We start from the raw sequence: 57,671 nt of genomic DNA, 5'->3' as shown, positions 1-57,671 counted from the left end.
GGGAAGATAAAAAGTTCTGTAGTGATGCTTGTCGGAATGCCTATAATAATAAAATGAATAAGGACAGTAATAACCTAATGCGTAATATCAATAATAAATTGAGAAAGAATTACCGCATTTTGGTAGCCTTAAATCCGGAAGGAAAAACGAAAACAACACGATCAAAATTATTAAATAAAGGATTTGATTTCGAATTTATTACGAGTAATTATCATACAAAAACTGGCAATACCTATCATTTTTTATATGATCAGGGTTATCTTGCCTTAGAAAATGATTACTTTATGCTCGTAAAAAAAGATTTATAATCTTATCTCATTAAACCTCGATTTATATACAATATCATGAAAAAAGTTAGTTTATTAGGCTGTGGAACACTTGGACTTCCTTTGGCAAAACATTTAATTTCCAAAGGTTATTCTATTAAAGGGTCAACTACAACCGAAAGTAAAATTTCAGTTTTAGAACAAGAACAAATTAATCCTTTTCAAATTTCTGTTGCTGTGGATCATATTGAAGGAGACATCACTTCTTTTTTAGAAGAATCAACAACCTTAATCATTGACATTCCTCCTTCTAATTTCCCCCCAAAACCAGGAGTACAAGAAGATATTAGTCGTAAAATAGAAACACTCATTTCCCATATAGAAAAATCAACTATTGAACATGTAATTTTTGTAGGTTCAACTTCTGTTTATTCTGATAGTAGTGAGAATTTAACGGTTACAGAAAATGATACAGAATCACCAGAATCAACTTCTGCAAAATTTTTGCTGGAAGCAGAGCAGCTATTGTTAAACAATCCGAATTTTAAAGCCACTATCGTTCGTTTTGGTGGATTAATTGGACCAACACGACACCCCATCTATTATTTGGCAGGGAGAACGGATATTGCAAATCCTACAAGCCCTGTTAATCTAATTGACGAGAAAGATTGCATTGGTGTTATTGAAAAAATAATGATTTTAGGAATTGGAAATGATATTTTTAATGCTGTTTCTCCATATCACCCTTCCCGAAAGGAGTATTACACTAAAAAAGCAATTGAATTCAATTTGCCATTACCTCAATTTAATGAAGAAAAAGAATCCGTTGGTAAAACAATTGATCCTTCAAAATTGATTCAAACATTGGATTATACTTTTCAGACCGTCAATTTATAAAATACAAAAACGCCCAAAAGAATATTTTGGGCGTTTTTTCATACTATTCGTTTTAATCTGATTACCAGATTTTCACTCTTTTCTCTGGCTCAATATACATTCCATCTCCTTTTTTAATATTGAAGGCATCATAGAATGCGTCAACATTTTGTAATGGAACATAAGCTCTATACATTCCTGGTGAATGTGGATCTGTTTTCACTGAACTTTTAATAGCTTCATCACGTGTTTTAGTTCTCCAGATTGTAGCCCAAGAAATAAAGAAACGTTGGTTTGCTGTAAATCCATCTATTAACCCCGGATTTTTATTGTCTTTCAAATACAATTGTAACCCATCATAAGCAGCATTAACTCCACCTAAATCACCAATGTTCTCTCCTAAAGTGAATTCTCCATCTACATGGATTCCTGGTAACGGTTCTAATGCACTGAATTGATCGGCTAATGCTTTCCCTAATTTTGTAAATTGTGTTAAATCACTTTCTGACCACCAGTCTACTAAATTTCCATTTGCATCATAACGTGCTCCTGAATCATCAAATCCATGAGATACCTCATGTCCAATAACGGCTCCAATTCCACCAAAATTTACCGCTTCATCAGCTTTATAATCATAGAATGGTGGTTGTAATATTGCTGCTGGAAAAACAATCTCATTGAATGAAGGATTGTAATAAGCATTCACTTCTTGTGGTGCCATATACCATCTGTCTTTATCCACTGGTTTTTCCAAATCCTTAAGACCTTTGTTGAAGCTCCATTTTGCCACATTTAGCATATTTTCAAAATAGCTTCCTTTGTCCTCAGGACCTGTAATAACTAAGGCAGAATAATCTTCCCATTTATCAGGGTAACCTACTTTTATTCTGATTTTATGTAATTTCTCAACGGCTTTAACTTTCGTTTCTTTTGCCATCCAGTCTAACTTATTGATACGATTTTCATATGCTGTTAGTACATACTTAATCATTGATTCTGCTTTCGCTTTTGCTTCTGCAGGGAATTTTTTCTCTACATATAACTTTCCTAAAGCTTCTCCAATATGAGTATTCACAACTTGTAATGCTTTTTCATCACGTGGACGTTGTTTAATCGCTCCACCTAATTCTTTTGCATAAAATTCCCAGTTTGCTGTTTGTATTGTTGTACTCATTGCTCCTGAAGCAGCATTCAATACTGTCCAACGCATATAAGATTTCCAATCTTCAACTTTGTTCGCTTTGAAAATCGCTTGTAGTTTTGTCATGTATTTCGGTTGAGAAACAACAACGGTATTCAAATTTTTGAATCCAAGTGATTTAAAATAGTTGGTCCAATTAATTGCAGGCACTAATTTTTGTAGTTCTGCAATCGTCATTGGATTATACGTCTTTCTGGAATCTCTTGATTCTACTCTGTCAAACATTGGTTTTGCCAAAGTCGTTTCAAAAGCAAGAATACTTACTGCATGTTTTTTTGCATCTGCTGGTTTCTCTCCTAAGAATTGCAACATTTTTGCAACGTGAAGTACATATTTTTCTCTTTTTTCTTTGGAATCTGCATCTTCAGAAACATAATAATCACGATCTGGTAAACCCAAATCACCTAATCCTAGGTATACTACATTTTTATTACTGTCTTTTTCATCTGCACCTACACCTACATGAAAGAAACCTACTCCTCCTTCTGGTTCTGTCGCAATTAATAATGCTGTTAAATCGGTTGCATTTTTTACTGCATTGATTTTTGCTAAATACGGTTTCAAAGGTGCTATTCCTTGCGCATCTCTACTTACCGTATCCATAATCGTTTTATACAGATTCACGGCTTTACCTTGATCGGTAGTAGCACTGTATTTTTTACTTTTTACAGCATCATGCAAAATGGCTAATGCATCTTTATCCGTGCTCTTTAGTAATTCTTCAAAACTACCCCATTCTGTACGATCAGCTGGAATTTGTGTAGCATCTAGCCATTGTCCATTGACGAATCTAAAAAAGTCATTATTTGGCTTTACTGATTTATCCATGAACGAAACATTAATCCCAGGTTGCGACTGTGCAGACACAGTGGCAGAAAATCCAACGGCTACGGTTACAGCCAATAGGAACCTTTTATTTAAATTCATTTTCATTCGTATAATTAGTTTGTTAATGGTAACAAAAATACCGAGTTATAATTTGTTTTGGTTCTTTTTTATTGAAATTTTATTGTCTTGGACCTCAATTTTAACCTATTGGAAAAACAAAAACGCCTATTCACTTTTAACAGCGAATAGGCGTTTATTAAAACCAATTAAAATTTGTTTATTTTGATCTTATCTGATTACCAGATTTTCACACGTTTTGAAGGATCAACATACATTCCATCTCCCTTTTTAATATTAAATGCTTCATAGAATGCATCAACATTTTGTAATGGTACATAAGCTCTGTACATCCCTGGTGAATGTGGATCTGTTTTTACTTGATTTTTAATTGCTTCATCACGGCTCTTCGTTCTCCAGATTGTCGCCCAAGAAATAAAGAAACGTTGGTTTGGTGTATAACCATCAATTAAACCTGGATTTCCTTTTTCTTTTAAGTACAATTGTAAACCATCGTATGCAGCATTTACACCACCTAAATCTCCAATGTTTTCTCCTAATGTAAATTTACCATCTACATGAATTCCTGGTAAGGGTTGTAAGGCACTGTATTGATCGGCTAATGCTCCACCTAATCCAGTAAATTGTGTTAAGTCATCTTCAGACCACCAGTTGATTAAGTTCCCATTCGCATCATATCTTGAACCTGAATCATCAAATCCATGAGAAATTTCATGTCCAATAACTGCTCCAATTCCACCATAATTTACTGCTTCATCAGCTTTGTAATCATAGAAAGGCGGTTGTAATATAGCTGCTGGGAAAACGATTTCATTGAATGATGGATTGTAATAGGCATTTACTGTTTGTGGTGCCATACCCCATTTTTCTTTGTCTACTGGTTTGTTTAATTCTCCTATATTATCTTTGAATCTCCATTGAGAAATATTCTTCATATTATCAAAATAGGTTCCTTTTTCTTCTGGGCTATTAATTACTAATGCTGAGTAATCTTTCCATTTATCAGGATATCCAATTTTAACTCTTGATTTGTGTAATTTCTCAACTGCTTTTTCTTTGGTAGCTTTGGTCATCCATTGAAGTCTGTTGATGCGGTTTTCAAATGCTGTAAATACATTTTTAATCATCGCTTCTGCTTTGGCTTTGGCTTCTGCAGGGAATTTTTTCTCTACATACAATTTACCTAATGCTTCACCAATAGTTCTATTCACAACCTGTAAAGCTCTTTCGTCACGTGGTTGTTGTTTTGTTGATCCTTTTAATGTTTTTTCATAAAATTCCCAACTTGCTGTTTCGATATCTGTACTTAATGTACCTGTTGATCCGTTCAATAATGTCCAACGCATGTAGGCTTTCCAATCGTCAACTTTATTCGCTTTAAAGATATCTTGAAGTGCAGTCATGTATTTTGGTTGAGATACGATTATTGTATCTACTTTACCTAAGCCTACTCCTTTGATGTAAGCAGCCCAATCAATTGCAGGTGTTAATTTTTGCAATTCAGCAACTGTCATTGGATTGTATGTTTTTCTACGATCTCTACGTTCAACACGGTCCAGTCTTGGTTGTGCTAATGCCGTTTCAAAGGCTAAAATTTGTGCCGCTTGTTTTTTAGCTTCTGCTGGTTTTTCACCAATATATTGTAGCATTTTTGCAACATGAACAACATATTTTTCTCTTTTTTCTTTGGAATCTGCATCTTCAGAAACGTAATAATCACGGTCTGGTAATCCTAAACTACCTAAACCTAAATACACTACATTTTTATTACTGTCTTTTGCATCTGCTCCAACACCGACACCGAAGAACCCAAGTCCTCCTATTGGTTCCATCTCAGTCAATAATGCATTTAAATCCTTGATATTCTTTACTGCATTAATCTTTGCTAAGTAAGGCTTTAATGGTGCTATTCCTTGCTTATTTCTAGATATTGTATCAAGGATTGTTCTATACAAATTCACCGCTTTACCTTGATCTGTTTTTGAACTGTACTTCGTGTTTTTTGTAGCTTCTGCTAGAATTTCCAATACATCTTTATCAGTATTCTTACGCAGTTCATCAAAACTTCCCCAACGCGCTCTATCTCCAGGAATTTGTGTTTCATCAAACCATTTTCCATTTACATAACGAAAAAAGTCATCACTCGGTTTTACAGATTTATCCATAAAAGACACATTAATTCCAGGCTGGGATTGCGCTGTAATGGAAACGGTACCTCCTATTGTCATGGTCAGCGCCAACAGGAATCCTTTATTTACATTTATCTTCATCTTATAATTTTGTTGATTATACACACAAAAATACCGAGTTAAAAATTGTTTATCGTTTTTTTTCTTGAAAAAAATTCATTTTAACATTGCTTTTTTTGCAAATTATATAAAAACAAAACTCCCGATAACTACTAAAAGTTATCGGGAGTACTTTATACAAACTTCCGTTTGTTTATTCTTTGCTCAATTTGGTATTGATTACCAGATTTTCACTCGTTTTGAAGGTTCAACATACATACCGTCTCCCTTTTTAATATTGAAGGCATCGTAGAATGCATCAACATTTTGTAATGGAATATAAGCTCTGTACATTCCTGGTGAATGTGGATCTGTTTTCACTTGATTTTTAATTGCTTCATCACGCATCTTTGTTCTCCAGATTGTCGCCCAAGAGATGAAGAAACGTTGGTTTGGTGTAAATCCGTCGATTAATCCTGGATTTCCATTTTCTTTTAAGTACAATTGTAATCCGTCAAATGCAGCATTTACTCCACCTAAATCTCCAATATTCTCTCCTAATGTAAATTTACCATCTACATGGATTCCAGGTAATGGTTGTAATGCGCTGTATTGATTTGCTAAAGCATCTCCTAAACCTGTAAATTGTGTTAAGTCACTTTCTGACCACCAATCCACTAAATTACCATTTGCATCGTAACGTGCACCTGAATCATCAAATCCATGAGAAATTTCGTGTCCGATAACTGCTCCAATTCCACCATAATTCACAGCTTCATCTGCTTTGTAATCATAGAATGGTGGTTGTAAGATTGCAGCTGGGAAAACAATCTCATTGTATGCTGGATTGTAATATGCATTTACAACTTGTGGTGCCATAAACCATTTGTCTTTATCAACTGGTTTGTTTAAATCTTCAATATCTTTTTTGAATCTCCATTTTGCCACATTTTTTAAGTTGTCAAAATAAGTTCCATTTTCTTCTGGGCTCTTGATGGTTAAAGCTGAATAGTCTTCCCATTTGTCTGGGTATCCAATTTTAATTCTTGATTTATGAATTTTTTCAATGGCTTTTTCTTTGGTTCCTTTCGCCATCCATTGTAATTTGTTGATACGATTTTCAAATGCTGTTAATACATTTTTAATCATCGATTCTGCTTTAGCTTTAGCTTCTGCCGGGAATTTTTTCTCTACATATAGCTTCCCTAAAGCTTCTCCTACAGTACCATTCACCACCTGTAAAGCTCTTTCGTCTCTAGGTTGTTGTTTAATTGCTCCTCTTAATGTTTTATCATAGAATTCCCAATTTGCTTTTTCAATTTCTGTACTTAATGTACCTGCAGAACTATTTAATAGTGTCCAACGCATATAGGCTTTCCAGTCTTCTACTTTGTTTGCTTTGAATATTTCCTGAAGTGCTTCCATGTATTTTGGTTGTGTCACAATAATGTTATCCAACTTTCCATAACCTACTCCTTTAACGTATGCTGCCCAATCAATAGATGGTGTTAGCTTTTGCAATTCTGCAATCGTCATTGGGTTGTATGTTTTTCTAGAGTCTCTTGATTCTACACGGTCAAATCTTGGTTTAGCTAAGGCTGTTTCAAAGGCTAAAATTTGAGCCGCTTGTTTTTTAGCTTCTGCTGGTTTTTCACCTAAAAACTGTAACATTCTAGCTATGTGTGCTACATATTTTTCTCTTTTTTCTTTTGAATCTGCATCTTCTGAAACATAATAATCACGGTCTGGTAAACCAAGGCTACCAGCGCCTAGATACACTACATTTTTATTACTGTCTTTTTCATCTGAACCTACGCCGATACCGAAGAATCCAATTCCTCCAGCTGGTTCCATTTCGATCAATAATGCATTTAAATCTTTAACGTTTTTTACTGCGTTAATTTTAATCAAGTATGGTTTCAATGGAGCAATTCCTTGCTTATTACGACCTACTGTATCCAAAATTGTTCTGTAAAGATTAACGGCTTTGCCTTGATCTGTATTTGAAGTGTATTTTTTATTGTTTACAGCTTCATGTAAAATTGCCAATGCATCTTTATCGGTATTTTTACGCAATTCATCAAAGCTTCCCCAACGTGATCTATCGCTTGGAATTTGAGTTTCATCAAACCATTTTCCATTGACAAATCGAAAGAAGTCATCACTTGGTTTTACTGATTTATCCATATAGGATACATTGATTCCAGGGTGTGAATTTTTATCAGTTGACTTCACGGGAGTCTGTGCTGATATGCATCCTGAAAATCCTATTGTCATTGCACTGACTAATAGAAAATTTTTATTTAAATACATTTTCATTGTTTGATTTTAGTTGTTTAATTAAGACAAAAATACCGAGTTAAAAATTGTTTCTTGTTTTTATTTTTGTTAAAATCGACAAATCTGCCAAATCTGAGGGGCATCATTCCGGTTAGTTTTGACAATTTAGCAAAATCTTAAGTATTTCTTTTCGTATTTTTGCACCAAAATTAACCACACTATGTTGTTATTCTTCAAAAAATACCGCCTCTTTTTCGGTGTAATGTTTGTTCTTTCAGCCATCATAATTACACTTTTTTATCAAGCTTTAAAGCCGAAAAAAACTTTACCTATTTTCAGTCCTTCTGATGTTAATCCTGAATTAGTGGATAGCACCATGCAACATGTTAGTGGGAATAAGCACCGTATCGCCGATTTTGCTTTTGTAAATCAAAATGGGGATACCATTACACAAAAAAATTACGAGAATAAAATATACGTTGCTGATTTTTTCTTTACAACTTGCCAAACCATCTGTCCAATTATGACCGATAATATGGTGAAAATACAAGAACAAATTAAAAACAATCCGAAAGTGATGTTACTTTCTCATAGTGTAACACCCGATATCGATAGTGTTCCTGTCTTAAAAGCTTATGCTCTGAAAAAAGGGGTTATCGATAGTAAGTGGAATTTAGTTACGGGTGACAAAAAAGACATCTACGGGATCGCTCGGAAATCATATCTTGCTGTTAAAACTGAAAATGCTAGTGAACTTTATGATATGGTTCATACAGAGAACTTTATTCTTGTTGATTCTAAAAGACGCATTAGAGGTTTTTATGACGGAACTAAGGATGAAGACATGATAAAACTCATTGCCGACATCAACTGGTTATCTCAAAACGAGTAATTTCTTCTTTTAAACAAACAAATTCACTACCTTCGTGGTTTTGAATTTTTAACCTTATTCAATCTAAATAAACTTTGTATACTACCATATCACAACTCAAAAAAGGCGAAAAGGCTATTATTAAATCTTTTGACATCGATTACATTCCTTTAAAATTATTGGAAATGGGTTGTTTGCCAGGTAATTTGGTAGAACTCATTCAGATTGCTCCTTTTGGAGATCCATTATATTTAAACATTAACGATAGTCATTTGGCTATACGAATGGAGACTGCAAGTAAAATTGAAGTTGAAATAATAAAATAGTAGTACCGCATGCATCAGAATCTTAAAATAGCATTAATTGGTAACCCCAATACGGGTAAAACCTCTGTATTCAATCAACTTACCGGACTGAACCAAAAAGTTGGAAATTATCCCGGAATCACCGTTGAAAAAAAACAGGGTATCTGTAAATTACCAGATCACAGTAAGGCCACAGTTATTGATTTACCAGGGACTTATAGTTTAAATGCTAGTTCACTAGATGAAAATGTTGTAATTGAACTATTGCTCAACAAAAATGATAAGGATTATCCTGATGTTGCTATTGTAGTAACGGATGTTGAAAATCTGAAACGAAATTTACTTCTTTTTACACAGATTAAAGACCTTGAAATTCCTACGATATTGGTTATCAATATGGCGGATCGTATGGAATACAAAGGAATTACTTTAAATATTTCGCATTTAGAAAAATACTTGTTCACAAAGGTCGCTTTGGTCAGTTCCCGAAAAGGAATCGGGATTCAAGAGTTGAAAGAATTAATTGTGGATTACAAAAAAATTCCTACTAGGGCTTGTATGGATGCCTCTTCTATTGATCCAGAATACTTCAGCAGCTTACAGCATGCTTTTCCTAATCAGTTATTGTATAAATTATGGCTGATTATTACGCAGGATGTCAATTTTGCAAACTTGGATCGCAATGAGATTGTCAATCATTCCTTTGCAAAGACAAAACCTGAATTAAAAAGATTACAGCAAAAAGAAACCATCAAACGTTACCAATTCATTAATGATGTTCTGAAAGAAGGACAGGTTATTGATTTGACAAATGCTAAAGGATGGCGCAGTCAGTTGGATAAAATTCTAACACATAAAGTTTTTGGTTATTTAATTTTCTTCGGAATCTTATTATTAATCTTCCAATCTATTTTTGACTGGTCGAGCATCCCAATGGATTTTATCGATAGTTCTTTTGCTTCCTTAAGCACTTATGCAAGTGAACATTTACCTCCAGGTACATTCACCAACTTAATCGCTGAGGGTATTATTCCCGGTCTTGGTGGAATTATTATTTTCATCCCACAAATTGCTTTTTTATTCTTATTCATATCAATATTAGAGGAAAGTGGTTATATGAGTCGTGTGGTTTTCTTAATGGATCGAATCATGCGCAAATTTGGATTGAGTGGAAAGAGTGTGGTGCCTTTAATTTCTGGAACGGCTTGTGCTATTCCAGCAATTATGGCTACCCGAAATATTGAGAACTGGAAAGAACGATTGATTACGATATTGGTTACTCCTTTTACAACTTGTTCTGCCCGACTTCCTGTTTATGCCATTATTATCTCTTTAATTATTCCAAATCAAAGAATCTTAGGCATATTTAATCTTCAGGGACTTACCTTAATGTTACTTTATTTAGTAGGATTTGGATCGGCAATCATCTCTGCTTATCTTTTAAATAAGGTGATGAAGAATGAAAGAAAAACATTCTTTGTAATTGAGATGCCAAATTATAAAATGCCTTTATTCAAAAACGTAGCCCTAAACGTAATTGAAAAAACAAAAGCATTTGTTTTGGGTGCTGGAAAAATCATTCTATCAATCTCTATTATATTATGGGTTTTGGCTTCGTATGGCCCCGGTAATAACTTCAACAATGCGGAAGAGATTGTTACTACTCAACCTGAAAACAAATCGATCTCAGAAGAGGATTTAGAGAATAAAATTGCTTCTTATAAATTAGAGAATTCATACATCGGTATTATGGGGAAAAGTATTGAACCAGTAATCAAACCGCTAGGATATGATTGGAAAATTGGAATTGCGATCATCAGTTCATTTGCTGCCCGAGAAGTATTTGTAGGAACACTGGCTACGATATATAGTGTTGGTGGTGATAATGAAGATACAATTAAAAACAAAATGGCTTCTGAAATCAATCCAGATACTGGGGAGAAATTATTCAATCTTGCTTCAGGATTATCCTTACTTTTATTCTATGCTTTTGCCATGCAATGTGCTAGTACATTAGCCGTTACAAAGAAGGAAACAAACAGTTGGAAATGGCCTGCCATTCAATTATTTGCTATGAGTGGATTCGCTTATATCGTTGCTTTAATTACATATCAATTTTTAAAATGATAACCTTATGATACAAGAAATATTGGTTCTCGTTGCCTTGGTTATTGCTGTCGCTTTTTTGGTTCGAAAATTCTTTTGGAAAAAAAAGAAATCTAAAAATTGTGGTGGACCAGACTGTGGTTGTAGTTAGTTACACTTCTTTATTAAAATATATAAAAAAGGATAGACATTTGTTTCTATCCTTTTTTTATTTCAATTCAATAACTTCTTATATTGTGATGGAAAAACCTCAATCTTATATTTTATGAATACATTACTAAAAAATATTCTTATTACTTTTTCATTACTACTTTTTTCTTCGGTAGCCTCTGCGCAAAAAGCAAAGACTGTACAAAAAGCAACAATCAAAACGGCAATATACTGTGCGCATTGCAAAGAATGTGATAGTTGTGGAAAAACAATCCAAACGACATTACTGAAAGAAAAAGGAATTCAAATGATTACATTGGATGAAAATGCAATGACAATCGAAGTTATTTTTAATTCTAAAAAAACAGATCTTACCACAATAAAACAAGCCATTAGCAAATTAGGCTATGATGCCGATGATGTTAAAGCAGATTTATTAGCTTACGAAGGTTTAGATAATTGCTGCAAAAAATAACTATAATACATAAAAAAACGGCAAGGTAATTCTTGCCGTTTTTGTTTTTTCAACCGTTCAGAATTAATCCAAAACCATGTATACATTTTGGTAGACTGAATCTTTTTTATATCTCCAAAGTAAGTTCAAATAGGTCTCAAGTAAGAGGATATTTCTTCTATTATTAATAACGAAATATTTAGATTGGTTCAATTATTTTTCCTTGACAATTAATATCGGAATATTCACTTCATGGCGTACTGCATCTACTGTGGTTCCTAAGATTAAATCTTTGAACCAATGGTGTCCATGTGCTCCTAAAATCAAAATATCATAATTGCCTTCGTTGACTATTTTAGGAATACCACGTTTTGGGCTACCAAATTCGAGACGTACCTCAACCTTATATCCTTTTTCTTCTAATCGGATTTTGTATTGTGCTAAATAATCTCCATCGCTGGTAGTTTCATAATCACTCACCTGATTTCCATATACCATTGCACCAACTGTTTCCACAATATGTATTAACGTATATTGCGCTTCTTTTCCTCCTAATTGTAAAGCACTCGTAATGCTTTTATGATCGGTTGTTGAGAAATCTAATGCAAGTGCAATATTTTTATAAATCAGCACTTCATCTGATTCTTTCACTAATATTTCATCGATATGAGGTACTAAGCGGGCGATTCTTTTTCGTTTATCAATCAGCGGTTTTAGAATAATATAAATCAATAATCCTGATGCTCCTATCGCAATTGGCACTACTATTGTCCAAATGTAAATAGGATTTTCTGAAGTTGTAATCCATCCTTTAATTTCATCAAATACTAATTTCGCATTCAGTAATACAATAATTAATGCTACGGTCCATGAGGCAATTTTTGTGTATTTGCCAATCGCGAATCCTTCCATTTTATTTTTATCACTCACAAAATGAATCAATGGAATGACTGCAAATCCTAATTGCAAACTCAAAACTACTTGACTCAACAACAACAATTTACCCGTTGCTTCTTCTCCAAAATATAATATTGCTAATACGGCTGGAACAATTGCAATTAATCGGGTAATGATACGGCGTACCCATGGTTGGATTCTGAGGTTAAGGTATCCTTCCATTACAATTTGCCCGGCTAATGTCCCTGTAATTGTTGAGCTTTGTCCAGCGGCAATCAAAGCTAATGCAAATAATATCGAAGCCCAATGTGTTCCTAATAGTGGTTGTAATAATCGATGGGCATCCTGAATTTCTGCTACTTCAAACATTCCGTTTTTATAAAACGTTGCTGCAGCCAAAATCAGAATCGCTGCATTGACAAAAAAGGCCAAATTGAGCGCTATGAAAGAGTCAAAGAAATTATAGCGTATCGCTTGTTTTATGCCTTTTGCTGTGCGGTCAAATTTTCGTGTTTGCACCAATGAGGAATGCAGGTATAAATTATGTGGCATTACTGTCGCTCCGATAATACCAATCGCAATATATAAAGCTGTCTCATTTGGAATTGAAGGAACTAATCCACTCACTATCCCTGTGATATCTGGTTGTGCTAAAAACATTTCAATTAAAAACGATATTCCAATTATTGCAATTAAAGCAATAATAAAGGCTTCCATTTTTCGGATTCCTCTATTGATTAAAAACAGTAATAAGAACGTATCTAGCATTGTAATTCCCACACCCCATAATAATGGAATATCAAACAACAATTGTAATCCAATTGCCATACCTAATACTTCTGCCAAATCGCAGGCTGCAATGGCTATCTCCGCTAAAATATAGAGTATAAAATTCGTTCCTTTGGAATAGGTTTCTCTTGAAGCTTGTGCCAAATCTCTTCGACGAACGATTCCCAAACGGGCACTTAGACTTTGAAGTAATAATGCCATAATATTGGACATTAGCAATACCCAAAGTAATTGATAACCAAACTGACTTCCTCCTGCAATATCCGTTGCCCAGTTTCCCGGATCCATATAACCTACACTAATCATATAGGCTGGACCAAAAAATGCAGCAATTTTTTTCCAAACGGTGGTATTCTGAATTATCGTAACAGATTCATGAACTTCATCCAGTGAATTGTGGTTATCTTTTGACATTATATTGGGGGATTATACTTCTTTAACGTACAAATTGGATGCAATTTTATCTGATAAAATTTTCATTCCCTGCTCCGTTTGAATTTGTACTGAATTATCAAAGGTTTCTTTATGGGTTATGGTAATCTTTGTTCCTAATGTTAATGCTTGTTTGTCTAAATATTGTAAAAATTCTTTTGATGAGTCTTTTACCCCAACCAGAATTACTCTTGTATTAACGCCTATTTTGGATAATAATGTTTTGTCTTGCACATAGAAATTTCCGAATTTATCGGGAATAGGATCTCCATGTGGATCTTCTTTTGGATATTCTAAAAACTCATCAAGTTTATCAATCAGTTTTGTTGATTTTATATGTTCTAATTGTTCTGCAATATCATGTACTTCATCCCAACTGAATCCTAACTTTTCCACTAAAAAAACTTCCCATAGTCTATGTTTTCGAACAATCGTTTTTGCGATTTCAGTTCCTTTTTCAGTCAACTGAACTCCTTGGTATTTCACATAGTACACTAATTCTTTTTCAGCTAATTTTTTAACCATATCTGTTACAGAAGATGCTTTTGATTCCATCTTTTCTGCAATTGCATTGGTGCTGACTCCCTTGTTAGATTGCCCGGACAAATGGTATATCGTTTTCAAATAATTTTCTTCAGAATGCGTCATGCCTATAAATTTTGTCTCACAAAAATACAATCTTATTCTTTGTTTGGTTAAATCATTTTTTAGTTTAGACTAAATCTAAAGTAACTCACTGACTTACAATACTTTTTTAATATCTTCTGCTTTTAAAAGACCATTATATTGTCCTATAATTTCATAATTAGAGCTCAACATAACCCATGTGGGATAGGCTAATTGTCCATTATTATTTCCTAGATAAAAAGCTAATTCATGTAATCCACTGGACAGTCCATTCGGAATGTATTTATAGGTTTTCTGATTAAACAGAATCGTTTTTTTAGCTTCCGCATTTAGCTCAACAAAATAATATTTTGTGGATAGCTTACTCATGATTTCTTTATCCTTGTTAAATTGCTTATTCTGAATTTTGCAAATCGCACACCAATCGGTATAAATTTTTATCATAATGGGTTTTGGATGCAGGTGCATACTATCCTTTAACTGTTCAAAGCTCATGGATGGGTTTGTTTTTTGCTGTGCATAACTTTCCCTTATTATTCCTATGAGAATCAATACCAGGCAATATCTAAAGAATTTATTCATCTGATTACTACGTTTATTTTTCTTAAAAACAAGAACCTATCGTCAAATAGGTTCTTGTGAGAAACGAGGTTTGTTTGTACATATATGGCTTAAATACTAACTCAAACAAATCATTCATTTCCTAATAAAGGTTATATCGCACTCCCAAAAACATTCTTGCTCCCTGAATTTGCGCATAATTATAGGCGGTATCGAATGTATATCCATTTGGATTTGTAACGGGATCATCCGCTGTATTATCGAAAGGGTCAAAGGCTCTGATTAATGCATATTTGGGTACAAAATCCAAGATATTCTTCACTCCTCCATACAATTCAAATCCTCCATATAATTTCTTGCTTACTTGTATATTCATAATTGTAAACCAAGGTGAATATTCTGGACGGTAGTCATTGGCTAATATTGGTAAACGCATTGGCCCGCTCCATGTCCCTGTAAAGTCTACTGTAAAATCGCTTGGAAAAGAATAACTGGCTACAAAATTCCCTGACCATTTTGGGGCATGCAACTGTTGTTTCCTATTTTCAATACCTACATTGTCTTTTTCCTTTGTAAATACATCCATATAGGTTCCTCCTAACATAATCTTTAAAGGAAAATTGAATTTTATATCCGTATTTACAGAGATTCCTTGTGATACAGCATGACCATCAATGTTATCGTAAATAATCTTATTAGGATCGGTATCAAAATCTCCCACAATTTTATTGGTGAAATAAGAATAAAATCCTGTAACATCTAAATCAAAAACAAAGCTTTCTTTGACAACTTTTAAATTGTAATTCAAATTTCCATTGTAAGATCGCTCTGGATTAAGTGCATTTACAATTTCAACTTCTCTAGATCCTGTTAAGGCTGCATGATCTTCTGTGAATAAATTCACCACTCTAAATCCGGTACCAAAACTTGCTCGAAATGTATTATTACTATTTGGTGATAATTTATAGGCAATTCGGGGCGAATGAATACTTCCGTGATTTTTATCATGGTCAAAGCGGTATCCTGCCAACAATGTGTTTTTATCGTTTATTGTCCATTCATCCTGAACAAAAACTCCTGGTAATGGCGTATTCATTGGTTGATTTATTGTTCCATCTGCCGATCTTGTCCCTGGTGTATTATCATCATAATAAGTGTATCTAAATGTCGCACCTACCAATAAATTATGGCTTTCATTTAATTGTTTATCCCAATAAGCTTGCGCAAAAGCAACTTGTTGTTTTGCCATAAATGGATTTTTCCCATACCATGAATTTTGATCATGAAAATTATACGAAAACTGTGTATAAATTTTTTCTTCTAATGGCAATTGATACATTCCTATCACTTCTGTTCTGGCAGTATAAATGCTTTCTCCATAAATTTGATCGCTTCCACGTAAAGCAGGTCTGAAAGTCATTTGTCCTCCCCATCGATCTTCATAAACATAACGGGCTGCTATGCTTGCAATTCGGTTGTCTTTTCGTTCAAAATTCCATTTATTGAAAACCGAAATACGGTTTTGAAGTGTTACGTCTGTAAAGCCATCATTGTTCTTATCTACCGGATTCTGATAATTATAATAGTTTAATCCTAATAAACTGGTTGCTTTTCCTTTTCTGAATTTTACCGATGCATCAACACTGTATTCTTGCCAATTGGTCCCATTCACATCAAAACTTACTAATGGTGCATTCAATGGATTTTTAGTAATCACATTGATAATTCCTCCCATCGCTTCCGATCCGTATAATGATGATCCAGGACCCTTTACCACCTCAACGCGTTCAATCAAACTATTTGGAATTCCACTTAATCCATATACCGTTGATAAAGAACTTACAATTGGCATTCCATCAATTAAGATCATTGTATAAGGACCTTCCATTCCATTAATGTGTATATCTCCGGTGTTACAAACATTACAATTCAATTGTGGTTTTACTCCATTAATCATTCCTACAGCCTCAAATAAACTGGGTGTTGGATTTTTCTGAAAATATTTTGGCGTATAAACTTCTACGGGTACTGGGCTTTTGGATCGACTCACTTCACGCATTGTCCCTGTTACCACTACTTCGTCTAAATTAGTATTATCATCTTCCAATTTTGCATTGATTACTACTGGCTCAGTATTATTTATTGTAATTTTCTTGATGATCGTTTTAGTTCCCGTATAACTTATGGTCAAAACATATGTCCCAAATGGAATTTCCCTGATTTCATATTCTCCATTAGCATCTGTGGTTTGATTCACTTGTATTACCGAGAGATTTATATTGGCATATTCAATGCCTCCTCCCTGCAAAATTACTTTTCCTTTTATACTTCCTGTTTGTCCAAAAACAAGTGGAGTACTGCATAGAAAGAGTAGTATAAAAAATAATTTTTTCATTATAATTGGTTAAAATTAGTTTTGCAAAACTATAAATTTAGACAAGACTAAAAAATATTTATTTGAATTATTTTTATAATTTAACAATTAGTCATTTTTTGTTTTAGAATAAACTAAAAAACAATACCTATTCAGAACCAAATCATTAGGATCAAAGCGCTTTAAAATATCATTTTAAAAAACTTATGTTTACTTTTGTTTCGCTATGAAACACTACCATTACATCTTCACTGGAACAGGAGCAGCTGCATTAATGACAGCCTATGAAATGGTACTTTCTGGAAAATTCAAAAACAAAAGCATTCTACTGATTGATCTGGATGCTAAAAAGACAAATGATCGAACATGGTGCTTCTGGGAAGAAAAAAATAGTCCGTGGGATTCCATTGTAACTCAGAAATGGTCGCATGCTTTATTTAAAGATGTAGCATTAGAAACGGATATTACTTTTGATCCTTATGTGTATAAAATGATTCAGGGTATCGATTTTTACAACTACATTTTTACTATTCTTACTGCAGAAACAAATATTACCTTTATACAACAAGCTGTTGTCAATTTTGTAGCACATGATGATCATGTGATTGTTCGTACTGAGCAGGAAAATTTCAAAGCAGATAAAGTTTTCAATAGTATCTACCAACCGAAATGGACCGAGAACAATAAAAAATATCCTCTGATACAACAACATTTTGTAGGATGGTATATTAAAACTAATACTACGTCATTCAATCCGAATAAGGCAACCTTTATGGATTTCAGTGTTCCGCAAAATGGAAACACTCGTTTTATGTATGTAATGCCACTCACTGCAAATGAGGCATTAGTTGAATATACTTTGTTCTCCCACCAATTACTAAAGCTTGAAGAATATGAATCGGCCCTCAAGGAATATCTATTGCAATTGGGTATTACAGAATATGAAATAACTGAAACCGAAAAGGGAAGTATCCCAATGACAGCTTATCCTTTTTGGAAACACAATTCAAAACACATCCTACACATCGGTACTGCTGGTGGATGGACCAAAGCCAGTACAGGGTACACATTTATGAATTCTCATCGGAAATCTAAATCCTTAATTCAATATCTAGAGCATCATTCTGATTTATCTCATTTTTATAAAAAAAATAAATTCTGGTATTACGATGTCTTGCTACTTTATATCCTCGATCAAAAAAATAGTTTAGGTTCAAAAATCTTCTCTTCCTTGTTTCAAAAAGGAAATTCTACGCTCATTTTTAAATTTTTAGATGAAAAAACAACTTTCATGGAAGATTTAAAAGTGATTTCAAAATGTCCGAAAAAGCCATTTATATGGGCATTATTTTATCATATTAGAAATTTACTTAACCTTTAGTTAACATATCCTTTATTCTTTAGTAGTATAATTCCATTATTAACATTTTTGTGTAATTATTAAAAACATGCGCTAAATACATGTTTTTGTTGCAAATTACACATCTTAAACCCCTGAAAACACCTTGTTTAAGCTTTTTATCCAAAATAAATCTTAAAAAAAGACTAAGATTATCTCAAAAGAATAATACTTTTGTACTGTTTATATTAAGTCTAAATAAAATTGAAATGAAATTTATCTACACAGCAGTTTTATGCTTATTCGTCAGTGTGATGGGTATGGCACAAAGCGGAAAACTACAAGGACGTATTTCAAACCAAGAAAATCTTTTGGTATCAAATGCAAATATTATTGTTCTAGAACACAACATTAATACTACATCGGATAGTAATGGAAATTATACGATTGACAATTTAGCCTATGGAAGCTATAAAGTAAGAATCTCAATTGTAGGCTTCAATGATCAGTATGTAACTATTCAAATTGACAAGCCTGTCACAATACACAATGCAAAATTAGCTTTCGCAAATCAAGAACTACAAGAGGTTGAAGTTTTTGGGGTTCGAAACAAGCAACCTGAAAAATTACAAAATCTTACTCGTTTGCCTTTAAAACCAAATGAACAAATACAAAGTATTTCAATCATATCTGAGAAAGTAATTGAACAACAAGGGGCTTTAACCATTACTGAGGCGACTCGTAATGTACCCGGTGTATATGCTTTTGCTTCTTATGGAAACAAAAGAGAAAGCATGGGTTCACGTGGTTATAGAGGAATTCCTATCTTAAAAAATGGAGTCCGTGTAAATTCCGATTTTAGAGGGGTTGGAATTTTAACGGATGCTGCAGGAATTGATAACATCCAAGTTTTAAAAGGAGTGGCAGCAATTACACAAGGTGTTGCTACAGATATTGGAAGTCCTGGGGGAGTAATCAACATTGTTACAAAAACACCAAAATTTACTTCTGGAGGAAATGTGTCAATGCGTGCTGGAAGTTGGGGACAATTCAGACCTCAATTTGATGTGTACGGTCCTATTGATGATAATGAGAAAATTGCTTTCCGTTTAAACGGTGCTTATGAAACTCGTGATAGTTATAGAAGTTTAGTGAGTAATCAACGTTTATATGTGAATCCATCATTAGCTTGGAAAGCAAACGACAAAACAATGATTACTGTAGAAATGGATTATCTAGATGATAGCCGTACACCAGATGTAGGAACGGTAAATTTAGCTTCTAACGATATTAATGCAATCTATGCATTACCAAACAGTCAATTTTTAGGATTCAAGAAAGATCGTTCTACAACAAAAAATGCAACATATGCAATCCGTTTAGATCGAAAAATAAACGATGTTTTCTCTGTAAAAGCAGCTTATTTTAAATCTGATTTAGAACTTGGTGATACAGGTGCTGCCTTGTCATCTGGAAGAGGGGCTACAGCCTTAACGAATTTTAATGAACGATACAGAACCATCAGCACAAGTAATAGAAAAGATATAAATGAAGTGTTACAATTGGATTTGGTTGCACAAGATTTACAAACGGGTTCTATTAAACACACCTTCCAAGTAGGAATGGATTACAATAAAAATAAATTAAGCACTTTAAATGCTACATCAGGGAATATTGATATTATTGATGTTTTCCAACCCATCAACAATAATATTCCGGCTCAAGGATTAAATGGTAGTGCTGTAAGTTTAGGTACACCGACACTATACGATTCTAGCACAAGAGGATTTGGTCTTTTAGCTCAAGGAGTTACCACTTGGACCAAATGGTTTAAGACTTTTATTGGGGTACGTTATAGCTCAGTAGAATTCACTGAAAGTCTAGCTTTAGGAACAACTAAAAACGATGCTTGGAACCCATTAGGAGGGATTATGATTTCTCCAATTAAAAACATCAACTTCTTTGCTTCTTATACGAATAGTTCAAACCCAAGAAATTCATCTAGAGTTGGACAAAACGGAGAAGAATTAGGAAACGAACGTTGGGATCAATTGGAAGCAGGATGGAAAACATCATGGATTAATGATCGTTTACGTTTTAACTTCACGTTCTTCAAAATCAATAATAAGGATATGAACATGGCCGTTTATAATCAAGATTGGACTGCTACAGGATATTATCAAAAAGGAGGAAATGATGAGCGCAAAGGTGTTGAAGTAGAACTTTCTGGTAGAATTTTACCAAACTTAGAAGTGATTACTGGATATTCTTTTATCGATGCAAAATATAAAGATCATACTGCTTATGTACGAAATTCATCTCCATTGAATACTCCTAAACACACCTTCAATGCTTGGGCAAACTACACTTTTGAAAACAATGATCTTGAAGGATTATCATTAGGTTTTGGTGTTTATTATATTGGAGATCGACCAATGAATGATTGGGCAACAACTCCAACGCATGAAGGAATGATTGCAAATCAAAAACCATTTGATATGAAAGCCTATACAACTGTGAATTTTCAAGCAGGTTATGTAATTAATCGTAACTGGGATGTTCGTTTTATTGTAAACAATATCTTCGATGAAGTAGGTTACAATGCTTACCGTACCGCTTACATTAATCAAATTGATCCAATGAATTTCTCAGGTATATTGACGTACAGATTCTAATACCTACATACCTAATTTAAAAAACGGTTTTTCAGCATTCGCTGAAGAGCCGTTTTTCGGGTTTAATCAAAAAACACCTAAGCAACATAAAAAAACTGAATCATAAACTTATTCTAATGAAGAAAAAGCAAGGTTATACTTTTAGAAAATTCATCAATGACATTCACCTTTGGTTGGGTGTTGGAAGCTCGCTAGTCTTATTTTTGGTTTGCTTAAGCGGTACCATTTATACTTTCAGAACTGAAATTGAACAATGGATTGAGCCTGAAAAGTTTCATATCGAAACCATTTCCGAAAATCAAAATTCATTTGATGCTATTATCAAATCTACAGAAGAGAGTGCTCAAGGTAAAGTAACGCGTGTTTCTTTTTATGACAATCCGCACAAACCTTATGAGTTACAGGTTTCGAAAGGAAAAGAAGATAAAAGAGGAAAGACTTTTTATATTAATCCTTATAACAATACGGTATTGGGTTCTGGGGATAGTCCTTCCAAAGATTTTTTTATGTTTTTTTTCAAAATGCACCGTTGGTTACTATTAGATGAATCCATCGGAAGACCTATTGTTGGTATTGCTACACTCATCTTTGTTTTATTGACGATTTCTGGTTTATACTTATGGTTGCCTAAAAAAATCAAAGGTTTTAAGAGTTTAAAGCCTGGTTTCAAGATAAAATTTAGTGCCAATTGGAAACGTATCAATCATGACTTGCATAACACTTTAGGTTTCTACACCTTCCTTATTGTTTTAATATTAGCGTTAAGTGGATTAAACTGGTCTTTTGATTGGTATAGAGACGGTTTAAGTGCCATTTTAGGCAAAAAGGTATTCTATCAGCGAAATGAGAAAAAATTGAATTCTACGATTGTTGAAAATCAAGAGGCTTTATCTTCTACTTATTTCTTAAAAGTAAGTGACAGTATATTACCGTATCAGGGTAAAACAACCATTTCAATTCCAAAGTCTGCAGAGGATGCTATTGAGGTAAGTAAAATTGATGGTAGTAAATTTAATGAGACTGCAAATGATCGATTAGTTTTTGATCAATTCAGTGGGAAAATATTAAAAAAAGAAATTTTTGCTGAAAAGGCATTTGGAGACAAACTGGCTTCACAGATGAAATCAATCCATTTGGGTGATATCTACGGACTTACCTCAAAAATAATATATTTTATTGCTTGTTTGATTGCGACAAGTTTACCTGTAACTGGAATTTTTATTTGGTTGAATAAAATGAAGAAGTCCAACAAAAAGAAAGCTGTTGCTTAACAATAACAATTCTTTATGAGTTAAGACGTTTTTCAACCATTAAAACTTTGTAACTTTGCGGTTCAGAAACTTTCAACCTTAAATTAAAAGATTATGTATCCAGAAGAAATGGTAAAACCAATGCGTGCTGATTTAGCGAACGTAGGTTTTGAAGAATTACATAGTGCCGATCAAGTAGAAAAGGCTATCGGAAAAACAGGAACAACTTTAGTGGTTGTTAATTCTGTTTGTGGTTGTGCTGCAGCAAATGCACGCCCAGGAGCAAAAATGAGTTTACACAACGATAAAAAACCAGATCATTTGATCACTGTTTTTGCAGGTGTAGATAAAGAGGCTGTTGATGCAGCTAGAGGATTTATGTTCCCTTTCCCTCCTTCTTCTCCAAGTATGGCATTATTCAAAGACGGTGAATTAGTACATATGTTAGAGCGTCATCATATTGAGGGTCGTCCAGCGGAATTAATCGCTGAAAACCTTAAGGATGCTTACAACGAATTTTGTTAATTCGATAACAAAAATACAATAGGCTTTCTGCTTACTCCGTATTAAAAAATAGGAATCGGTTGCTAGAATCTAGCAACCGATTTTTTTATACGTAAAATGTATCTAAGCAAAAACCCATAACAAAATGCTATGGGTTTTCAAGTATAGAGTAGGTATAACCTAATTTAATCCAATTTATCCGTAAGTTTCTTAAAAACTTTTTTGGCTTCTTTTCCTTCATAAAGAATGCTGTATACTGCATTTATTATCGGAGTCTTTGCTTTGTATTCTTCATTTAGCAAATAAGCGCTCTTTGTGGCATAATATCCTTCTGCAACCATACTCATCTCCATCATCGCCGATTTTACTGTATAGCCCTTCCCAATCATGTTTCCAAACATACGATTGCGTGAAAATAAGGAATATCCTGTAACTAACAAATCTCCTAAGTAGGCAGAGTCATTAATATTTCGTTTCATCTTATGTACTTTGCGAATGAATTTCTTCATTTCGCGAATTCCATTACTCATTAATACAGATTGGAAATTATCTCCATATCCTAATCCATGTGCTATTCCTGCTGCTATTGCATAGATATTCTTTAACATTGCAGCATATTCTGTACCGATAATATCATCGGATATTTTCGTTTTAATATAATTCCCTGATAGGTATTTTGCAATTACTTTTGCTTTGTCTTCATTCGCACAAGCAATCGTTAAGTATGATAATCGCTCTAGTGCTACTTCTTCTGCATGGCACGGTCCTGTAATAACTCCGATGTTATCATATGAAATATCGTATTGTACATGGAAATGTTCTCCTACAATCAGGCTTGTTTCTGGCACAATTCCTTTAATCGCCGAAAAGATTACTTTTCCTTCTAAACTTTCGGTCATTTTTTCCAATTCTCCACCTAAAAAAGCAGATGGTATTGCAAAAATAATATAGTCGGCATAAGCTATAGCCTCGTTGATATCACTGGTCAGTTTTAGCTTATTAATATTAAATTCGACTGAACTTAAATAATTTGGATTGTGATGGTAGGCTTTCAAATGTTCAATAGCCATTGTACTTCTCATATACCACGCAATCTCTGGAAGATTTACACACAACATTTTTGCAATAGCTGTCGCCCAACTACCGCCACCAATAACGGCAAATTTTGGATGTTCACTCATTTCGTATATACATTTATTCGCCAAAAGTACTTAAAATACCGATAAAAAGGAAGGATTAGAACGTAAGAAAACGTTTTCGCTAGCTATTCTAAGGGAAGTTATTGCGATTTGCCTTGTTCAGCTTTTTCTAAGATGTTAATTTTAACTTTTTTTTATGATTTGTGGCGCAATTATATTTCTATTCCTTTCGTTATATAAATGTATATAAATCAGGATTTTGTATAATACCCTATCATTTATACAACAATCTTCGGTCGATATTTTTAGCAGTATAAAAGTTAGTTAAATTTTGTTTTTGGTGTTTTGAAAAGGCGCTCTTGAAGTATTCGAGAGCGCCTTTTTACTGGATTCAAAATCCATTTATTGTACCGTAAAAAAATGGTTTAATAACTCATTTCAACAATGGCTTTCACTTTATCTAGTGTAATGTTTTGTCTTTCACCAAGTCCTTTCCATCCTCTTTCATCAAAACGTTTCACAATAAAATCGGATGTGTTTTGGTATTCTTTTGTATAGTCAGAGATTTTCGTATCCATTCCCATAGTATGGAAGAAAGCTTCTGTTTTTTCAATAGCTTGTTTTGCCACAGTCTCTACATCTCCTTTTAATCCCCAGATTCTTTCTCCGTATTGTGCTAGTTTTTCTTTTTTAGTATCAAACATTACTGTGTATAGACTTGGTGCAATAACTGCTAATGTTCTCGCATGATCAATCTCGTACAATGCAGTTAATTCATGTCCAATCATGTGGGTTGCCCAGTCACTTGGAACTCCTTTTTGGATTAATCCATTCAATGCCATTGTACAACACCACATAAAGTTTGATGCTAAAGCATAATCTGTAGGGTTTTCTACCACTTTAGGTCCAATCTCCACTAAGGTTTGCAAAATGCTTTCGGCTATTCGATCCTGTAAATATCCTTCGTGCTTGTAGGTAAGATATTGTTCCATTACATGTGTATAGGCATCTACTACTCCATTCTGGATTTGTCTTTTGGGTAAAGACGCAATTACAGTAGGATCACAAATAGAAAATTGTGGAAATAATGCTGGTCCACCAAAAGATAACTTTTCTTGTGTTGCCTTAATTGTCACTACCGACCCCGAATTCATTTCACTTCCTGTAGCTGGCAACGTTAATACTGTACCAAATGGCATTGCATTGTCTTCAATACGCAAGCGTTTGTGTAAAATCTCCAATGGATCTCCTTCGAAGTTTACCGCAGCACTGATGAATTTTACACCATCTATTACAGAACCTCCTCCTACTGCTAGAATAAAGTCTACTTTTTGTTCTTTAATAAACGCTACTGCTTTCATTAATGTTTCAAAATGCGGGTTGGGCTCAATTCCGCCAAACTCAACAAAGTCGAAACCTTTCAAAGCGGCTTTTACCTGATCGTAAACTCCATTTTTAAAAATACTTCCTCCTCCGTAAGCGACCAGTACTTTACTATTTTGAGGGATTAGTTTACTTATTTTCGCAATCTCACCTTTTCCAAAGATTAGATTCGTTGGATTATATAATTCGAAGTTTTGCATAGTATATATGTATATTTTTATACAAAGTTAAGTAATGCTTTTTCGAAGGAATAATAAAGGATTGTTAAGAAATCAAAATTGACATCTATAGTATAGCAGCTCAAAACGCAATGAATTTAGCTTTCTAAAGAATCAAAACTGATTGTAGGAAATTATTTTTTATAGAAATTATTATGATCGATGTATTCCCAAACTTTTGGATCTAAAAGTGGTGCAACATTTTTACCATTCTTGATGCTTTCACGAATAAAAGTGGATGATATTTCAATTATTGGGGCATCAATTTTATGAATTTTCGGATGGTCTTCAAGGGTTGGACTCATTACATCTCCCGAAATTCTTGGGTATACGTATATTTCATAGTTCTGTAAAATCATATCGTGATTCTTCCATTTATGAAATGACTTCAAATTATCCTCTCCCATAATTAAAGAAAATTGATGGGAAGGATAACGTTCTTGTAAATGAACCAGTGTATTTATAGTATAGTTTGGTTGTGGCAACTTAAACTCAATATCGGACGGTTGTATTTTTTCAAAATTCTCTGTGGCTAAGAAAACCATTTCCAAACGTTGATAATCATCCAATAAAGTATTTTTATTTTTTAACGGATTATGTGGGGTTACCACCATCCAAACCTGATCTAAATCGGAGAATTCTGCCATATGATTTGCAATAATCATATGCCCAGAATGAATGGGGTTGAATGTGCCGAAATACAATCCGATTTTCATTTATGCTACTTTTAATCTATATTCTTGTTCTAGGTTCTGTTGGTCTTATTTTTTTAAAAATGCAGCAACCAATTCGTATGCTTCTTTTTTTGCCGTCTCTAAATCGTGATTTTCTAGGATCACATCAAACTGGCTTGACGTTGCAATTTCGCGTTCGGCTTTATCAATACGCATTTGTATCTTTTCGTCGCTTTCCGTATTTCTGAATCGCAATCTTTTTTCTAATTCTTCTACAGATGGAGGGCTAACAAATACAGCTAGTGTTTGTTCTGGAAATTGTTTTTTAATATTCAATCCGCCAATCACATCAATATCAAATATAACGTGTTTGTTTTCACTCCAAACGCGTTCTAATTCACTTTTTAATGTTCCGTAAAAATTATCTTTATATACTTCTTCATATTCTACAAAAGCATTTTCTTTTATCTTTTGTTCAAATTCTTCTGGTGTAATAAAATAATAATCTTTTCCGTCAATTTCATTCTCTCTTTTATAGCGTGAGGTTGCAGAAATAGAAAAATCTAAATGCAATTCTTTTTGTTCTAAAAGATGTCTTACTATGGTTGTTTTACCCGATCCAGATGGAGCAGAGAATACAAGTAGTTTGCCTTGAGTCATTGTTGTTGTCGTTGTTATGTTGCAATAGGTAACTAAGATAGTTAATTATAGTACGTTTAAAACTTGTTCTTTTATTTTTTCTAATTCGTCTTTCATTTGAACCACTAATTTCTGCATGGTCGCATGATTCGATTTTGATCCCATAGTATTTATTTCTCTTCCCATTTCTTGTGTAATGAAACCTAATTTTCTTCCATTAGCTTCATTTCCTGCAAGTGTTTCTAAGAAATACTTCAAGTGATTTTCCAAACGTACTTTTTCCTCAGTTATATCCAATTTCTCAAGATAATAAATCAATTCTTGCTCAAATCGGTTTTCATCTACATTGACTTTCAACTCTTCAATAGCATTTTGTAATCGGTCTTTAATCGCTTGAACTCTCTCTGGGTCTAGTGCCACAGCATCATTCATCAGTGATTGTATATTGGCAATACGTAATTTAAATTCTTTTTCAAGTGATGCTCCTTCTGATGCACGGAAATTCAGAATATTATTCAATCCCTCATCAATCACCGTTTGAATTTGCTTCCATTCATTCTCATCAATTTCATCACGCTCTGTCTTCATTGCATCTGGCATTCTAACAGCCATTTTCAATAATTCCGTTTCATCTCCATCTACTACCTGACGTAATTGACTGATGTAAGCTTTAACAATAGGAATATTAATTTTTGAAGATGTTTCCTCTCCTGTCACTTCAATATACAAGGAGAAATCTACTTTCCCTCTTTCTAATTTTTGTGAAATTTGATTGCGTAGTCCTAATTCCATTTCTCTATAAACGTAAGGCATTCTAACGTTTAAATCCATGCCTTTGCTATTGAGAGATTTTATTTCTATTGTTATTTTTTTGGTTGGCAATTGTAATGTTGCTTTTCCAAAACCGGTCATTGATTGTATCATAAAGATTTATAAAAATTACAACAAAGGTAACGAAAATAGTATTTTGATAGCGTATTCACTGCTTTTTTAGAACAGCAAGTATTTTATGCGATGATTTTCTTTTTCTTTTGCGTGACCAAATAGACTCCCGAAAAAATCAAGAATGCCGACAAAACCTTAACTACTGTAAGTTGATCTTTCCCTAATCCGATGGCAAAAACCGTAGCAAATAAGGGTTGCAGATAGATAAAAACAGCTACCGTTGTAGGACTTAATGTTTTCATTGACAGTAAATTAAGCAAGTATGTGAGGAATGTAGAAATGATAACGACAAACACAATTTTCATAGCAATACTATTTGGAATTCCTGTCCAATCAATCTGTTTTAACTCTTGATAACCAAAGGGTAACACCATGAGGAATCCAAATAAATAAATCCACTTTACAAAGGTAAAAGCATTGTATTTATCCATTAATTTTTTGACTATAATGAGGTAAAACCCATACGAAACTGCATTTACGAAGACCAAAAAGTTCCCCCAACTTGCATTGGTTGCTTTCCCAATGGACTTCCCATATAGGATTAGAATCACGGTCCCTATGAGCCCTAATAGTATTCCAATAATTTTTCGGAATTCCATTCTTTCTCGAATGATTAATGCTGATAACACAAGTACTATAATGGGTGTGGTGACCATAATTACCGAAGCACTTATGGGTGAAGTATAACTTAATCCTTTAAAGAAAGTAAGCATATTGAGTGCTACGCCAAAGAGAGCTGCAGCTACAATTCGTGGAAAATCATTCAGGCTGATTTTTTCTTTTGGCATTAGTATTCCTACTAACCAAAATAAAAGTGTTGAACCGCCTACTCTTAGTACAATAAAAGCATACGGTTCTACATATTCTGGCATTACATCTTTTGCTATGGTAAAGGTTATACCATAGATTATTGAAACCATTAAGGCTGCAATAAGTGCCCAATGCCTTTTGGACATTTAAGCTAAAAGTGCAATTACTTTATTAATCGTTTGCTGATTGTTTCCAATGAAGATTTGTCCATCAATAATAAATACTGGACGACTTAAAAAAGTATAATGTTCTAGCAAATATTTTTTATAATCTGCTTCTGTCAGTGCTTTATTTTTCAAATCTAATGATTTGTATAATTGTGCTCTTTTACTGAATAGCGCTTCATAGCTTCCTGCTAATGCATGCATTTCTTCCAATTGTGCTTCGGTAATTGGGTCTTGCTTAATATCATGGAAGGCTAACTTCTGTGTATTCGGTAACGACTTTATGATTTTCCTACAGGTATCACAAGACGCTAGGTAGTATATTTTATTCATGTTGCGAAAATAAATTAATAAAACTGAAATCGAAAATTATTTTATTTTCAGGTATTTTTCAATTTCATTGTAAGGTAACAAAAGTTCTTTTTCTCTATCGGCATACGAAGCTACTTCGTATACATTGTAGTACAATAATAAACCTTTATCGGTATAGAATATATTTCCTGGCAATGCAAATACGTCTTCTTCAAACATTAGTCCTGTTGCATTTATGGATACATTTTCGGGTATTTGATATTTTTCTCTGAATTTTTTCTCCGCAAAGGCTTTAAATCCATTGATGTCATTGAACAATTGATCGTTTGGAATTATTTTTCCTGTCTTAGCATTAAAAATAAGGGAACGTTCACCACTATATCCATGTGCCCCACCCGTGTAGCTATAATGTGTCAGTTTAATATTTATGATACTATCTGATTTATAGACTACTGCTCCTTCTACTTTGGCTTCCCATCCAATAGTTTCTTTTGGGAATTTTGTTTTCATATCATCGTATGATTGGATGAATGAGTCTAACAATTGCTTGTAATCGGTTGCTGCATAAGGTTCTTCTCCGAAATAGATAATATCTCTCAAAACTCCGAATATTCTTTTATTGATACTATCAGAAACAACTTTTCCATTTTTTGCTACTGGAATTTTCACTGTTACAGTAGGGCAATTTTCCTGACATGGCAATGTTGATTTTTGTTCATAGACTTGTTCTGTAAACTCCAATTTATCTTTCGTACAGCCAACAGCTACAAAAAGTACTAATAGTAATGGGAATATTTGCTTCATCTCAAAAAAGTGTTAATTAAATATAAAGGTAGTATTTTGGTTGTTGTTAACAGAAAATTAAACGGTAAATTTGTGCTATTATTTGGAATCTAAAAAATATTTATATGAAGTTTAACACCAAAGTTATACATGGTGGTCAACACCATGATCCTGCTACAGGGGCTGTAATGCCTCCTATTTATCAAACATCGACTTATGCACAAACTTCACCTGGAGCGCACAAAGGATATGAATATTCAAGAACTGCAAATCCTACAAGAACTGCTCTAGAGAATGGATTGGCTAGTATTGAAAATGGAAGTTTTGGTTTGGCTTTCGGATCAGGACTTGCTGCAATTGATGCTGTTATCAAATTGCTTAATCCTGGTGATGAAGTAATTTCTACGAATGATCTTTACGGTGGTACTTACCGTTTATTCACTAAAATATTTGAGCGTTATGGCGTTAAATTTCATTTCATTGGAATGCAAAATGCCTCAAAAATAGAAGAATATATTAATGCAAATACGAAGTTGATTTGGGTTGAAACACCAACAAATCCGATGATGAATATTATTGACATTATTGAAACTTCTCGTATTGCTAAAAAACACAATGTTTTACTAGCTGTTGATAATACGTTTGCAACACCTTATCTACAAAGACCTTTGGAGCTTGGCGCTGATATCGTTATGCATTCTGCTACAAAATATTTAGGTGGACACTCTGATGTTGTCATGGGTGCTTTAATTGTGAAAGACAAGGAATTGGCTGATCAATTATATTTCATTCAAAATGCAAGTGGTGCTGTTTGTGGTCCTATGGATAGTTTCTTAGTTTTAAGAGGAATTAAAACTTTACACATCAGAATGCAGCGTCATTGTGAAAATGGTAAGGCTGTTGCTGAATACTTGGCTACTCATCCAAAAGTAGAAAAAGTATATTGGCCAGGTTTTGAAAGTCACCCAAATCATGAAATTGCTAAAAAACAAATGAAGGACTTTGGTGGTATGATTTCTTTCACTACAAAAGGAAATAACTATGATGAAGCGATCAAAACATTGGAGGCTTTAAAAGTTTTCACTTTAGCTGAATCATTAGGTGGAGTAGAATCATTAGTGGGTCACCCAGCAAGTATGACTCATGCTTCTATTCCAAAAGAAGAGCGTGAAAAAACAGGGGTTGTAGATTCTTTAATCCGTCTAAGTGTTGGTATCGAAGATGCTGAAGATTTAATTGAAGATTTAAGACAGGCTTTACAGTAATCGATCTGATCTCATAAAAAAATCCCCGATAATTACTTATCGGGGATTTTTATTTTATAGTATTTCTGGGTTTAATTATTCCCTAGTGCATATACTGCAAAAGAGGCTAACCAGTGTTCTCCTCCATAATTTCCATTTGCAATATGCGGAATTGTTTTGCTGATGTGTTCTATTGAACTTTTTAATAATTGTGCTCTTCTCTTATCACTTTTAGGTAATTTACCTGCAATAGACTTCATACACCATCCTCGACTTAAGCACAATCCATCTAGATGAACAATCATATAATCTGTTCGATCACTCACGTACGGCATTTTTAGGACGTTGTCTAGGCCTCCTTTTGTAAAAAAGGCATCAAACCATGTTACAAATTCTTTTTGTGGTAATATGCGCTGCATTAAATCGGCTACTTCTAAACTTGGAGAAAGGAAGTCTGTTCCATCGGGTTCAAAGTTCGCTGGAGCATTTTTATTCGCTAAATAATAGTCTTTTGATTTCTGAACGATGATTTCCTCAAACTCTTTTTGTTGTGTAAATCGAGCATAATCTAAGGCAAATACTAATCCGAATGCCGTATTAGGATGTACTCCTGTACGATTTGGATAGGTTTGTTTTGGCAAGAAATTCATCCAAAGTGAAACGATTTTATCGGTTAATGGTTTTAAATTTTTATGCCATTGTTGCGCTTGTGGATCATCCCATGTTGCTAATTCCTGATCTAATTTTAATATCCAAGCCCATCCATAGGTACGTTCAAATAATTTTGCTGTTTCATAATCATCGAAATACCTTGCTTCAGTTTTTAATTTATCGGCTTGAAAGTTTGTGTTTAGTTTTTCTCTGATTTCGGCAGCATTGGCCATATTCGGAAAACTTTTTAATAGACGTACTAGCATCCAATGTCCATGTACAGACGAATGCCAGTCAAAGCAGCCATAAAAAGAAGGGTGTAATTCGTGGGGTAATAGAACAAAATCTTTTTCGGAAGAGGCGGTATGGTTTGCCTTATTAGGAAATTCCTGATTCATACATTTCAAGGGCAACTCCGATAAATGTTCTGCACCAGCTAAAGTTAAACTCAGTTCTTTTGTCGTTGGGTCAACTTTTAGAAAATCCGATTGAGCATTTAGCATTGTTGTTACCAATGCTATTGCCATAAAAAACATATTTTTAATCATGTGAATATCGTATTAAATAGATTTCACAAGTTACTATTTATCTTTTACTTTTTATTCAAAAACAATTTAGCTGATCATTATTCCGTCTTTAAATAGTACCGGAACTTCTTCAACTACTGCTTCGTCAATTGAATTTGCTTTAAAAATATACTTCTTATCATATAGTGTATTGCCAATGAAGAAGGTAACCATAAATTCATTGTTTAGTGCCAACACACTGTTTTCTATCAGTTCTATTTTCACTGCTGTAACTGGTTCTACAGAAAGAAATGCATGTCGTAGTAATGATGTTTTTCGCATTTCACCATCCAATGTTCCATAGGCTTTAGATACAATCATCACACTTTCTAAGTTGTAATCGCTATCGTTTACCAAATAGGCATACCATGTTTTTTCCATAAAATCATCGTTCCATTCCTGAATGGCTGCGATATGGATGTTTTCTACTACGGGAATGATGATATCTTTTTTCATTATTGGGAAATTTTAAAACTATCTGGAAATAGTTAAACTATAAACGGGTAACCCATACTATGGATTACCCGTTTTATATTATTATATAATTTAAATACTTGACTTAAATTGCTCTAAGAAACGAACATCATTTTCATAGAACATACGAATATCGCTGATTTGGTATAAAAGCATAGCAATACGCTCAATACCCATACCGAAAGCGAATCCGTTATATTTTGTTGAATCGATACCACAGTTTTGCAATACATTAGGATCTACCATTCCGCATCCCATAATTTCAAGCCATCCTGTTCCTTTTGTAATACGGTAGTCGGTTTCTGTTTTCAGACCCCAGTATACATCTACCTCAGCACTTGGCTCAGTAAATGGGAAATAAGAGGGACGTAATCGGATTTTTGATTTTCCAAACATTTCTTTTGTGAAGTATAACAATGTTTGTTTTAAATCAGCAAATGATACATCTTTATCAATATACAATCCTTCTACTTGATGGAATATACAGTGTGAACGTGATGAAACTGCCTCGTTACGAAATACTCTACCTGGAGAGATGGTACGAATTGGCGGTTTGTTATTTTCCATATAACGCACTTGTACTGATGATGTTTGTGTACGTAATAACACATCAGGATTTGTTTGTATAAAGAAAGTATCCTGCATATCTCTTGCAGGGTGATATTCTGGTAAATTTAAAGCTGTAAAGTTATGCCAGTCGTCTTCGATTTCTGGTCCTTCAGAAAGGTTAAATCCAACACTTGAGAATATATCTACAATCTGGTTTTTCACTAAAGATATAGGGTGGCGTGACCCAATGCTCATTGGTTCAAATGGACGCGTTAAATCCCCATAAAATCCTTTGATTTCTTCTTTACTTTCTAATGCTTCTTGGATACTGTTTACTTTATCCTGAGCTGCATTTTTCAATTGATTGATTACTTGTCCAAACTCTTTTTTCTGATCGTTAGGCACCGTTTTAAATTCAGTAAAAAAGTCATTTAAAAGTCCTTTTTTACCTAAAAATTTAATTCTGAATGCTTCTAATTCTTCTTTATTTTGAGTCTGAAATGCTTCCGCTTCAACAATCAACTCTTTAATCTTATTTACCATTTTTCTTTCTCAATTGTCTGCAAATTTAAGTAAAAAAATTTAGTTGAGTGTCCTACTCAGTCGCTTCATTCGTTAAAAATATCGATCTGACAATCCTTCAACTGGCTTTAACTTTCTTTTACTCTTACTTCTAATTCGTTCTATTCTTCTTATGAAATCACTTGTTTCTCTAAAAAATAACTCACAATTGCTTCTTTCATCAGCACAGATTGTTCACCTGCTTTTAAGGGTGGTAATTCTTCTTTCACATTGTAATGTGGCCAACCTTCTTCGTCAAAATAATCAAATTCATAATATCCGTAAGGTTCTAATAGTCGGCAAATGGCAATGTGCATTAAATTCAGTTTTTCATCTTTCTTGAATTTCTGATGTACTTTCCCTAATTCTTGCACTCCGATTAAATAAATAATCGCGTCTAAATCTAAAATTTCTCCGTCGGCAAATTGATTTGATAATATATTGACAAGCTGTTCCCAGCGTTCTTTTAATTGTACGTCTCTAGACATTATATAAATTATTGGTTGAAAAATCTCTTTGTATTTTTCAAAATTAATGCACAAATATACACACTTGTCGTGTAATTGATTTTTATTCTTTTACGATATCTTAAAACTCATTTCGCTGCGGTTTCATTCTTTCATGGAATACTTCTTGAAATGAATGGCTACTCTTTTTTTATTACTACTTTTGCTCTACAGTAAAAAAGAACCCTTTTTAGACAAATAATAATGGGAATTCTTTTTCTATAGTATAACTTTTTCACATGATGGATGTGATTTTTTGATATTAAGAACAATGAGTGGTTTAGATATAATATTGGGTGGTATATTAATTTATGGTATAGGTCGTGGTCTTTGGAAAGGTTTGTTCGTCGAGCTGGCTTCTTTGGTTTCCCTAGTTATCGGAATTTACATTGCAATACATTTCTCTTATCTAGTTCGTGATATTATTGGTGGGTGGGTAGAATCTTGGTCCCCCAAAAATATTGAAATTGTATCTTTTGCTCTTACTTTTATTCTTGTGGTTGTGGCAATTATTCTTTCTGCAAAGTTTTTCACCAAGATTGCCGATTTTGCTAGTTTAGGATGGCTGAATCGATTGGCTGGTGGTGTTTTCGGTTTATTCAAAATGGTTTTAATCCTGAGTGTCGTTTTGAATTTGTTCCAAAAAATAAATTACAACAATCTTTTTATGGAAAAAGAGACCGCAGATCAATCTTTGTTCTTCAATCCTATTCTTCAAGTTTCAGCTACAATATTCCCAATGATTGAAGAATGGTTTACGCCTGAATCAGAAACACCTGATAAAACAAAATAAAGAATTATTTAGTTCCTGTTAGTTTTACTTGTGCTTCTTCTATTGAAGGTACAAATAGAATACGTCCTTGTTTATTGCTTTCGTAAATAAAATCATTTAGACTTTTACTTTGATACTTTGTAAAATCTCCTACAATAGCTAATTGCATAGCATAGGTTGAGAATTTCTGAAGGATATCCCCTGCTATCTTTGTCTTTAAATCAAAAAAGTCCGGGGTAATATTTTCTTCTCTGATTATAATTTTTGTTGCTCCCTGGTAGTGGCAATTTCCAATTAAATCTAAAGCATCTTCTGTTTTGAACAAGACAACCTCGTTGGATAATACTTCTGCTAATGGAACTCCATTAAATTGCTTGATTTGAAATTCCATATTGATTGATTTATTTTAATTTCTTAAAACTATCATTCATTACCCAGCCCACTGTATTGTCTTGTAATTCGATTTTACTCCAATTATCTATTGTTTCAATTATCTGTACTTTGGCTCCTTCGTGAATGGTAATAGCGTCGGTTGCTTTTTCATTCGGTTCATTCTTTACTGCTACTCGCTCTTGAAATATAATTGCAGGTTGATCTTTATTGTATTGGTTTTTTTCAAAAATAGCGGTTGTAATACTAACCACTAAGCACCCTAATAGCAGTATCATTCCCACAAAAAAGAGTCTTTTAGAAAGTGAAATTCGAGAAAAATAGTATCCAATAAAGCATAAAAGAAATCCAAAGCCTAATCCAATAGTGATTCGTCCCCAAGTATCATAATGTACTAATGAGGTGAAATCGTGTATTAGTTTTTTAAATCCTACTTCGGGGATTACTTTAATCTCATCAATAGTCATATTCTGGGCAAATTTCAAATTGTTTTTTACCTCAACATTGTCTGGATTTAGTAATAATGCTTTTTCATAATTGTAAATTGCTGGTGCAACTTTATTCAATTTATAATAGGCATTCCCTAAATTATAATACAATTCTACTGATTCTTTTTTTGTTTTTAAAATGCTTTCATACGACTGAACTGCTTCTTCGAATTTTTCTTGTCGATATAATTCATTTCCTTTTTCAAAAGCATTTTGTGCCCAAAAAATCTGTGTGAATAATAAGAATATATATAGTACTTTTTTCATTTTCATGGTAGCGATTAAATTTGCTTTTCTAATTCCGATAATACACTAACCGCTTTATCATAATCTTGTTGAATGGCTACCATGGATGATGGTGCATAACGGGCATATTCGCAATTTTCTGTAAGATTGATAAATGTGTCTACTGTTGCTGCTTCTGCATTTCTGGACAGTAATATTTCACTTATTTTATCTTTACTCATTTCTGAGGTTTCAATATTTAATTTCGCTTTTAAGAAATTATGCAATGATTTTTCCAGTGCGATATAAAACAATTCTTTGTTCTTGATTTGTTTTTTCGCTTCTGATAAATATTTCTTCGCTAATCGGTTTGATTTTCTGATTCGATTACCCACTACATCTCTATCTATTGCTTCTTTTTTCTTCTTCGTTAATACTATAATTGGGATTAACAAGAATGGTAATAGCAATAGGGTGTAGAATAATTTAGACCCGAAGAAACTTTGTTTTTCAATTGGTTTTAAAGTCGTTTTTAACTGAATAAATCTAAATTGATCTTCACTGCCTGCTTTAGCTGCTTCACCATCTGTGGATGCTACAGCAGTAGCTGCTGTTGGTCCGTCTAATACTTTTACCATAATCTCAGGAGAGGTAATGGTTTTATAGGAATTTGTTTTTAAATCAAAGTAAGAGAAACTCATTGCTTTAATTGGATAGTTTCCTTTAAACTGCGGTACAATCGTATATTTATCGGTTACACTTCCTTGAATTCCTGCCAATGATGTATTCACTTTTTCATTGTGTTCTGGATCATACATTTCTAAAGTTGATGGCACTACTGGTTTTGGTAATGAAAATAATTTCAGGTTTCCTTTTCCAGATACTGCAACAGTTAAATCTAATGATTCTCCATGTTTCAACTCTGTTTTTGTTGCTGTTGTCTTAAACTCAAATTGCCCAACTGCTCCAGAGAAACCTTCTGGTTTTCCTGCTTCCGGTAATGCCTTTACATTAATGATCTTGGTTCCTGAGGAAATTGTTTTGTTTGCATTTACAAGCATCATTCCTCCAAAAACATCTCTTCGGTTTGATGGTACTTCTACAGCGACATCTAAAGCTAATGGTTCAATCGTTAATCGACCTGATTTTTGTGGGTAAAGCACCGTTCTTTTTAATACAACAAAACGATAATTTTCACCGTTGTATTGACCTTGTTCGGCCACCAGATTTTTGATTTCTATATTCTGACTCCAAAAATCATTGTATTTTGGTGTATCTATATCTTTCCAATTCCTAATTCCGATATTATTACTAAAGTACATTTTATATACAATTGTAATTGGCTCGTTGATGTAAGGGTTGGTTTTAGAAACTTCTGCGACTAAATGTAAATTTTCACCGGCTGTATAGGCTGGATTATTGGGGTCTTTGGATTCATCTACTGCAGCCGTTACTGTTATTTTAAGGGGAACGGTTTTATAGATTTGCCCAGCGATTTGTATCGAAGCTTGTTTGATTGTAACTACACCACGTTGCGTAGGTAATAAGAAATAGGAATATGTTTTATTATATGATTTTTTCCCATTCATCCAAGAATAACTCACGGATTGATTGGGTCCTCCAATGATTCTGAATCCTTCAAAAGAGGGTGGTGAAAAATCATCACCATCCTCATTCATAGAGAAATCTATGCGAAGACGTTCATTAATCCCCAACGTACTTTTGCTTACAGTCGCTTCAAACTGTACTTGCGCCAATATCGCTTGGGAGCAGAGTAATATTAATAAAAAAACATATTTCTTCATTGTAATCTATTCTTTATAATCAATTTTAGTGGTTAATCACTTTATCAATGTTCTTCTATTGTTTACCAGTCTTTTTCGGTTTGTACTGGTTTACCTTTTACTTTTTGTGCATTTATTTTATCCTGAATTTTCTTTTCTTCGTTATTCACGGCTTCCAAAAGATTCTCTAGGCGTTGTTTTGAAATACCTGCTTCTTGTGGTTTGGATTTAGATTGATCTTGGTCTCCTTTATCTCCCTTGTCTTTCTTATCTCCATTTTCCCCTTTGTCATCTTTATTATCACCATTATCTCCTTTATCCTTGTCACCATCTCCTTTTCCTTTGTCCTTATCGTCTCCGCCGTCTTTCTTATCCTTGTCTTTATCTTTTTTATCTTTATCCTTGTCTTTATCGTCTTTATTTTTCTCTGGATTATTTTTCAGGTATTCTTTTGCTAAGGCATAGTTATAGCGTGTTTCTTCATCGGTTGGATTATTTCTCAATGCATTTTTATAGGCTTCTACTGCTGCTCCATAATTTTTTTCATGCATAAAGGAGTTTCCTAAATTGTGAAAGGCTTTATGTTTTTCTGTTTTAGTTTGTGCATTTTCAATGGCTTTGGCAAATACAAATTTTGCTTCACCAGGTTGTTTCATCTGATAAATTGCATTTCCTAGATTATAGGTTGCTATTGCTTTTTTAGGATCTCTAGATTGAGAGATTCTGAAGTTCGCTTCGGCATCGTAGTATTTTTTCTCTTTGTATTCTTCGTTGGCTTTAGACAATGCTTTGTCTTTTTCCTGGGCAAGAACTACCGTGGAAATGAGTAATACGCTATATAAAATAAAATTTTTCATTTTCATATTGACTTTTAAAGACGTCTATTTTTATCTTCCTTGTTCTTTTTCATTGAATAAATTCATCTTCTTAACCCAGTCTGTTTTTCTTTCTAAGAAGAAAATATCGATAAACAACAGAAAGAAAGCGAATCCTAAAAACCACTGAAACTGCGATTCAAATTCTGCAATTTGTTGGCTCTCAAATTCTGTTTTCTCAATATTATCTAATGCATTTTTTACATAATCTAATACTTCTTTCGTATTGCTTCCATTGACATAGCCACCTTTAGTGCCTGCTGCAATGGCTTTCAATACTGCTGGATTCATCTTTGTAATTACCACCTCATCATTTCGGTCACGTAAAAAGCGTTCTACTACTCCATTTTTCTTAATGGGTATTGGTCCTCCTTTTTCAGTTCCTACACCAACTGTGATAATTTTTAACCCTAATTTATTTGCTTCTGCCGCCGCTTCTGCTGCTCCATCTGAATGATCTTCCCCGTCTGATATTAAAATCAATAATCGGTTGGCATCACTGTCTTCTCCAAAATAAGTTGCCGCCATATTAATGGCTTCATGAATCGCAGTACCTTGTGATGATACCATATCAGTATTCATACTTTGCAAATACATTTTGGAAACATTGTAATCCGTAGTAATTGGCAATACTGGAAATGCACTTCCGGCGTATGCCACAATTCCGATACGATCACTTCCTAACTGATTAATAATTTGTGAAACGATTTGTTTACTTTTCTCTAATCGGTTGGGTGCAATATCTTCTGCTAACATACTTTTAGAAACGTCAATCGCAAATACGATATCAATTCCTTCACGCTTTACCGTTTCCATTTTGGTTCCAATCTTTGGATTTACTAATCCAAAAACTAAACCTACAATAGCCAATAAAAGCACTACAAATTTCAAGATGGGTTTAAAAGTTGATTTCTCAGGACTTAATTTTTTTAATAAAATTAAATCTCCAAATTCTTTCTGTTTCTTTCTTTTCCATACCTGGATATACAAAAAGACCAAGACCAAAATTGGAATTAGCAATAGTAAGTATAAATATTTTCCTTCTTCTAATTGATACATTGTCCTGAATATGATTATATAAAACTTCTAAAGATCGTATTTCTCAATCCGATTTCAAATAATAATAAGAATCCTGCAAACCATACAAATGGTCTGTATTTCTCATCGTAATTAGAAAACTTCAATTCTTCAACTTCTGTTGTTTCTAATTTATTGATCTCTTGATATATCTCTTTAAGTTTTTTATTGTCTGTTGCTCTAAAATAGGTTCCTCCTGTAATTTTAGCAATATCTTTCATTAATTTTTCGTCAATTTCTACTTGCATTTTTCTGAATAGAAATTCTCCGTTTGGTGCAATTGCATACGGGAAATCTGCCATTCCATTGGTTCCAATTCCTACGGTATATACTTTTATACCGTATTCTTTTGCAATGCCTGCTGCAGTAACTGGCTCTATGAATCCTGCATTATTAACACCATCTGTTAATAGAATAATAATTCTGCTTTTTGCTTTGCTATCTTTTAATCGGTTTACAGCTGTCGCCAGTCCCATTCCGATTCCAGTTCCATCTTGTAGAACATTATCATATTTCACACTTTTCAAAGCATCTAAAACAACTGCTTTATCACTTGTTACTGGTGTTTTAGTATAACTTTCAGCTGCATATACTACTAAACCAATTCTATCATTGGGACGTTCTTGTACAAATTCGCCAGCAACACGTTTTAAAGCATCTAATCGATTTGGTTTTAAATCTTTTGCCAACATACTTCCTGAAACGTCCATTGCCATAACAATATCAATTCCACGTGTTTTTTTGGTTTTACTAGTTATATCTACAGATCTTGGTCTAGCCATTGCTACAATAAGCGAACTTAAGGCTAATAGTCGCAATACAAATAATACCGGTTTTAGTTTTGCTAGTAGGGATGGGCTTCCTTTAAATCCTTGAACAGAACTTATTTTTAAGGTTGCAGTTTGTTTATTTCTTTTCCAAAAATACCACGCTATGGCAACTGGTAGTATCAAAAACAACCAGAAGAATCCAGGATTTAAAAAACTTACATTTGTCATGATTAATTTACTTTTTTAAATTCAACAGAGTTTAAAACACGTTTTGTGATTTGATCTGCATAGGTATCTCCTTCTTCATGAACAATTATAATTTGCTGTAAACCTTTATCTTGTTTAAAGAACAATAATTCATAATATGCTTTATGGCTTTTTTTCGTAACTGGATTTAAAATTGTCATTGTTCCATAAGCTTTTAATCCTTTTACACCGTCGGGTGTTTCATAGTCTTCTTGCTTTACCAAAATATTTTGAGCTCCTTGCAATTCCCACATTTTGATATTTCCATTTAATGCTGCTGTTAGATCTAATTCTACCTCTTCTTTAAAGGTGTTAGTAGAAACTAGTATATAAAAATTATCTACTAAACTACCGTATGAGAACATTTGCATTTCACGTAGCACCGCCATCAATTCTTTTGGCAGTGTTTCGTTGTCCAAACGTTTCAATACCCTTGGTGTTTCAATAATTACCGCTGGAGATCCATAACCACTTCTAATCCATTCTCCTTCTAATAATTCTTTTGTTTCGTGTCCTAGTAAATTATCTTTTACATAGGTAAATCCTTTTGTTGCAATGAAAAATACGCCTGTAAAAACAAGTAAGAATGCAACAATTCCAATAGCGATTGAAATTTTCTTATTGCGTTGTTTTTTAATATATTTCTCTTTTTTCGTAACATCTGAGATGTTTTCTTCTTCCGTTGGCTCTGGAATAGATTTATCTAATGTTGTGATTACTTTTTCAATCTTGTTTCGGTCATCAGCAATTTCAAAATCTAGTGGTTTTGATTTCGCAAATTTCACAAGGTCAGCATGCTTTAATACTTTCGTTAAATTATCAATCGTTTCTTGTGATAAGTTCATTTTCTTTTTCACAATTGCCGAACGTAATTCCAACAGTAATTCGTCGGTTGTGCTTTCCATTGCAGGAATTTCTATAGCTTCTTCTATATAATTTCTAGCAATATCCGTCAACTCACTATAATAGGTTTTAATTTCTCCTTTTTGCCAAAGTTCTTTATTTTCCAATGACTTCAAAAGACTATTTGCTTTTTCAATAGGGCTTGCAAATAATAGTTCTTCTTCTTTCTTCTTCTTTTTATATTTCTTAATTAAGAAATATATTAAAAAGCCTAATCCGATAGCGCCTAAAGCAATCAATAGATATACCCATATTGGTGTAGGAATAGGAGGAACATCAATGATTGGTTTAATATCAAACATTTTTTGTTTCAACGTATCCACAACAACTTTCGTTACCTCAACAGGAATAGAATCTGTTAGATATGCTTTATCATTGATAATGACTTGTAATCTTGGTATTACATATCGCCCTGTATCAAATTGTGTTAATCCGTATTTTTTAATTAACTGATAGCGATCTTTCTCTTTAATCGTGTCTACAGGATAAGACTCTAATACTTCTAAGGCACCAAAGTTTCTTGCCTCCGGAAAAACAACACGTGATAAAGTATCCACGGATGTCTTTAAAGTCAGATTAAATTGAGAACCTATTTTTATTTTTGTAGAATCGGCTGCTGTTTCCACTCTCTTTTGCTGTGCAAAAATTGAGGTTGAAACCAACAGGAATAAAAAAATATAAAACTTAATTTTTGTCATTTTAACAGAATAATTAGTCGCAGGATTGTTTTTTAATATTTAGCTTCTCGCTTTAAAATAACCCAATAATTTAGTTACATACGATTCATCTACTCTAGTGTTTACTACACCAGAACCACAACGACTGAAGGTTTCTTTAAAATATTTCACTTTGTTTTGATAGTGTTTTTCATATTCCATTCGCGTTGATTTTGATCCAGTATTCACTACTAAAGTTTCCCCTGTTTCAGCATCTAGCATCGATACCATCCCTATATTTGGCATCTTTTCTTCTCGCACGTCATACACTCGTATTCCAGTTACATCATGTTTCTTCCCTACAATCTTTAATGTTTGCTCATACTGTTCGGTCATGAAATCGGAAATTAAAAAGACAATTGCTTTTTTCTTCATCACTCTTGAAAGGAATTTTAACGCTTGTGACAAGTCTGTTTTATGACTTTTCGGCTCAAATTCAATCAATTCTCGGATGATTCTCAATACATGAGATTTTCCTTTTTTAGGCGGAATGTATAATTCGATTTGGTCTGAAAACAAGATTAACCCAATCTTATCATTATTTTGTGTTGCTGAAAACGCCATTGTTGCTGCAATTTCAGTTACAATTTCTCTTTTCAATTGATTTTTTGTTCCAAAGTTTTCTGATCCACTGACATCAACCATAAGCATCATGGTTAATTCTCTTTCTTCTTCAAAAACTTTGATATACGGTTCGTTATATCGAGCGGTTACATTCCAATCAATTGCACGTACATCATCACCAAACTGGTATTGACGCACCTCATTAAATGTCATTCCTCGCCCTTTGAACGAAGTATGATATTCCCCCGAAAAAATATGATCACTCAGTCTTCGGGTTTTAATTTCTATTTTTCTAACTTTTTTTAATAACTCTTTTGTATCCATGAAGAATAGTAATTGAAGATTAATGCATAGTGTTCAAAAGCTTTTGAACTCAAAACCTTAGCACTTCTTATGGTACTTCAATTTCATTTACAATTTTATTGATGATATCAACTGAGGTTACATTTTCAGCCTCTGCCTCATATGTAATTCCAATTCTGTGACGTAATACATCATGTACTACTGCTCTAACGTCTTCTGGAATAACATATCCTCTGCGTTTGATAAATGCATAACATTTTGCTGCAACTGCTAAGTTAATACTTCCCCTTGGTGATGCTCCAAAACTGATTAATGGTTTTAATTCTGCCAATTTGTATTTCTCTGGATAACGTGTTGCGAAAATAATATCTAGAATATATTTCTCGATTTTCTCATCCATGTATACTTCACGTACAGCACTTTGTGCTCTAATGATTTGCTCTACTGATACTACAGGATTAATTTTCTCGTAACTTCCTTTTAAATTCTGACGAATAATTAATTGTTCGTCTTCCATTTTAGGATAATCAATTACCGTTTTCAACATGAAACGGTCAACTTGTGCTTCTGGTAATGGATATGTTCCTTCTTGCTCCACAGGGTTTTGTGTCGCCATAACTAGGAATGGTTTATCCAACTTGAATGTTTCATCACCAATGGTCACTTGTTTTTCCTGCATCGCTTCTAATAAAGCAGATTGCACTTTTGCAGGTGCACGGTTAATCTCATCCGCTAAAACGAAGTTTGCGAAGATGGGACCTTTTTTTATAGAAAATTCATTTTGTTTAATATTATAAATCATAGTACCTACAACATCGGCAGGTAATAAGTCAGGTGTAAACTGAATACGACTAAACGACCCATGTACGGCTTGTGATAAAGTATTAATCGCAAGTGTTTTTGCTAATCCAGGAACTCCTTCTAACAAGATATGCCCCTGTCCTAATAAGCCGATTAACAAACGTTCAACCATGTGTTTTTGTCCCACAATTACTTTATTAATCTCCATTGTAAGCAAATCGATAAATGCGCTTTCTCTCTCTATTTTCTCGTTTATTGCTCTAATGTCTAAAGTAGCTGTATTTTCTTCCATAATGTCATATTTAAAGCGGTGAATTTAGTATCTATTTTTTAATGATGCAAATTGAAAATTTATTTAGCTGTATGATGTTAATATAGCGTTAAAAATTCTCTGAAACCAAATGAATTAAGGACGATTTATGATTTTCTTTTTATATTTTTAAGACCTCAAATTAATTCATCTTGAAAACGACTTTTTCAAAAATAATTGCTGGAACAATGAACTGGGGACTTTGGGGTAAAAATCTCAATACGAAAGAGATGGCTTCCTTAATTGAAATTTGTCTAGAACATCACATTACTAGTTTTGACCATGCCGATATTTATGGCGATTATACTACTGAAGCCGAATTTGGAAATGCTTTTCACGAAAGTAAGACCGATCGAAGCAAAATACAATTTATTTCAAAATGTGGAATTCAGCACCCCTCTAGTAATAGTCCGTATCAAATAAAACATTACAATACGACTAAAGAGCATATTATTACCTCGGTAGAAAAATCACTTTTCAATTTAAAAACGGATTATTTAGACCTTTTACTCCTGCATCGTCCAAATCCTTTAATGCAAGCTGATGAAATTGCGGAAGCCATTGAAAAACTAAAACAGGAAGGTAAAATAATTGATTTTGGTGTTTCTAATTTCTCTCCATCGCAAACAGAATTAATTCAATCTAGAACTAAAGTCTATTACAATCAAATTCAATTTTCGATTACACATTTTGACTCTTTGTTTAATGGTGATTTAGATTATATGCAGATTCATAAAATCAGGCCAATGGCTTGGAGTCCACTTGGAAATGTTTTTAAAGAGAATACTCCACAAACGAATCAATTACAAAATATTTTAGCTAAAATGATGCTTCAATATAATACAACAGCCGATGTACTCTTATTAGCTTGGATATTGAAACATCCTTCTGGGATTTTACCGGTAACTGGAACAGCCTCAGCAGATCGTTTAAAAACAATTACAAAAGCAACCACACTTAATTTATCACCTGAAGATTGGTTTGAACTGCTCGAAAGCAGCCAAGGGCATCAAGTCCCCTAGAACCTTTTCAATAATTTAAAACAGAATGAAAACAGTATTTATTACAGGCGCAACAAGCGGAATAGGAAGAGCAACAGCCATAGAACTTGCCAAACATGGTTATCGATTGATTTTATGTGGACGAAGACAAGATCGACTGGATGCATTACAAAAAGAATTAGCATCAAAAACAGAAACGATAACGTTGAATTTTGATGTTCGTGATCAAAAAAAGGTCGCTGAAGCTGTCGCTAGTTTACCCGAATCTTTCTCTTCTATTGATGTATTAATTAATAACGCTGGTAATGCACATGGTCTTGATCCAATTCAAAATGGGAGTATAGAGGATTGGGATGCCATGCTGGACATCAATGTAAAAGGATTATTATATGTTTCAAAAGCAATCATTCCTAAAATGATTGAAAAAGAGAGTGGTCATATTATTAATATTGGATCTACTGCAGGAAAAGAAGTTTACCCTAACGGAAATGTGTATTGTGCTAGTAAGCATGCTGTTGATGCTATTAATCAAGGTATGCGAATGGATTTAAATCAGTACGGAATAAAAGTGGGTGCTATTAATCCTGGTTTAACAGAAACTGAATTCAGTACCGTTCGTTTCAAAGGGGATGATACGAAAGCAAGTACTGTTTACAAAGGATTCCAACCTTTGCAACCTGAAGATATTGCAAATATTATCTATTTCGTCATTTCACTGCCGTTGCATGTAAACATCGCCGACTTGATTGTTATGCCAACCGCGCAAGCATCGTCAACGATTGTTAAAAAAACAATTTAAAAAGAAAACATGTAACTTGCTCTAAATTCATGGATCTGAAAAAATGATTAATAAACGCCTACTCATAAAGAATCTATTAGCTCACAATGATGAGAGTAGTTTTTATGACAAAAAGCGACAATTGAATTTACATACTAAAGAAGGAAAAGGAAAGTTTTTAAAACATATTTGTGCATTATCCAATTCAAATCCCACCAACAATTCTTATATCGTTGTAGGAGTAGAAGATCATGACAATGAAATAATTGGGGATGATTTTTTTGATGATAGCCGTATTCAGAACTTAGTGAATGCAGTATTGGAAAATCCACCAAAAATACAGTATGAGAACGTTCCTTTTCCCAATTTACCGAAAGATAAAGTTATTGGTTTAGTGACCATTAAACCGAATAATAAAGTATCCTCTTTTAAAAAAGGAATTGGAAATATTCCAGCAAAAACAGTTTTCATTCGCCGAGGAAGTAATTCTATTCCTTTAGAAGGAGCATTTGAAACCAACTACCAAAATAAAAATACGGTTATTGATATTGAGAACAATTCTCGAAATAGTATTCAGTATTCATTAGATGGTGTTATTGACTTTATGTACAACCGCCATAAAGACATGAATGCGAAGTATGTTGTCTTCAAAGAGCTCTTTATTGTCTGTTGGGCAGGAAATCAAAAAAAAGTAAAAGATAAAATTTTCTTCTCAAGAGTTGATATCGAACTTATTAACGAACAGATCAAACTTTTTTATTCTGCTTTGGATGAAGTCAGCATTGTTTTTGATGAGAATAAATTTACGATAACTGAATTTGTGTCTTTAGGACTAAATGACAAAACGAGTTATTACCCCTTAGAGGAAGTGAGTATTAATTTTTATGACAATGGTTATTATAAAATTAATCGGGTTATGCTTTTTGAACCACCGCAATTCAATCGGAAAATGTTGTTTCATATTTATAACAATAATTTGTCTTTGATTCATCGGTTACAAAAAGGACTTAAACTTTCAACACGGGAAATTAAAGATTTAGAAAATTTGCCTTCCACCTTGATGATTTGTTATTTGAATGGATTTGAAGATGCAAAGCAAAAATTAATTGATGCCAAACCACTTTTAAAAGCACAACAGGATTCTTCGGTTTACCTCTCTTTTAAAGAAGCAATGCGCATTTTAAGGAAAATGAAATATGATCGCAATGAGTAGAACATTAGTAATCGGAGATATACATGGGGGTCTCAAAGCCCTAACACAGATTTTTGAGCGTGCCAAAATTACAGAACAGGATACATTAATATTTTTAGGTGATTATGTCGATGGATGGAGTGAATCTCCTGGTGTTTTAGATTTTTTAATTGCTTTAAAAAACACCCACAGTTGTATTTTTATTCGTGGAAATCATGATGATTTATTATACAACTGGTTAACCAAAGGGGAAGATACGCCTCAATGGTACATTCATGGTGGTGAAGCTACTGTTTTGGCATATCAGAAACTTGACGATGAAACTAAAAAAATACATATTGACTTTCTAAAGAATTTAGGAAATTATTACTTGGATGATCAAAATCGTTTGTTTGTTCATGGGGGTTTTAGCAGTTTGAATGGGGTTGATTTTGAATATTCTCCCGAAGTATTTTACTGGGATCGTACGCTTTGGGAAATGGCTCTTGCTTTGGATCCTACAATTCCAACGGATAGTGTATTTTACCCCAAACGTTTTTTATTGTACAAAGAGATATTCATTGGGCACACGCCATTAACTCGTATTAATGAAGTTACTCCTATCCAGAAGTCTTGCATTTGGAATGTAGACACCGGAGCGGCTTTTAAAGGCCGTCTTACTGTTATGGATATCGATACCAAACAATTCTGGCAGAGCGACAATCTAAATGCGCTTTATCCGAATGAAAAAGGAAGAAACTAGAACAATTCCGTTCTTATAATTTAAAATAAATACAATGAAAAAAGTTCTCTTAAGTTTAATAATGCTAGCCTCTTTTATAACAGCCAAAGCACAATCGAATGACACGCCAACTGGTGAAATAAAACTGAATTTTTTAAACACTATACTTATTGGATCTGTAGAAGTGGGTTATGAGCATTTTATTGACAATAATCAATCGATAGGAATTGAATTGTTTGTGAATGATCGTTTCTCTTATATGAATGAGAAAAAAAACAAGGGTAAAGAGTTTAAAACGAATAGTATTTCTGCTTCGTATAACTTTTATCTTTCTGAACAAGAAGATGGTTCGGGTTGGGTTATATCACCTTTTTTCAAATATCGATTTGGAAATCACGAGGAGAAAACGGTTGTTGACAATATCGAAATCATTGAAAAAACAGATATGAATAGTCCTATTCTTGGATTGGGTACCGGATACAAATGGATTTTTAAAAATAAATTCACCATGGGACCTTATGCTAGTATTGGCAGAAACTTCAGTAAAGAAGTGAATGATCGTTTTGCGGCGATAGAATTCAACGCCGGATTTGGAATTGGTTATCGTTTTTAAAATAGCCTTACTTATAATAAGTAAAAAAGCCGCTTCTTTCTTTGCAGATTGAAGCGGCTTTTTACAATTCTAAAATTATATTATAGATCAAATTTGATTCCTTGCGCTAAAGGCAATTGAGTACCATAATTGATTGTATTTGTTTGTCTTCTCATGTAAGCTTTCCAAGCATCTGATCCAGACTCACGTCCTCCACCAGTTTCTTTTTCACCACCAAAAGCACCACCAATTTCAGCACCCGAAGTTCCAATGTTTACGTTTGCAATACCACAATCAGATCCTGCTTGAGATAAGAATAATTCCATTTCACGCATGCTGTTTGTAAAAATTGAAGATGATAATCCTTGTGGAACACCATTTTGCAATGCAATTGCTTCTTCAATTGTTTTGTACTTCATTACATATAAAATTGGAGCAAATGTTTCTTCTTGTACAATACTATAATGATTTTCTGCTTCAATGATACATGGTTTCACATAACATCCACTTTCGTATCCTTCTCCAGATAATACACCGCCTTCAACAAGGATTGTTCCACCTTCTTGTTTTGCTTTTTCGATTGCATTCAAGTAATCTTTCACAGCACCTTGATCAATAAGTGGCCCTACGTGATTATTAGCATCTAATGGATTTCCAATTTTTAACTGTCCATAAGCATTTTTCAATACGCTTATTGTTTTATCATATACACTTTCATGAATAATCAATCTACGTGTTGAAGTACAACGTTGTCCTGCAGTTCCTACTGCTCCAAAAACTGCTCCTACTAATACCATTGAGATATCTGCATGTTCTGAAACGATGATCGCATTATTTCCTCCTAATTCTAGGATTGTATTTCCAAATCTTTCCGCAACAGTTTTTGATACGTGACGTCCAATTCTAGTAGATCCTGTAAAAGATACTAATGGAATGCGTTTGTCATTATTGATTAAATCTCCTGATTCATTACCAATAACCAAACAGCTTACTCCTTCAGGAACATTATTACGCTCTAAAACCGTTTTGATAATATTTTGACATGCTACTCCACATAAAGGTGTTTTTGAACTTGGTTTCCAAATACAAACATCTCCACATACCCATGCCAACATTGTGTTCCAACTCCATACTGCTACAGGGAAATTGAATGCAGAAATAACTCCTACTGTTCCAAATGGATGCCATTGCTCATACATTCTGTGCATTGGTCTTTCACTGTGCATTGTTAATCCATAAAGCTGACGTGACAATCCTACAGCAAAATCACAGATATCAATCATTTCCTGTACTTCTCCTAAACCTTCTTGAAGGCTTTTTCCCATTTCGTAAGAAACTAATTTACCTAGTGGTTCTTTAAACTTACGTAATTCATCTCCCATTTGACGCACAATTTCTCCTCTTTTAGGGGCTGGCATTAATCTCCATGTCCCAAAAGCTTCGGTTGCTTTATGCATAGCCTTACTATAGTCTTCACTAGTAGATGCTTTCACTTTTGCTATCAAAGTTCCATCTACTGGAGAGAATGATTCAATAATTTTTCCATTAGAAAACCATTCTGAACCTGTTGAAGTTCCTTCGTTTATTTCTTTTATACCCAATTGAACAAGGGCTTCTTTGATACCGAATTGATCTGCGATTGTTGTCATTGTAACTTTTTGGTTAATAATTGTTATATTTATACAAATATATTATTTTTTACTGAATGCATGGCCTCAATTTTGTTAAGTTATGATTGGACCCAACATCATTTATTTTTTCGCTAAATAGCGAGGATCTGTTTCCATCACTGTTCCACAATGTTTACAGGTTCTTAGTTCTTCTGAATTATAAAAATGTTCAAAGTGAGGTAAAAAATCTTTCTCAATATTATGGAGTTCAAAATAGACGTCGTATAGTTTATGATTGCAATTATCACAAAACCATAGCAAACCATCTTTAAATCCTTTCCCTGCCCTTTTTCGTTCAATCACTAGTCCAATTGACCCTTCTCCTCGTACCGGTGAGTGTGGTTCTTTTGCAGGATGCAAATACATATCTCCCGGATTCATGATCATTTCTTTACGTACTCCATTGTCCTGAACAATAACTTTTATTGTTCCTTCTAATTGGTAGAATAATTCTTCTGTTTCATTATAATGGTAATCTTTACGGGCATTTGGTCCTGCTACAACCATAACGATATAATCTCCCGAATCTACATATAGATTTTTATTCCCAACTGGTGGTTTTAATAATGCTCTATTTTCTTCAATCCATTGATTCAGATTGAATGGTTTAGTTATAGCCATAGTTATGCTGATTTAAAACATTAAAATTAATCATTTAACTAACTTGTTTTACAGAAAAAAGGTTAATAATTCAGAACTGACTGAACTATTAACCTTTTAATACTTTATTTTTTTAAGGTTTTATTTTACCTCTTTAATTAAATATACATAAACTGGGAAGTGATCACTAAAACCAACTTCTCCGTTTGCATTTCTTAAAGGGTATCCTTTAAAATTACCTGTTGTTTGTGTTAAGAATGCCTTATTGAAAACTCCCGCTTTCCAAAAATGCCACGTTGAGTAATCTTCTTTTATTAAAGATTGTGTCATAATCATTTGATCAAACAAATCCCAAGCATCGCGGTAAGCTAATGTCCCGATTCCTTTGTTAGACATTTCTTCCATTGGATTGTACATTCCGAATTCTTTCGTCTCAGATTTCTTCGCTTTTGCTCCTAATACTTTCTTTACACTATTATTATAAGGTCCATCATTTAAATCTCCCATTGTAATTACTTTCGCATTTGGGTCAATTTGTTGTAATGAATCAATAATTTTTTTGTTTAATGCTGCTGCTGCTTCACGGTATGGGCTACTTTTTTTCTCTCCTCCAGAACGTGATGGCCAGTGATTTACAATAAAGTGAATTTCTTCTCCTTCTAATAATCCTGTTACTAACAATTGGTCTCTCGTATATACTCTTTTTCCGCTTCCATCAATATTTTGAATGATTAATGGTACATTGATATAACTTGTTGGTTTGAAGAATTTTTTCTGATATAATAATGCTACATCAATTCCTCTCCAATCTGGTGAATCAAAATGTACAATCCCATAGTCTTTATCAATTAACTTTGGATCTTTTATTAAGTCTTCTAATACTCCACGGTTTTCAACCTCACTTACACCAATAACTGTTGGAGAATTTGAATTCTCACCCGTTCCAATTTCAGCAATAGTTCTTCCAAGATTATTGATTTTCTTCTTGTATTTCTTAGAAGTCCACCTTTGATCTCCTGCAGGAGTAAACTCTTCATCATTAACATTCGGATTATTTATAGTGTCAAAAAGGTTTTCAACATTATAGAATGCAATGGTGTGTAATTTAAACTTTTTGTCCTGAGCCTTAGCACTTGTAATTGCTAATACTGCAATAAAAACCCAAATAAATTCCTTAATTTTCATAAATTGTAATATTAATTTAATGTCAAGTTTAACATAAACTTGGCTGCAAAAGTAAATAATATTACATAAAGATGTACTTTTGTCTTCGTTAAGAAATGATTATTCTTAACAAAATAATGAATTAACTTTATATTAACTATGAAAAAAATTTTACTTAGCATCCTATTTGTAATGCAAGTATTTTTTGTTTTTGCGCAGCAACAGTCCGGTATCACTGGGAAAGTTGTGGATACGAAAACACAGAAACCATTACAGAATGTAGTTGCGACGCTCCTAAGTAGCAACCTTTCTAAATCGACAGATTATCAAGGTGTATTTACTTTTGAAAATGTAGCCGAAGGAAAACAAGTACTACAAGTGAGTAGTACAGGCTATACTTCACAAACATTCACACTAGAATTATCTGCTGGACAAATTTTAGATTTAGGTGTTGTTGTTCTTGAAGAAGACATCACTAGTGAGCGACAATTAAGCTTAATTACCATTACCGAAAATGATTTAGGTGATGACAACAGTGGTTCAGAAAGTACTGCTGGATTGCTACAAGCAACTCGTGATGCCTTTAATCAGGCTGCGGCTTTTAACTTTGGTCAAGCTCGTTTTAGAGTAAGAGGTTTGGACAATGAGTACGGTACTACCATGATTAATGGTATTATAATGAACAAATTGTACGATGGAAGACCACAATGGAGTAACTGGGGTGGATTAAATGATGCAACTCGTAATCAGGAATTCACAATGGGCTCTGCTCCATCAGACTACACTTTTGGTGGAATTTTAGGTACTCAACAAATTAGTACTAGAGCTTCATTTTACAGACCAGGTACAAGAATTTCATTCTCTGGAACGAACACAAACTACAATGGAAGAATGATGGCAACACACTCTTCTGGTATGGATAAAGATGGTTGGGCTTATGTAATTTCTGCTTCAAGAAGATTCGCAAATGAAGGATATTTTGAAGGTACAGATTACAGTGCTAACTCATTTTTTGCAAGTATCGAAAAAAGAATTAATGATAATCACAGCTTAAACTTCACATCAATCTACGCACAAAACAGTCGTGGAAAGAACTCTCCAAATACACAGGAGGTTACTGATTTAGCGGGTGAAAAATATAACTCTTACTGGGGATGGCAAAACGGTAAAAAACGTAACTCTAGAGACAAAGACGTAGAAGAGCCAATCTTTATGTTAAGTCACTATTGGAAAATTGGAGAAAGCAGTTCATTAAACACAAATGTAGCTTACCAATTTGGAAGTGTAGGAAATAGCCGTTTAGATTTTAACGGTAACAATAATCCTGACCCAACGTATTACAGAAATTTACCAAGTTACTATTCTACTCGTCATGATGAGTTTGGTGATTATGTTGGTAATACTCAAGCAAACATTGCCTTAGCTAACCAAGCAAGAGATTATTTCTTAGGAAATAAACAAATTAACTGGGATGCTTTATACAAAGCGAATCTTGAAGATCCAAATCGCGAAAGTTTAAGTATTCTTTATGAAGACAGAACTGATGATAGACAGTTTACAGCAAATACAATCTTCAATTCAAGATTATCAGATCATGTTATTTTAAATGCTGGTGCTACTTTCAGAAATTTAAAATCTGAAAACTACCAACACGTTTTAGATCTTTTAGGTGGTAATTATTATAGAGATGTTGAGCCTTTCTTCACAGGAGATTTTTCTCAACCTGATTTAAATAATCCAAACAGACAAGTTGGAGTTGGTGACCGTTTTGGTTACAACTATAAATTGCATGCAAATACTGCAAATGCATTTGCACAAACAAAATTCAGCTACAAAAAAGTAGATTTCTACTTGGGTGCAGATTATACAAGATCTGAATACCAACGTGAAGGTTTATACAAAAATGGTTTATACGCTAATAACTCTTTAGGAAAAAGTAGCAAAGCTAATTTTGATAACTACGGTGTAAAAGGTGGTTTTACTTATAAATTAACAGGTCGTCATTTATTCAACTTCAATGGGGTTTACATGACTAAAGCACCTTCATTAAGAAATACATTCCCGAACGTACGTTTAAACAATAATATTGTAACAGACTTACAAAGCGAAAAAATTGTAAGTGTTGATGGTAGTTATATCTTCAGAGCACCTAAATTAAAAGCTAGACTTACTGGATATTTCTCAAAAATCAAAGATGCTACTGAAATTGGTTTCTTCTTTGCTGAAGGTATTGGTATTGTAAATGACGAAGGTCAATTAGTAAATAATAATGGTAATGCATTCGTTGCTGAAATCGTTAAAGGTTTAGACAAAAAGAATATTGGTGGAGAGTTAGGTATTGAATACCAAGCTACAAAAACAATTAAAGTTACTGCTGTAGCTGCTTACGGTCAATATACTTATGACAGTAATCCAAACGTAGCATTAAATGTTGATAATGTTAGATCTACTGTAAATTACGGTCAATCTTCATTAAAAAACTACAAACAATCTGGAATGCCACAACAAGCTTACTCTTTAGGTTTAGAGTATAGAGATCCTAAATTCTGGTGGATTGGTGCTAACGTGAATTACTTAGCGGATAACTATTTAGATATCTCACCTTTATTAAGAACAAGTAACTTCTTCCGTAACCCACAAGATCCACAAGGTTTACCATTTGATGGTGCAACTGAGGAAAAAGGAAGAGAACTATTAAAACAAGAAAAATTTGATCCAACTACATTAGTAAACTTAGTAGGTGGTAAATCTTGGAGAGTTTCTGGTAAAACGATCGGTTTCTTTGCAAGTATCAACAACGTATTTGATGTAACATATAAAACAGGAGGTTTTGAACAAGCAAGAAATGCAAATTTCCAAGAGCTTAGTCAAGATTTCCAAGGTCCAGCACGTTCTTTTGGTCCTAAATACTTTTATGGTTATGGAAGAACATTTTTCGTAAACCTTTATATCAATTTTTAATTATAATTAAGAAAATAACAATATTATGAAAGCAACTATTTTCAAATCCCTATTATTCATCTCTCTTTCTGCTAGCGTTCTTTCTAGTTGTGTGAATGATGATGACTACAATATCCCAGCATTAGAGTGCACGGAGCCAAACCTTGTAGCAAATAAAACTATTCAAGAAATTTTCGCTGGAGCAGTAGCTGCACCTACATTATATTCAGGTGATGATATTGTAGAAGCTTATGTTGTATCTAGTGATAAAGGTGGTAACTACTTTAAAACATTATACCTACAGTCTTTAGACGGATCTATCGCATTTATGGTACCTGCTGATTATGCTAACCTTGCTACAATCTACCAACCAGGTAGAAAAGTATTCGTTAAAATGAAAGGTCTTTATACTCAAATTAAAGATGGTGCATTAATGGTCGGTAGATTAGACAACGGTAGTGTTTGGAGAATTTCTCAATTTGACACTCCTAAAATCATTGTACGCAGTTGTGCTTCATCTATTGATGAGGATCAAATCGTAAAACATTTAACAATTGCTGAAGCTATTGGAAGTAATGCACATTTAGATAAATTAGTTGAATTTGACAATGTACAATTCAAAAATGGTGATGCAGGTCAACCTTATTACATTACTGGAACTTCTGGAACTAACCGTACTTTAACAGATGCTAATGGTTCTGAAATTATTGTAAGATCTACTAGTTTTACAAAATTTGGTTCTCAAATCATTCCTGACAAAAATGGAAAAGTAAGAGGGGTATTAACTCGTTTCGGTTCAACTTTCCAATTCATCCCAAGATATGATACTGATATCAAATTAACAAACCCAAGATTAAACATTAGCACTACAGCTATTGGAGGTACTGCTATTCAGTATGTATCTACACTAAACGAAAACTTCGAAAGTTTTGCTGTTGCAAATAGAATTTTCCCTGGATATGTAAATGATGCATTTGTTGGAACAAGATATTGGGAAGTAAAAAGCTTCAACAACAATAAATACATCCAAATGTCTGCTAACGCTTCAGGTGGAGCTAACAAAGTATATTTAGTAGTACCAGTAAATATGACTGCTGCTAATACATTTGCTTTCAAAACAAATGATGGTTACAACAATGGTGGTGTTCTTAAAGTATATTACTCTACGAACTACGTTCCTCTTGGTGACATCAGTGCTGCTACATTAGTAAACATTACTTCTAGCTTTACAATCGCTTCTGGTTCTACTAGTGGATATGGTACCGCTTTTATAAACAGTGGTAACTATAGTATTCCTTCGACTGTAACTGGAAACGGTTTCTTTATCTTCGAATATACAGGATCTGCTGTAGCTCCAATTGTTACAACTACAATGCAAATTGACGATATCGTTATTAACTAAACGAAATCTTATTCTATATAAAAAGGCTACTCAATGAGTAGCCTTTTTTATGCTTTATATTTAACTATCGAATAAACTTTGTTATACCCTATCTTTTCACACACTTACTCTTGCTCTGTGCGATTATTCCTCTATCAACAACACTAATCCCCTGTTTAAAAAAACACCCCTTAAAATCGATTTATTTCTAATGTAGAACCTATTTTAAACAGAATACACTAATCATATTTGGGCTATGAATATTTTAAATTGTCCTTCATATGAATAAAAACAAAACGGGCTACTCAATGAGTAGCCCGTTTCTTTATAATACGTATTTAGTAATCTGATAATCTGTTTATTCTTATTTCTTTACAATCAAGAATTCACTTCTTCTGTTTAAAGCATATTCTTCTTCTGTACAGTTTTCTTTACAATCAACCTTTGGTTCGCTTTCTCCATATCCTTTACCTGTGATTCTAGATGCTGCAATACCTTTGGAAATCACATACTGAACTGTAGCTTTTGCTCTTCTATCCGACAACTTCATGTTGTAGTCATCTTTTCCTCTATTGTCCGTATGGGATTTAACCATAATAACCATCTGGTCATTATTCTGCATCACTTGTACTAACTTATCCAGTTCAAAGGCACCTTCTTGTGTGATATTGCTCTTATTGAACTCAAAGTTAATGTCTT

Annotated in this window: 52 protein-coding genes (1 of these 52 running past the window's edge); 20 read left to right on the top strand and 32 right to left on the bottom strand. The window is 33.6% G+C overall.

The features are described from left to right. On the top strand, positions 1 to 308 hold the 3' portion of the coding sequence (locus tag P6733_RS00260) for a hypothetical protein (RefSeq protein ID WP_306349570.1). Its footprint begins 43 nt before the window's first position; 308 of the gene's 351 nt are visible here — the last part of the coding sequence; the start codon falls outside the window, past its left edge; its stop codon occupies positions 306 to 308. Between the two features lie 36 nt (positions 309 to 344). Next, complete coding sequence (locus P6733_RS00255) at positions 345 to 1,163, top strand: Rossmann-fold NAD(P)-binding domain-containing protein (RefSeq protein WP_306349569.1); 819 nt, start codon at positions 345 to 347, stop codon at positions 1,161 to 1,163. A 61-nt stretch (positions 1,164 to 1,224) separates the two neighbouring features. On the opposite strand, the gene P6733_RS00250 is transcribed toward P6733_RS00255, so the two are convergent. The 3 genes from P6733_RS00250 to P6733_RS00240 all read right to left on the bottom strand — a co-directional run bounded on the left by P6733_RS00250 (position 1,225) and on the right by P6733_RS00240 (position 7,796). Next, positions 1,225 to 3,276 (bottom strand): M13 family metallopeptidase, encoded by a 2,052-nt coding sequence (locus P6733_RS00250; RefSeq protein WP_306349568.1) that lies wholly within the window; start codon positions 3,274 to 3,276, stop codon positions 1,225 to 1,227. Positions 3,277 to 3,467: 191 nt separating this feature from the next. Further along, a complete protein-coding gene (locus P6733_RS00245; RefSeq protein ID WP_306349567.1) occupies positions 3,468 to 5,519 on the bottom strand; it encodes a M13 family metallopeptidase in 2,052 nt (683 codons plus the stop codon). Between the two features lie 198 nt (positions 5,520 to 5,717). Continuing rightward, complete coding sequence (locus tag P6733_RS00240) at positions 5,718 to 7,796, bottom strand: M13 family metallopeptidase (protein WP_306349566.1); 2,079 nt, start codon at positions 7,794 to 7,796, stop codon at positions 5,718 to 5,720. Between the two features lie 181 nt (positions 7,797 to 7,977). Between P6733_RS00240 and P6733_RS00235 the strand changes: the two genes are divergently transcribed. From P6733_RS00235 to P6733_RS00215, 5 genes are all read left to right on the top strand, one after another. Then, positions 7,978 to 8,649, top strand: coding sequence for an SCO family protein (locus P6733_RS00235; RefSeq protein WP_306349565.1), 672 nt, complete (start codon positions 7,978 to 7,980; stop codon positions 8,647 to 8,649). A gap of 74 nt (positions 8,650 to 8,723) precedes the next feature. After that, positions 8,724 to 8,954 (top strand): FeoA family protein, encoded by a 231-nt coding sequence (locus tag P6733_RS00230; RefSeq protein WP_306349564.1) that lies wholly within the window; start codon positions 8,724 to 8,726, stop codon positions 8,952 to 8,954. Positions 8,955 to 8,963: 9 nt separating this feature from the next. Continuing rightward, positions 8,964 to 11,060, top strand: a complete 2,097-nt coding sequence (gene feoB / locus P6733_RS00225; RefSeq protein WP_306349563.1) for a ferrous iron transport protein B — start codon at positions 8,964 to 8,966, stop codon at positions 11,058 to 11,060. Positions 11,061 to 11,067: 7 nt separating this feature from the next. After that, positions 11,068 to 11,190: a FeoB-associated Cys-rich membrane protein gene (locus tag P6733_RS00220; RefSeq protein WP_306349562.1), complete on the top strand. Its 123-nt coding sequence runs from the start codon at positions 11,068 to 11,070 to the stop codon at positions 11,188 to 11,190. A gap of 114 nt (positions 11,191 to 11,304) precedes the next feature. Further along, positions 11,305 to 11,664, top strand: a complete 360-nt coding sequence (locus P6733_RS00215) for a heavy-metal-associated domain-containing protein (RefSeq protein WP_306349561.1) — start codon at positions 11,305 to 11,307, stop codon at positions 11,662 to 11,664. A 192-nt stretch (positions 11,665 to 11,856) separates the two neighbouring features. Here P6733_RS00215 and P6733_RS00210 read toward each other — a convergent pair whose 3' ends face one another. From P6733_RS00210 to P6733_RS00195, 4 genes are all read right to left on the bottom strand, one after another. Then, positions 11,857 to 13,743 carry an Nramp family divalent metal transporter gene (locus tag P6733_RS00210; RefSeq protein ID WP_306349560.1) on the bottom strand — a complete coding sequence of 629 codons (1,887 nt, stop codon included), beginning with the start codon at positions 13,741 to 13,743 and terminating at the stop codon, positions 11,857 to 11,859. Positions 13,744 to 13,755: 12 nt separating this feature from the next. Next, positions 13,756 to 14,409, bottom strand: coding sequence for a metal-dependent transcriptional regulator (locus P6733_RS00205; protein ID WP_306349559.1), 654 nt, complete (start codon positions 14,407 to 14,409; stop codon positions 13,756 to 13,758). 93 nt (positions 14,410 to 14,502) lie between these two features. Then, on the bottom strand, positions 14,503 to 14,883 hold the full coding sequence (locus P6733_RS00200; RefSeq protein WP_306349558.1) for a thioredoxin family protein: 381 nt from the start codon (positions 14,881 to 14,883) through the stop codon (positions 14,503 to 14,505). A 208-nt stretch (positions 14,884 to 15,091) separates the two neighbouring features. After that, complete coding sequence (locus P6733_RS00195) at positions 15,092 to 17,344, bottom strand: TonB-dependent receptor (protein WP_306349557.1); 2,253 nt, start codon at positions 17,342 to 17,344, stop codon at positions 15,092 to 15,094. A 205-nt stretch (positions 17,345 to 17,549) separates the two neighbouring features. Here P6733_RS00195 and P6733_RS00190 point away from each other — a divergent pair, with 205 nt between their 5' ends. The 4 genes from P6733_RS00190 (at position 17,550) to P6733_RS00175 (ending at position 23,112) form a co-directional block, all read left to right on the top strand. Further along, positions 17,550 to 18,704: a lycopene cyclase family protein gene (locus tag P6733_RS00190; RefSeq protein ID WP_306349556.1), complete on the top strand. Its 1,155-nt coding sequence runs from the start codon at positions 17,550 to 17,552 to the stop codon at positions 18,702 to 18,704. 227 nt (positions 18,705 to 18,931) lie between these two features. Beyond that, complete coding sequence (locus tag P6733_RS00185) at positions 18,932 to 21,337, top strand: TonB-dependent siderophore receptor (RefSeq protein WP_306349555.1); 2,406 nt, start codon at positions 18,932 to 18,934, stop codon at positions 21,335 to 21,337. 116 nt (positions 21,338 to 21,453) lie between these two features. Continuing rightward, a complete protein-coding gene (locus P6733_RS00180; protein ID WP_306349554.1) occupies positions 21,454 to 22,608 on the top strand; it encodes a PepSY-associated TM helix domain-containing protein in 1,155 nt (384 codons plus the stop codon). Between the two features lie 93 nt (positions 22,609 to 22,701). After that, complete coding sequence (locus P6733_RS00175; protein WP_306349553.1) at positions 22,702 to 23,112, top strand: BrxA/BrxB family bacilliredoxin; 411 nt, start codon at positions 22,702 to 22,704, stop codon at positions 23,110 to 23,112. 164 nt (positions 23,113 to 23,276) lie between these two features. Here P6733_RS00175 and P6733_RS00170 read toward each other — a convergent pair whose 3' ends face one another. The 8 genes from P6733_RS00170 to P6733_RS00135 all read right to left on the bottom strand — a co-directional run bounded on the left by P6733_RS00170 (position 23,277) and on the right by P6733_RS00135 (position 30,179). Further along, on the bottom strand, positions 23,277 to 24,272 hold the full coding sequence (locus P6733_RS00170; protein ID WP_306349552.1) for an NAD(P)H-dependent glycerol-3-phosphate dehydrogenase: 996 nt from the start codon (positions 24,270 to 24,272) through the stop codon (positions 23,277 to 23,279). 383 nt (positions 24,273 to 24,655) lie between these two features. Then, complete coding sequence (locus tag P6733_RS00165; protein ID WP_306349551.1) at positions 24,656 to 25,813, bottom strand: iron-containing alcohol dehydrogenase; 1,158 nt, start codon at positions 25,811 to 25,813, stop codon at positions 24,656 to 24,658. Between the two features lie 152 nt (positions 25,814 to 25,965). Next, positions 25,966 to 26,547, bottom strand: a complete 582-nt coding sequence (gene nadD / locus P6733_RS00160) for a nicotinate (nicotinamide) nucleotide adenylyltransferase (protein WP_306349550.1) — start codon at positions 26,545 to 26,547, stop codon at positions 25,966 to 25,968. A gap of 45 nt (positions 26,548 to 26,592) precedes the next feature. Then, positions 26,593 to 27,165 carry a guanylate kinase gene (gene gmk, locus P6733_RS00155; protein WP_306349549.1) on the bottom strand — a complete coding sequence of 191 codons (573 nt, stop codon included), beginning with the start codon at positions 27,163 to 27,165 and terminating at the stop codon, positions 26,593 to 26,595. A 45-nt stretch (positions 27,166 to 27,210) separates the two neighbouring features. Beyond that, positions 27,211 to 28,068 (bottom strand): YicC/YloC family endoribonuclease, encoded by an 858-nt coding sequence (locus tag P6733_RS00150; RefSeq protein ID WP_306349548.1) that lies wholly within the window; start codon positions 28,066 to 28,068, stop codon positions 27,211 to 27,213. Positions 28,069 to 28,151: 83 nt separating this feature from the next. Then, positions 28,152 to 29,045 carry a DMT family transporter gene (locus tag P6733_RS00145; RefSeq protein ID WP_306349547.1) on the bottom strand — a complete coding sequence of 298 codons (894 nt, stop codon included), beginning with the start codon at positions 29,043 to 29,045 and terminating at the stop codon, positions 28,152 to 28,154. Next, positions 29,046 to 29,396: an arsenate reductase family protein gene (locus tag P6733_RS00140; RefSeq protein ID WP_306349546.1), complete on the bottom strand. Its 351-nt coding sequence runs from the start codon at positions 29,394 to 29,396 to the stop codon at positions 29,046 to 29,048. 36 nt (positions 29,397 to 29,432) lie between these two features. Next, positions 29,433 to 30,179: a DUF3298 and DUF4163 domain-containing protein gene (locus P6733_RS00135; protein ID WP_306349545.1), complete on the bottom strand. Its 747-nt coding sequence runs from the start codon at positions 30,177 to 30,179 to the stop codon at positions 29,433 to 29,435. A 104-nt stretch (positions 30,180 to 30,283) separates the two neighbouring features. On the opposite strand from P6733_RS00135, the gene P6733_RS00130 reads away from it, so the two are divergent. Then, positions 30,284 to 31,423 (top strand): cystathionine gamma-synthase, encoded by a 1,140-nt coding sequence (locus P6733_RS00130; RefSeq protein WP_306349544.1) that lies wholly within the window; start codon positions 30,284 to 30,286, stop codon positions 31,421 to 31,423. Positions 31,424 to 31,494: 71 nt separating this feature from the next. Here the strand turns inward: P6733_RS00130 and P6733_RS00125 are convergent, their stop codons facing one another. The 4 genes from P6733_RS00125 to P6733_RS00110 all read right to left on the bottom strand — a co-directional run bounded on the left by P6733_RS00125 (position 31,495) and on the right by P6733_RS00110 (position 34,691). Continuing rightward, complete coding sequence (locus P6733_RS00125) at positions 31,495 to 32,580, bottom strand: DUF2891 domain-containing protein (RefSeq protein WP_306349543.1); 1,086 nt, start codon at positions 32,578 to 32,580, stop codon at positions 31,495 to 31,497. 87 nt (positions 32,581 to 32,667) lie between these two features. Continuing rightward, entirely contained in the window at positions 32,668 to 33,075 is a 408-nt protein-coding gene (locus tag P6733_RS00120; RefSeq protein WP_306349542.1) for a hypothetical protein, read from the bottom strand. Positions 33,076 to 33,165: 90 nt separating this feature from the next. Then, positions 33,166 to 34,185, bottom strand: coding sequence for a phenylalanine--tRNA ligase subunit alpha (gene pheS / locus P6733_RS00115; RefSeq protein WP_306349541.1), 1,020 nt, complete (start codon positions 34,183 to 34,185; stop codon positions 33,166 to 33,168). Between the two features lie 149 nt (positions 34,186 to 34,334). Beyond that, positions 34,335 to 34,691: a hypothetical protein gene (locus tag P6733_RS00110; RefSeq protein WP_306349540.1), complete on the bottom strand. Its 357-nt coding sequence runs from the start codon at positions 34,689 to 34,691 to the stop codon at positions 34,335 to 34,337. Between the two features lie 289 nt (positions 34,692 to 34,980). Between P6733_RS00110 and P6733_RS00105 the strand changes: the two genes are divergently transcribed. Then, positions 34,981 to 35,502, top strand: coding sequence for a CvpA family protein (locus P6733_RS00105; protein WP_306349539.1), 522 nt, complete (start codon positions 34,981 to 34,983; stop codon positions 35,500 to 35,502). Between the two features lie 4 nt (positions 35,503 to 35,506). On the opposite strand, the gene P6733_RS00100 is transcribed toward P6733_RS00105, so the two are convergent. From P6733_RS00100 to P6733_RS00060, 9 genes are all read right to left on the bottom strand, one after another. Further along, positions 35,507 to 35,872 (bottom strand): DUF4180 domain-containing protein, encoded by a 366-nt coding sequence (locus tag P6733_RS00100; protein ID WP_306349538.1) that lies wholly within the window; start codon positions 35,870 to 35,872, stop codon positions 35,507 to 35,509. A 10-nt stretch (positions 35,873 to 35,882) separates the two neighbouring features. Then, a complete protein-coding gene (locus P6733_RS00095) occupies positions 35,883 to 36,626 on the bottom strand; it encodes a tetratricopeptide repeat protein (RefSeq protein WP_306349537.1) in 744 nt (247 codons plus the stop codon). Positions 36,627 to 36,640: 14 nt separating this feature from the next. Further along, positions 36,641 to 38,389 (bottom strand): BatD family protein, encoded by a 1,749-nt coding sequence (locus tag P6733_RS00090; protein WP_306349536.1) that lies wholly within the window; start codon positions 38,387 to 38,389, stop codon positions 36,641 to 36,643. Positions 38,390 to 38,451: 62 nt separating this feature from the next. Next, entirely contained in the window at positions 38,452 to 39,225 is a 774-nt protein-coding gene (locus P6733_RS00085; RefSeq protein WP_306349535.1) for a tetratricopeptide repeat protein, read from the bottom strand. A gap of 30 nt (positions 39,226 to 39,255) precedes the next feature. Continuing rightward, positions 39,256 to 40,302 (bottom strand): VWA domain-containing protein, encoded by a 1,047-nt coding sequence (locus P6733_RS00080; RefSeq protein ID WP_306349534.1) that lies wholly within the window; start codon positions 40,300 to 40,302, stop codon positions 39,256 to 39,258. A 14-nt stretch (positions 40,303 to 40,316) separates the two neighbouring features. After that, a complete protein-coding gene (locus P6733_RS00075; protein WP_306349533.1) occupies positions 40,317 to 41,318 on the bottom strand; it encodes a vWA domain-containing protein in 1,002 nt (333 codons plus the stop codon). Between the two features lie 2 nt (positions 41,319 to 41,320). After that, positions 41,321 to 42,937 (bottom strand): BatD family protein, encoded by a 1,617-nt coding sequence (locus P6733_RS00070; protein WP_306349532.1) that lies wholly within the window; start codon positions 42,935 to 42,937, stop codon positions 41,321 to 41,323. 39 nt (positions 42,938 to 42,976) lie between these two features. Then, positions 42,977 to 43,843, bottom strand: a complete 867-nt coding sequence (locus P6733_RS00065) for a DUF58 domain-containing protein (RefSeq protein ID WP_306349531.1) — start codon at positions 43,841 to 43,843, stop codon at positions 42,977 to 42,979. A 67-nt stretch (positions 43,844 to 43,910) separates the two neighbouring features. Beyond that, positions 43,911 to 44,915, bottom strand: a complete 1,005-nt coding sequence (locus tag P6733_RS00060; protein WP_306349530.1) for an AAA family ATPase — start codon at positions 44,913 to 44,915, stop codon at positions 43,911 to 43,913. Positions 44,916 to 45,085: 170 nt separating this feature from the next. Between P6733_RS00060 and P6733_RS00055 the strand changes: the two genes are divergently transcribed. Genes P6733_RS00055 through P6733_RS00035 form a run of 5 tightly spaced genes read left to right on the top strand, consistent with a single transcriptional unit; the run spans position 45,086 to position 49,238 of the window. After that, positions 45,086 to 45,955, top strand: coding sequence for an aldo/keto reductase (locus P6733_RS00055; protein WP_306349529.1), 870 nt, complete (start codon positions 45,086 to 45,088; stop codon positions 45,953 to 45,955). A gap of 25 nt (positions 45,956 to 45,980) precedes the next feature. After that, complete coding sequence (locus P6733_RS00050; protein WP_306349528.1) at positions 45,981 to 46,733, top strand: SDR family NAD(P)-dependent oxidoreductase; 753 nt, start codon at positions 45,981 to 45,983, stop codon at positions 46,731 to 46,733. Between the two features lie 43 nt (positions 46,734 to 46,776). After that, positions 46,777 to 47,925, top strand: coding sequence for an ATP-binding protein (locus P6733_RS00045; protein WP_306349527.1), 1,149 nt, complete (start codon positions 46,777 to 46,779; stop codon positions 47,923 to 47,925). Continuing rightward, a complete protein-coding gene (locus P6733_RS00040) occupies positions 47,918 to 48,646 on the top strand; it encodes a metallophosphoesterase family protein (protein ID WP_306349526.1) in 729 nt (242 codons plus the stop codon). The genes P6733_RS00045 and P6733_RS00040 overlap by 8 nt, the downstream gene beginning before the upstream one ends. A gap of 34 nt (positions 48,647 to 48,680) precedes the next feature. Next, positions 48,681 to 49,238: a DUF3575 domain-containing protein gene (locus P6733_RS00035; RefSeq protein ID WP_306349525.1), complete on the top strand. Its 558-nt coding sequence runs from the start codon at positions 48,681 to 48,683 to the stop codon at positions 49,236 to 49,238. Positions 49,239 to 49,318: 80 nt separating this feature from the next. On the opposite strand, the gene amaB is transcribed toward P6733_RS00035, so the two are convergent. The 3 genes from amaB to P6733_RS00020 form a co-directional block, all read right to left on the bottom strand. Continuing rightward, entirely contained in the window at positions 49,319 to 50,866 is a 1,548-nt protein-coding gene (gene amaB, locus P6733_RS00030) for an L-piperidine-6-carboxylate dehydrogenase (protein WP_306349524.1), read from the bottom strand. A 102-nt stretch (positions 50,867 to 50,968) separates the two neighbouring features. Continuing rightward, positions 50,969 to 51,508, bottom strand: coding sequence for a 3-hydroxyanthranilate 3,4-dioxygenase (locus tag P6733_RS00025; RefSeq protein ID WP_306349523.1), 540 nt, complete (start codon positions 51,506 to 51,508; stop codon positions 50,969 to 50,971). Between the two features lie 120 nt (positions 51,509 to 51,628). Then, positions 51,629 to 52,672: an endonuclease/exonuclease/phosphatase family protein gene (locus P6733_RS00020; RefSeq protein ID WP_306349522.1), complete on the bottom strand. Its 1,044-nt coding sequence runs from the start codon at positions 52,670 to 52,672 to the stop codon at positions 51,629 to 51,631. A 138-nt stretch (positions 52,673 to 52,810) separates the two neighbouring features. Between P6733_RS00020 and P6733_RS00015 the strand changes: the two genes are divergently transcribed. Then, positions 52,811 to 55,612, top strand: a complete 2,802-nt coding sequence (locus P6733_RS00015; protein ID WP_306349521.1) for a TonB-dependent receptor — start codon at positions 52,811 to 52,813, stop codon at positions 55,610 to 55,612. Positions 55,613 to 55,637: 25 nt separating this feature from the next. After that, on the top strand, positions 55,638 to 56,993 hold the full coding sequence (locus tag P6733_RS00010) for a DUF5689 domain-containing protein (RefSeq protein ID WP_306349520.1): 1,356 nt from the start codon (positions 55,638 to 55,640) through the stop codon (positions 56,991 to 56,993). 343 nt (positions 56,994 to 57,336) lie between these two features. On the opposite strand, the gene P6733_RS00005 is transcribed toward P6733_RS00010, so the two are convergent. Next, positions 57,337 to 57,671 (bottom strand): OmpA family protein (locus P6733_RS00005; RefSeq protein ID WP_306349519.1); only part of this gene is annotated, 335 nt, incomplete at its 5' end.

Source organism: Flavobacterium aerium (genome assembly GCF_030766725.1).
In the GTDB taxonomy this organism is placed as follows: Bacteria; Bacteroidota; Bacteroidia; order Flavobacteriales; family Flavobacteriaceae; genus Flavobacterium; species Flavobacterium aerium.
Note: the sequence above shows the minus strand (reverse complement) of the source record. Positions and strands in the feature narration are given on the sequence as shown.

Coding starts and splice junctions, on each gene's coding strand:
- P6733_RS00255 (WP_306349569.1), top strand. CDS start 345: ATGAAAAAAGTTAGTTTATTAGGCTGTGGAACACTTGGACTTCCTTTG.
- P6733_RS00250 (WP_306349568.1), bottom strand. CDS start 3,276: ATGAAAATGAATTTAAATAAAAGGTTCCTATTGGCTGTAACCGTAGCC.
- P6733_RS00245 (WP_306349567.1), bottom strand. CDS start 5,519: ATGAAGATAAATGTAAATAAAGGATTCCTGTTGGCGCTGACCATGACA.
- P6733_RS00240 (WP_306349566.1), bottom strand. CDS start 7,796: ATGAAAATGTATTTAAATAAAAATTTTCTATTAGTCAGTGCAATGACA.
- P6733_RS00235 (WP_306349565.1), top strand. CDS start 7,978: ATGTTGTTATTCTTCAAAAAATACCGCCTCTTTTTCGGTGTAATGTTT.
- feoB (WP_306349563.1), top strand. CDS start 8,964: ATGCATCAGAATCTTAAAATAGCATTAATTGGTAACCCCAATACGGGT.
- P6733_RS00220 (WP_306349562.1), top strand. CDS start 11,068: ATGATACAAGAAATATTGGTTCTCGTTGCCTTGGTTATTGCTGTCGCT.
- P6733_RS00215 (WP_306349561.1), top strand. CDS start 11,305: ATGAATACATTACTAAAAAATATTCTTATTACTTTTTCATTACTACTT.
- P6733_RS00210 (WP_306349560.1), bottom strand. CDS start 13,743: ATGTCAAAAGATAACCACAATTCACTGGATGAAGTTCATGAATCTGTT.
- P6733_RS00205 (WP_306349559.1), bottom strand. CDS start 14,409: ATGACGCATTCTGAAGAAAATTATTTGAAAACGATATACCATTTGTCC.
- P6733_RS00200 (WP_306349558.1), bottom strand. CDS start 14,883: ATGAGCTTTGAACAGTTAAAGGATAGTATGCACCTGCATCCAAAACCC.
- P6733_RS00195 (WP_306349557.1), bottom strand. CDS start 17,344: ATGAAAAAATTATTTTTTATACTACTCTTTCTATGCAGTACTCCACTT.
- P6733_RS00190 (WP_306349556.1), top strand. CDS start 17,550: ATGAAACACTACCATTACATCTTCACTGGAACAGGAGCAGCTGCATTA.
- P6733_RS00185 (WP_306349555.1), top strand. CDS start 18,932: ATGAAATTTATCTACACAGCAGTTTTATGCTTATTCGTCAGTGTGATG.
- P6733_RS00180 (WP_306349554.1), top strand. CDS start 21,454: ATGAAGAAAAAGCAAGGTTATACTTTTAGAAAATTCATCAATGACATT.
- P6733_RS00175 (WP_306349553.1), top strand. CDS start 22,702: ATGTATCCAGAAGAAATGGTAAAACCAATGCGTGCTGATTTAGCGAAC.
- P6733_RS00170 (WP_306349552.1), bottom strand. CDS start 24,272: ATGAGTGAACATCCAAAATTTGCCGTTATTGGTGGCGGTAGTTGGGCG.
- P6733_RS00165 (WP_306349551.1), bottom strand. CDS start 25,813: ATGCAAAACTTCGAATTATATAATCCAACGAATCTAATCTTTGGAAAA.
- nadD (WP_306349550.1), bottom strand. CDS start 26,547: ATGAAAATCGGATTGTATTTCGGCACATTCAACCCCATTCATTCTGGG.
- gmk (WP_306349549.1), bottom strand. CDS start 27,165: ATGACTCAAGGCAAACTACTTGTATTCTCTGCTCCATCTGGATCGGGT.
- P6733_RS00150 (WP_306349548.1), bottom strand. CDS start 28,068: ATGATACAATCAATGACCGGTTTTGGAAAAGCAACATTACAATTGCCA.
- P6733_RS00145 (WP_306349547.1), bottom strand. CDS start 29,045: ATGTCCAAAAGGCATTGGGCACTTATTGCAGCCTTAATGGTTTCAATA.
- P6733_RS00140 (WP_306349546.1), bottom strand. CDS start 29,396: ATGAATAAAATATACTACCTAGCGTCTTGTGATACCTGTAGGAAAATC.
- P6733_RS00135 (WP_306349545.1), bottom strand. CDS start 30,179: ATGAAGCAAATATTCCCATTACTATTAGTACTTTTTGTAGCTGTTGGC.
- P6733_RS00130 (WP_306349544.1), top strand. CDS start 30,284: ATGAAGTTTAACACCAAAGTTATACATGGTGGTCAACACCATGATCCT.
- P6733_RS00125 (WP_306349543.1), bottom strand. CDS start 32,580: ATGGCAATAGCATTGGTAACAACAATGCTAAATGCTCAATCGGATTTT.
- P6733_RS00120 (WP_306349542.1), bottom strand. CDS start 33,075: ATGAAAAAAGATATCATCATTCCCGTAGTAGAAAACATCCATATCGCA.
- pheS (WP_306349541.1), bottom strand. CDS start 34,185: ATGGTAAATAAGATTAAAGAGTTGATTGTTGAAGCGGAAGCATTTCAG.
- P6733_RS00110 (WP_306349540.1), bottom strand. CDS start 34,691: ATGTCTAGAGACGTACAATTAAAAGAACGCTGGGAACAGCTTGTCAAT.
- P6733_RS00105 (WP_306349539.1), top strand. CDS start 34,981: ATGAGTGGTTTAGATATAATATTGGGTGGTATATTAATTTATGGTATA.
- P6733_RS00100 (WP_306349538.1), bottom strand. CDS start 35,872: ATGGAATTTCAAATCAAGCAATTTAATGGAGTTCCATTAGCAGAAGTA.
- P6733_RS00095 (WP_306349537.1), bottom strand. CDS start 36,626: ATGAAAAAAGTACTATATATATTCTTATTATTCACACAGATTTTTTGG.
- P6733_RS00090 (WP_306349536.1), bottom strand. CDS start 38,389: ATGAAGAAATATGTTTTTTTATTAATATTACTCTGCTCCCAAGCGATA.
- P6733_RS00085 (WP_306349535.1), bottom strand. CDS start 39,225: ATGAAAAATTTTATTTTATATAGCGTATTACTCATTTCCACGGTAGTT.
- P6733_RS00080 (WP_306349534.1), bottom strand. CDS start 40,302: ATGTATCAATTAGAAGAAGGAAAATATTTATACTTACTATTGCTAATT.
- P6733_RS00075 (WP_306349533.1), bottom strand. CDS start 41,318: ATGACAAATGTAAGTTTTTTAAATCCTGGATTCTTCTGGTTGTTTTTG.
- P6733_RS00070 (WP_306349532.1), bottom strand. CDS start 42,937: ATGACAAAAATTAAGTTTTATATTTTTTTATTCCTGTTGGTTTCAACC.
- P6733_RS00065 (WP_306349531.1), bottom strand. CDS start 43,843: ATGGATACAAAAGAGTTATTAAAAAAAGTTAGAAAAATAGAAATTAAA.
- P6733_RS00060 (WP_306349530.1), bottom strand. CDS start 44,915: ATGGAAGAAAATACAGCTACTTTAGACATTAGAGCAATAAACGAGAAA.
- P6733_RS00050 (WP_306349528.1), top strand. CDS start 45,981: ATGAAAACAGTATTTATTACAGGCGCAACAAGCGGAATAGGAAGAGCA.
- P6733_RS00045 (WP_306349527.1), top strand. CDS start 46,777: ATGATTAATAAACGCCTACTCATAAAGAATCTATTAGCTCACAATGAT.
- P6733_RS00040 (WP_306349526.1), top strand. CDS start 47,918: ATGAGTAGAACATTAGTAATCGGAGATATACATGGGGGTCTCAAAGCC.
- P6733_RS00035 (WP_306349525.1), top strand. CDS start 48,681: ATGAAAAAAGTTCTCTTAAGTTTAATAATGCTAGCCTCTTTTATAACA.
- amaB (WP_306349524.1), bottom strand. CDS start 50,866: ATGACAACAATCGCAGATCAATTCGGTATCAAAGAAGCCCTTGTTCAA.
- P6733_RS00025 (WP_306349523.1), bottom strand. CDS start 51,508: ATGGCTATAACTAAACCATTCAATCTGAATCAATGGATTGAAGAAAAT.
- P6733_RS00020 (WP_306349522.1), bottom strand. CDS start 52,672: ATGAAAATTAAGGAATTTATTTGGGTTTTTATTGCAGTATTAGCAATT.
- P6733_RS00015 (WP_306349521.1), top strand. CDS start 52,811: ATGAAAAAAATTTTACTTAGCATCCTATTTGTAATGCAAGTATTTTTT.
- P6733_RS00010 (WP_306349520.1), top strand. CDS start 55,638: ATGAAAGCAACTATTTTCAAATCCCTATTATTCATCTCTCTTTCTGCT.